General features: G+C 74.1%; 55 protein-coding genes and 1 tRNA gene (2 of these 56 cut by a window edge). 23 read left to right on the top strand and 33 right to left on the bottom strand.

The genetic code is table 11. The features are described from left to right. On the bottom strand, positions 1–541 hold the 5' portion of the coding sequence (locus tag M8316_RS07045) for a carbon-nitrogen hydrolase family protein (protein ID WP_250053207.1). Its footprint begins 254 nt before the window's first position; only the first 541 of its 795 coding nucleotides appear in the window; it begins with the start codon at positions 539–541; its stop codon lies off the left edge, out of view. A gap of 138 nt (positions 542–679) precedes the next feature. Between M8316_RS07045 and M8316_RS07040 the strand changes: the two genes are divergently transcribed. Further along, on the top strand, positions 680–1,615 hold the full coding sequence (locus M8316_RS07040) for an endonuclease domain-containing protein (RefSeq protein ID WP_250053205.1): 936 nt from the start codon (positions 680–682) through the stop codon (positions 1,613–1,615). Between the two features lie 48 nt (positions 1,616–1,663). On the opposite strand, the gene M8316_RS07035 is transcribed toward M8316_RS07040, so the two are convergent. The 6 genes from M8316_RS07035 to groES all read right to left on the bottom strand — a co-directional run bounded on the left by M8316_RS07035 (position 1,664) and on the right by groES (position 7,849). Further along, positions 1,664–2,773 (bottom strand): GuaB3 family IMP dehydrogenase-related protein, encoded by a 1,110-nt coding sequence (locus tag M8316_RS07035; RefSeq protein ID WP_250053203.1) that lies wholly within the window; start codon positions 2,771–2,773, stop codon positions 1,664–1,666. A gap of 103 nt (positions 2,774–2,876) precedes the next feature. Further along, on the bottom strand, positions 2,877–3,236 hold the full coding sequence (locus tag M8316_RS07030; protein WP_250053201.1) for an iron chaperone: 360 nt from the start codon (positions 3,234–3,236) through the stop codon (positions 2,877–2,879). 13 nt (positions 3,237–3,249) lie between these two features. Next, a complete protein-coding gene (guaB, locus tag M8316_RS07025; RefSeq protein ID WP_250053199.1) occupies positions 3,250–4,752 on the bottom strand; it encodes an IMP dehydrogenase in 1,503 nt (500 codons plus the stop codon). 37 nt (positions 4,753–4,789) lie between these two features. Next, on the bottom strand, positions 4,790–5,698 hold the full coding sequence (locus tag M8316_RS07020; protein ID WP_250053197.1) for a GNAT family N-acetyltransferase: 909 nt from the start codon (positions 5,696–5,698) through the stop codon (positions 4,790–4,792). A 188-nt stretch (positions 5,699–5,886) separates the two neighbouring features. Further along, positions 5,887–7,506, bottom strand: coding sequence for a chaperonin GroEL (groL, locus tag M8316_RS07015; RefSeq protein ID WP_250053195.1), 1,620 nt, complete (start codon positions 7,504–7,506; stop codon positions 5,887–5,889). Positions 7,507–7,555: 49 nt separating this feature from the next. Continuing rightward, a complete protein-coding gene (gene groES, locus M8316_RS07010) occupies positions 7,556–7,849 on the bottom strand; it encodes a co-chaperone GroES (protein ID WP_250053357.1) in 294 nt (97 codons plus the stop codon). A gap of 234 nt (positions 7,850–8,083) precedes the next feature. Between groES and M8316_RS07005 the strand changes: the two genes are divergently transcribed. Together M8316_RS07005 and M8316_RS07000 are read left to right on the top strand one after the other, a co-directional pair. After that, complete coding sequence (locus tag M8316_RS07005) at positions 8,084–9,265, top strand: class I SAM-dependent methyltransferase (RefSeq protein ID WP_250053193.1); 1,182 nt, start codon at positions 8,084–8,086, stop codon at positions 9,263–9,265. Between the two features lie 133 nt (positions 9,266–9,398). Next, positions 9,399–9,800 carry a hypothetical protein gene (locus tag M8316_RS07000; RefSeq protein ID WP_250053191.1) on the top strand — a complete coding sequence of 134 codons (402 nt, stop codon included), beginning with the start codon at positions 9,399–9,401 and terminating at the stop codon, positions 9,798–9,800. 31 nt (positions 9,801–9,831) lie between these two features. Here the strand turns inward: M8316_RS07000 and M8316_RS06995 are convergent, their stop codons facing one another. Continuing rightward, positions 9,832–11,079, bottom strand: a complete 1,248-nt coding sequence (locus M8316_RS06995) for an MFS transporter (RefSeq protein ID WP_250053189.1) — start codon at positions 11,077–11,079, stop codon at positions 9,832–9,834. A gap of 88 nt (positions 11,080–11,167) precedes the next feature. Here M8316_RS06995 and M8316_RS06990 point away from each other — a divergent pair, with 88 nt between their 5' ends. Beyond that, entirely contained in the window at positions 11,168–12,082 is a 915-nt protein-coding gene (locus tag M8316_RS06990; protein ID WP_250053187.1) for a LysR family transcriptional regulator, read from the top strand. A 75-nt stretch (positions 12,083–12,157) separates the two neighbouring features. Here the strand turns inward: M8316_RS06990 and M8316_RS06985 are convergent, their stop codons facing one another. The 3 genes from M8316_RS06985 to M8316_RS06975 all read right to left on the bottom strand — a co-directional run bounded on the left by M8316_RS06985 (position 12,158) and on the right by M8316_RS06975 (position 14,711). Then, positions 12,158–12,751 (bottom strand): hypothetical protein, encoded by a 594-nt coding sequence (locus tag M8316_RS06985; RefSeq protein ID WP_250053185.1) that lies wholly within the window; start codon positions 12,749–12,751, stop codon positions 12,158–12,160. A 227-nt stretch (positions 12,752–12,978) separates the two neighbouring features. After that, positions 12,979–13,611, bottom strand: coding sequence for an MBL fold metallo-hydrolase (locus M8316_RS06980; protein WP_250053183.1), 633 nt, complete (start codon positions 13,609–13,611; stop codon positions 12,979–12,981). Further along, positions 13,611–14,711: an S-(hydroxymethyl)mycothiol dehydrogenase gene (locus M8316_RS06975; RefSeq protein WP_250053181.1), complete on the bottom strand. Its 1,101-nt coding sequence runs from the start codon at positions 14,709–14,711 to the stop codon at positions 13,611–13,613. Before M8316_RS06975 ends, M8316_RS06980 begins: the two co-directional genes overlap by 1 nt. Positions 14,712–14,867: 156 nt before the next feature. Here M8316_RS06975 and M8316_RS06970 point away from each other — a divergent pair, with 156 nt between their 5' ends. Both M8316_RS06970 and M8316_RS06965 read left to right on the top strand, forming a co-directional pair. Further along, a complete protein-coding gene (locus M8316_RS06970) occupies positions 14,868–15,494 on the top strand; it encodes a SigE family RNA polymerase sigma factor (protein WP_250053180.1) in 627 nt (208 codons plus the stop codon). Beyond that, on the top strand, positions 15,491–16,720 hold the full coding sequence (locus M8316_RS06965; protein ID WP_250053179.1) for a hypothetical protein: 1,230 nt from the start codon (positions 15,491–15,493) through the stop codon (positions 16,718–16,720). The genes M8316_RS06970 and M8316_RS06965 overlap by 4 nt, the downstream gene beginning before the upstream one ends. 25 nt (positions 16,721–16,745) lie before the next feature. Here the strand turns inward: M8316_RS06965 and tsaD are convergent, their stop codons facing one another. Further along, complete coding sequence (gene tsaD, locus M8316_RS06960; RefSeq protein ID WP_250053178.1) at positions 16,746–17,825, bottom strand: tRNA (adenosine(37)-N6)-threonylcarbamoyltransferase complex transferase subunit TsaD; 1,080 nt, start codon at positions 17,823–17,825, stop codon at positions 16,746–16,748. 60 nt (positions 17,826–17,885) lie between these two features. Between tsaD and M8316_RS21015 the strand changes: the two genes are divergently transcribed. Next, entirely contained in the window at positions 17,886–18,680 is a 795-nt protein-coding gene (locus M8316_RS21015; RefSeq protein WP_250053177.1) for a GNAT family N-acetyltransferase, read from the top strand. A 55-nt stretch (positions 18,681–18,735) separates the two neighbouring features. On the opposite strand, the gene M8316_RS06950 is transcribed toward M8316_RS21015, so the two are convergent. From M8316_RS06950 to M8316_RS06920, 7 genes are all read right to left on the bottom strand, one after another. Further along, entirely contained in the window at positions 18,736–19,200 is a 465-nt protein-coding gene (locus M8316_RS06950) for a GNAT family N-acetyltransferase (protein WP_250053176.1), read from the bottom strand. Next, complete coding sequence (tsaB, locus tag M8316_RS06945; RefSeq protein WP_250053175.1) at positions 19,197–19,835, bottom strand: tRNA (adenosine(37)-N6)-threonylcarbamoyltransferase complex dimerization subunit type 1 TsaB; 639 nt, start codon at positions 19,833–19,835, stop codon at positions 19,197–19,199. The genes M8316_RS06950 and tsaB overlap by 4 nt, the downstream gene beginning before the upstream one ends. 45 nt (positions 19,836–19,880) lie before the next feature. Continuing rightward, entirely contained in the window at positions 19,881–20,543 is a 663-nt protein-coding gene (locus M8316_RS06940) for a lytic murein transglycosylase (RefSeq protein WP_250053174.1), read from the bottom strand. A gap of 173 nt (positions 20,544–20,716) precedes the next feature. Next, positions 20,717–21,358, bottom strand: coding sequence for an HAD family hydrolase (locus tag M8316_RS06935; protein ID WP_250053172.1), 642 nt, complete (start codon positions 21,356–21,358; stop codon positions 20,717–20,719). Between the two features lie 28 nt (positions 21,359–21,386). Beyond that, on the bottom strand, positions 21,387–22,175 hold the full coding sequence (locus M8316_RS06930; protein ID WP_250053170.1) for a 3'(2'),5'-bisphosphate nucleotidase CysQ: 789 nt from the start codon (positions 22,173–22,175) through the stop codon (positions 21,387–21,389). Positions 22,176–22,264: 89 nt separating this feature from the next. After that, positions 22,265–22,867: an aminoacyl-tRNA hydrolase gene (gene pth, locus M8316_RS06925; protein ID WP_250053169.1), complete on the bottom strand. Its 603-nt coding sequence runs from the start codon at positions 22,865–22,867 to the stop codon at positions 22,265–22,267. An 88-nt stretch (positions 22,868–22,955) separates the two neighbouring features. Continuing rightward, positions 22,956–23,582, bottom strand: a complete 627-nt coding sequence (locus M8316_RS06920; protein ID WP_250053167.1) for a 50S ribosomal protein L25/general stress protein Ctc — start codon at positions 23,580–23,582, stop codon at positions 22,956–22,958. A 251-nt stretch (positions 23,583–23,833) separates the two neighbouring features. Here M8316_RS06920 and pepN point away from each other — a divergent pair, with 251 nt between their 5' ends. Then, positions 23,834–26,260 carry an aminopeptidase N gene (gene pepN / locus M8316_RS06915; protein WP_250053165.1) on the top strand — a complete coding sequence of 809 codons (2,427 nt, stop codon included), beginning with the start codon at positions 23,834–23,836 and terminating at the stop codon, positions 26,258–26,260. An 80-nt stretch (positions 26,261–26,340) separates the two neighbouring features. On the opposite strand, the gene M8316_RS06910 is transcribed toward pepN, so the two are convergent. After that, entirely contained in the window at positions 26,341–27,192 is an 852-nt protein-coding gene (locus M8316_RS06910; RefSeq protein WP_250053163.1) for an SDR family oxidoreductase, read from the bottom strand. A 137-nt stretch (positions 27,193–27,329) separates the two neighbouring features. On the opposite strand from M8316_RS06910, the gene M8316_RS06905 reads away from it, so the two are divergent. Continuing rightward, the gene (locus tag M8316_RS06905; protein ID WP_250053161.1) at positions 27,330–27,725 is read left to right on the top strand and encodes a winged helix-turn-helix transcriptional regulator; all 396 of its coding nucleotides are present in this window, start codon (positions 27,330–27,332) and stop codon (positions 27,723–27,725) included. A gap of 89 nt (positions 27,726–27,814) precedes the next feature. Here M8316_RS06905 and M8316_RS06900 read toward each other — a convergent pair whose 3' ends face one another. Continuing rightward, the gene (locus M8316_RS06900; protein WP_250053159.1) at positions 27,815–28,795 is read right to left on the bottom strand and encodes a ribose-phosphate diphosphokinase; all 981 of its coding nucleotides are present in this window, start codon (positions 28,793–28,795) and stop codon (positions 27,815–27,817) included. Positions 28,796–28,996: 201 nt separating this feature from the next. Then, complete coding sequence (gene glmU, locus M8316_RS06895; protein WP_308195972.1) at positions 28,997–30,454, bottom strand: bifunctional UDP-N-acetylglucosamine diphosphorylase/glucosamine-1-phosphate N-acetyltransferase GlmU; 1,458 nt, start codon at positions 30,452–30,454, stop codon at positions 28,997–28,999. A 313-nt stretch (positions 30,455–30,767) separates the two neighbouring features. On the opposite strand from glmU, the gene M8316_RS06890 reads away from it, so the two are divergent. Beyond that, on the top strand, positions 30,768–31,454 hold the full coding sequence (locus tag M8316_RS06890; protein ID WP_250053157.1) for a hypothetical protein: 687 nt from the start codon (positions 30,768–30,770) through the stop codon (positions 31,452–31,454). A gap of 1,373 nt (positions 31,455–32,827) precedes the next feature. On the opposite strand, the gene M8316_RS06885 is transcribed toward M8316_RS06890, so the two are convergent. The 4 genes from M8316_RS06885 to M8316_RS06870 all read right to left on the bottom strand — a co-directional run bounded on the left by M8316_RS06885 (position 32,828) and on the right by M8316_RS06870 (position 36,634). Continuing rightward, complete coding sequence (locus M8316_RS06885) at positions 32,828–34,303, bottom strand: hypothetical protein (protein ID WP_250053155.1); 1,476 nt, start codon at positions 34,301–34,303, stop codon at positions 32,828–32,830. Beyond that, positions 34,300–35,037: a class I SAM-dependent methyltransferase gene (locus M8316_RS06880; RefSeq protein WP_250053153.1), complete on the bottom strand. Its 738-nt coding sequence runs from the start codon at positions 35,035–35,037 to the stop codon at positions 34,300–34,302. Before M8316_RS06880 ends, M8316_RS06885 begins: the two co-directional genes overlap by 4 nt. After that, positions 35,034–36,044: a glycosyltransferase family 2 protein gene (locus tag M8316_RS06875; RefSeq protein ID WP_250053151.1), complete on the bottom strand. Its 1,011-nt coding sequence runs from the start codon at positions 36,042–36,044 to the stop codon at positions 35,034–35,036. The genes M8316_RS06880 and M8316_RS06875 overlap by 4 nt, the downstream gene beginning before the upstream one ends. A 191-nt stretch (positions 36,045–36,235) precedes the next feature. Continuing rightward, positions 36,236–36,634, bottom strand: coding sequence for a VOC family protein (locus M8316_RS06870; protein ID WP_250053149.1), 399 nt, complete (start codon positions 36,632–36,634; stop codon positions 36,236–36,238). Between the two features lie 325 nt (positions 36,635–36,959). Between M8316_RS06870 and M8316_RS06865 the strand changes: the two genes are divergently transcribed. From M8316_RS06865 to M8316_RS06850, 4 genes are all read left to right on the top strand, one after another. Continuing rightward, entirely contained in the window at positions 36,960–37,601 is a 642-nt protein-coding gene (locus M8316_RS06865; protein ID WP_250053148.1) for a type VI secretion system tube protein Hcp, read from the top strand. Positions 37,602–37,631: 30 nt separating this feature from the next. Further along, positions 37,632–37,958, top strand: a complete 327-nt coding sequence (locus M8316_RS06860) for an Rdx family protein (RefSeq protein ID WP_250053147.1) — start codon at positions 37,632–37,634, stop codon at positions 37,956–37,958. Between the two features lie 46 nt (positions 37,959–38,004). Further along, entirely contained in the window at positions 38,005–38,997 is a 993-nt protein-coding gene (locus tag M8316_RS06855; RefSeq protein ID WP_250053146.1) for a peptidoglycan-binding domain-containing protein, read from the top strand. 114 nt (positions 38,998–39,111) lie between these two features. Then, positions 39,112–39,618 (top strand): SRPBCC family protein, encoded by a 507-nt coding sequence (locus tag M8316_RS06850; protein WP_250053145.1) that lies wholly within the window; start codon positions 39,112–39,114, stop codon positions 39,616–39,618. A gap of 34 nt (positions 39,619–39,652) precedes the next feature. Here M8316_RS06850 and M8316_RS06845 read toward each other — a convergent pair. Continuing rightward, positions 39,653–39,731, bottom strand: a tRNA-Gln gene (locus M8316_RS06845). 131 nt (positions 39,732–39,862) lie between these two features. On the opposite strand from M8316_RS06845, the gene M8316_RS06840 reads away from it, so the two are divergent. The 3 genes from M8316_RS06840 (at position 39,863) to M8316_RS06830 (ending at position 42,280) form a co-directional block, all read left to right on the top strand. Then, positions 39,863–40,348: a hypothetical protein gene (locus M8316_RS06840; RefSeq protein WP_250053144.1), complete on the top strand. Its 486-nt coding sequence runs from the start codon at positions 39,863–39,865 to the stop codon at positions 40,346–40,348. Positions 40,349–40,413: 65 nt separating this feature from the next. After that, complete coding sequence (locus M8316_RS06835) at positions 40,414–41,520, top strand: ATP-dependent DNA ligase (protein ID WP_250053143.1); 1,107 nt, start codon at positions 40,414–40,416, stop codon at positions 41,518–41,520. Positions 41,521–41,737: 217 nt separating this feature from the next. Then, on the top strand, positions 41,738–42,280 hold the full coding sequence (locus tag M8316_RS06830; RefSeq protein ID WP_250053142.1) for a hypothetical protein: 543 nt from the start codon (positions 41,738–41,740) through the stop codon (positions 42,278–42,280). A 460-nt stretch (positions 42,281–42,740) separates the two neighbouring features. Here M8316_RS06830 and M8316_RS06825 read toward each other — a convergent pair whose 3' ends face one another. Continuing rightward, positions 42,741–43,823, bottom strand: coding sequence for a DNA polymerase domain-containing protein (locus tag M8316_RS06825; protein WP_250053141.1), 1,083 nt, complete (start codon positions 43,821–43,823; stop codon positions 42,741–42,743). Positions 43,824–43,900: 77 nt separating this feature from the next. On the opposite strand from M8316_RS06825, the gene M8316_RS06820 reads away from it, so the two are divergent. Next, positions 43,901–45,181, top strand: a complete 1,281-nt coding sequence (locus tag M8316_RS06820; RefSeq protein ID WP_250053139.1) for a GNAT family N-acetyltransferase — start codon at positions 43,901–43,903, stop codon at positions 45,179–45,181. A 21-nt stretch (positions 45,182–45,202) separates the two neighbouring features. On the opposite strand, the gene M8316_RS06815 is transcribed toward M8316_RS06820, so the two are convergent. Beyond that, on the bottom strand, positions 45,203–45,931 hold the full coding sequence (locus M8316_RS06815) for a hypothetical protein (RefSeq protein WP_250053137.1): 729 nt from the start codon (positions 45,929–45,931) through the stop codon (positions 45,203–45,205). 101 nt (positions 45,932–46,032) lie between these two features. On the opposite strand from M8316_RS06815, the gene msrB reads away from it, so the two are divergent. Together msrB and M8316_RS06805 are read left to right on the top strand one after the other, a co-directional pair. Further along, positions 46,033–46,467 (top strand): peptide-methionine (R)-S-oxide reductase MsrB, encoded by a 435-nt coding sequence (gene msrB / locus M8316_RS06810; RefSeq protein WP_250053135.1) that lies wholly within the window; start codon positions 46,033–46,035, stop codon positions 46,465–46,467. Between the two features lie 132 nt (positions 46,468–46,599). Beyond that, positions 46,600–47,991: an FAD-binding oxidoreductase gene (locus tag M8316_RS06805; protein WP_250053133.1), complete on the top strand. Its 1,392-nt coding sequence runs from the start codon at positions 46,600–46,602 to the stop codon at positions 47,989–47,991. An 83-nt stretch (positions 47,992–48,074) separates the two neighbouring features. Here M8316_RS06805 and hemQ read toward each other — a convergent pair whose 3' ends face one another. Beyond that, a complete protein-coding gene (gene hemQ / locus M8316_RS06800) occupies positions 48,075–48,782 on the bottom strand; it encodes a hydrogen peroxide-dependent heme synthase (protein WP_250053131.1) in 708 nt (235 codons plus the stop codon). Positions 48,783–48,826: 44 nt separating this feature from the next. Beyond that, positions 48,827–50,239 (bottom strand): protoporphyrinogen oxidase, encoded by a 1,413-nt coding sequence (gene hemG, locus M8316_RS06795; RefSeq protein ID WP_250053129.1) that lies wholly within the window; start codon positions 50,237–50,239, stop codon positions 48,827–48,829. A 185-nt stretch (positions 50,240–50,424) separates the two neighbouring features. Between hemG and M8316_RS06790 the strand changes: the two genes are divergently transcribed. Further along, the gene (locus M8316_RS06790) at positions 50,425–51,384 is read left to right on the top strand and encodes a DUF4349 domain-containing protein (RefSeq protein ID WP_250053127.1); all 960 of its coding nucleotides are present in this window, start codon (positions 50,425–50,427) and stop codon (positions 51,382–51,384) included. A gap of 60 nt (positions 51,385–51,444) precedes the next feature. On the opposite strand, the gene hemE is transcribed toward M8316_RS06790, so the two are convergent. Further along, entirely contained in the window at positions 51,445–52,488 is a 1,044-nt protein-coding gene (gene hemE / locus M8316_RS06785; protein ID WP_250053125.1) for a uroporphyrinogen decarboxylase, read from the bottom strand. 72 nt (positions 52,489–52,560) lie between these two features. On the opposite strand from hemE, the gene M8316_RS06780 reads away from it, so the two are divergent. Continuing rightward, positions 52,561–53,208, top strand: coding sequence for a DUF3000 domain-containing protein (locus tag M8316_RS06780; protein ID WP_250053124.1), 648 nt, complete (start codon positions 52,561–52,563; stop codon positions 53,206–53,208). After that, the gene (locus tag M8316_RS06775; RefSeq protein ID WP_250053123.1) at positions 53,205–54,524 is read left to right on the top strand and encodes a ribonuclease D; all 1,320 of its coding nucleotides are present in this window, start codon (positions 53,205–53,207) and stop codon (positions 54,522–54,524) included. Before M8316_RS06780 ends, M8316_RS06775 begins: the two co-directional genes overlap by 4 nt. A 21-nt stretch (positions 54,525–54,545) precedes the next feature. On the opposite strand, the gene M8316_RS06770 is transcribed toward M8316_RS06775, so the two are convergent. Next, positions 54,546–55,709, bottom strand: partial view of an ABC transporter substrate-binding protein gene (locus tag M8316_RS06770; RefSeq protein WP_250053122.1) — the 3' portion only. Its footprint extends 246 nt past the window's final position; the window shows 1,164 of its 1,410 coding nt (coding positions 247–1,410); its start codon lies beyond the right edge, outside the window; the stop codon is at positions 54,546–54,548.

Raw genomic sequence — 55,709 nt, 5'->3', positions numbered from 1 at the left:
AGCCCTCCAGGTAGGCGGCGGAGACGACGTAGGCCAGCGCGCCCGCCTCGGCGGCGGCGGCCGCGTGCTCGGGGAACCGGGAGTCGTAGCAGATGGCGAGACCCAGCGGCACGCCGTCGACCTCCACGACCGAGGTGCCCGGGCCGCCGGGTGCGAACCAGGCGCGCTCGGTGGGGTCGAGGTGCTGCTTGTCGTAGGCGGCGTGCGCGGCGCCGTCCGCACCGACGAGGACGAGGCTCAGCGTCACCGACCCGTCGGACCGGTGCAGCGGGGTGCTGACCAGCACGTGCACCTCGGCCGCGGCCGCCGCGGCCCGCAGCGGGGCCAGCAGGTCGCCGGCCAGGTCGTCCTCGTGCGGCAGGGCGTCCGCGTCCTCGAAGGCGCGCGGCTCGTAGCCGGTGAGGAAGGCCTCCGGCAGCACGAGCAGCCGGGCGCCCCGGGCGGCCGCCTGCCGGGTCATCTCCGCCGCGCGCGCCACGTTGGCCGCCACGTCCCCCACCACCGGGACCGCCTGCCCCGCGGCCACCACCAGCCTCGTCATGCGGCCAGCCTGCCACCTCACGCTCAGTGGGTGCGATCACTGGCACCAGCTGCCAGGGATCGCACCCACCAAGGCACTCCTCCACAGGCGCACCGGGTGCTGGTGCACGGATGGCCCCGAGCGGGCAGGAGCCAGGGGGTGATCGACACTCGCGACCCAGGGCTGCGCCGCCTGCTCACCATCCAGCAACCCCGCGTGGTGGCCAGGCGCCAGCTCGCCGAGCTGGGGGCGAGCGAGGACGACGTGCGCCGGATGCTCCGCCGCGGGGAGCTGCACCGGTGGCACGCCGGCGTCTACCGGCTCGACACGGGGCCGCCTACCGCCGAGCAGCGGCTCTGGGCCGCCGTGCTGCTGTTCCCCCGAGCCACCCTGCACCGGGAGTCCGCGCTGCCCGGTGCTGCCGGCCTCCCGGCCCACGTCCTCGTGCCGCACCGGACCAGCACCCGGCGGCAGGTCCCGGGGGTGTCCGTGACGCGGTCACGACAGTTCGACGCCCGGGTCCAGCCGCGGACCTCGCCGCCCCGGGTGAGCCTCGAGGACGCCGCCGTCGAGGCCGCCGACCTCGCCGTGGACCTGGGTCACCGGCTCACGCTCCTCGCCGACCTCCTGCACACCCGCCGGACGACGGCGCAGCGTGTGCTGGCCGAGGTCGGTGCCGCACCGACCCTGCGCCACCGCGCCGAGATCGCCGCGCTGCTGACCGACATCGAGGCCGGCACGTCCTCGGTGCTGGAGCGGGAGTTCCTCCACCGCGTCCAACGAGCGCACGGGCTGCCCGTCGGTGACCGTCAGCGTCGGGCGGTCTCCCGGGTCGGGCTCACGTACCGCGACGTCGAGCTCACCAGGTGGGGCGTGGTCGTCGAGCTCGACGGGCGAGCCTTCCACGACGACCCCCGAGCCCGCGCACGAGACCTCCAGCGCGACCTCGCCTCGCTCGAGCAGGGGCTGGTCACCGTCCGTCTGGGCTGGTCCCAGGTCGTCCGGGACCCGTGCACCACCGCCGAGGCCCTGGCCGGCGTGCTGCGGGCGCGCGGGTGGACCGGCAGGACCGCCCGCTGCCCGCGATGCCCGTGACGGGTGCGATCACTGGCACCAGACGCCAGTGATCGCACCCACCAAGTCTCAGACGTCGAGGACGACCCCGACGCGCTGGAACTCCTTGGGGTCGGTGTAGCCGGTGGTGGCCATGGACCGCTTGAGGGCGCCGATGAGGTTCATCGTGCCGTCGGCGACGTGGCTGGGGCCGAAGAGGATCTCCTCCATCGTGCCGACCGTCTCGAACTGCACGCGAGTGCCGCGGGGCAGCTCGGGGTGGTGGGCCTCGGTGCCCCAGTGGAAGCCGTGGCCGGGCGCGTCGGTGGCGCGGGCGAACGGCGAGCCGACCATGACGGCGTCCGCGCCGCAGGCGATCGCCTTGGAGATGTCGCCCGAGCGGCCGATGGAGCCGTCCGCGATCACGTGCACGTAGCGGCCGCCGGACTCGTCCAGGTAGTCGCGGCGGGCGGCGGCCACGTCGGCGACGGCCGAGGCCATCGGCACGGCGATGCCGAGCACGGTCTTGGTGGTGTGGGCGGCGCCGCCGCCGAAGCCCACGAGGACGCCGGCGGCGCCGGTGCGCATCAGGTGCAGCGCGGCCTGGTGGGTCGCGCAGCCGCCGACGATGACCGGCACGTCGAGCTCGTAGATGAACTCCTTGAGGTTCAGCGGCTCGGCCTGGCTGGACACGTGCTCGGCGGAGACGGTGGTGCCGCGGATGACGAACATGTCGACGCCGGCGTCCACGACCGTCTTGGCGAACTCCTTGGTGCGCTGGGGCGAGAGCGAGCCGGCGACGGTGACCCCGGCGGCACGCATCTCGCGCAGCCGCTCGGTGATGAGCTCGGCCTTCACCGGCTCGTCGTAGATCTCCTGCATGCGGCGCGTGGCCTCACGGCCCTCCAGCCCGGCGACCTCGGCCAGCAGGGAGGTCGGGTCCTCGTAGCGCGTCCACAGGCCCTCGAGGTTGAGGACGCCGAGGCCGCCGAACTTGCCCATCGCGATCGCGGTGGCCGGGGACATGACGGAGTCCATCGGCGCGGCGATCACGGGGATGTCGAAGCGGTACGCGTCGATCTGCCAGTGCGTCGAGACCTCCTCGGGGTCACGCGTGCGCCGCGAGGGCACGATGGCGACGTCGTCGAAGGAGTAGGCGCGACGGGCGCGCTTGGCCTGCCCGATCTGGATCTCGCTCACCCGAGCAGACTACAAGCGCGGGCCCTCTCCCCCCGAAGCGGCGGGAGCGCGTCCGGCACGTGAACGCCTCGGCGCTCGGCCCCTGGTCCGGCCGGGCGAGGGCTCAGCCGCGTACCTGCTCGGCGCGGAACGCGACGATCCGGCGCACGAGGTCGACGGGCAGGTCCTCGGTCAGCGGAAGCTGCACCGACCCCTTGCCCTGCTTGAACCGCGACAGCTCCTCGGCGAACGCCTCGTGCCCGGCGGGCGTGGCGTAGAGCCCCACGTGCCGGGCGAACCCGCCGACGTAGAGCAGGGGCCTGCCGTCCAGCTTCCAGCCCACCAGCCCGTAGGAGAGCGCCTCGACGGCCTCGGGCACCAGCTCCGCGACGATCGCGCGGACCTGCTCCACACGTGGCAGGACCCGCGGGTCGAGGCCGGCCAGACCGGCCAGGTACTCCTCGACGCGCGGGTCCGTCGTCATGGTGCGGCCGGGGTCAGCGACCCGTGTAGTTCGGCGCCTCGACCGTCATCTGCACGCCGTGCGGGTGCGACTCGGTGAGCGAGGCCTGCGTGATGCGGACGAACTTGCCCTTCTCCTGCAGCTCCGGGACGGTGCGCGCGCCGACGTAGAACATCGACTGGTTCAGGCCACCGATCAGCTGGTGGGCCACGGCCGCGAGCGGGCCGCGGTAGGCGACCTGGCCCTCGATGCCCTCGGGGACGATCTGGTCGTCGCTGGTGACCTCGGCCTGGAAGTAGCGGTCCTTGGAGTAGGACTTCTTGCCGCGGCTGCTCATCGCGCCGAGCGAGCCCATGCCGCGGTAGGCCTTGTACTGCTTGCCGTTGACGAAGACGAGGTCGCCCGGGGACTCCTCGCAGCCGGCCAGCAGCGAGCCGAGCATCACGGTGCTCGCGCCGGCCACGAGGGCCTTGGCGATCTCGCCGGAGTGCTTCATGCCGCCGTCGGCGATCACGGGGACGCCGGCGGGCGTGGCCGCCAGGGACGCCTCGTGCACGGCGGTGATCTGCGGGACGCCGACGCCGGTGACGACGCGGGTGGTGCAGATGGAGCCGGGGCCGACGCCGACCTTGACGGCGTCCACGCCGGCGTCCACGAAGGCCTGCGCGCCCTCGCGGGTGGCGACGTTGCCGCCGATGACCTGGACGTGCTTGGTGGCCGGGTCCGCCTTCAGCTTGCGCACCATGTCGAGCAGCATGGCGACGTGGCCGTGCGCGGTGTCGGCCACGAGGACGTCGGCGCCGGCCTCGATGAGGGTGGTGGCGCGCTCCCACGCGTCGCCGAAGTAGCCGATCGCGGCACCCACGAGGAGGCGGCCGCTGGCGTCGTAGGAGGCCTTGGGGAACTGCTCGCCCTTGACGAAGTCCTTGACGGTGATGAGGCCCGCGAGCTTGCCCTCGGCGTCCACCAGCGGGAGGCGCTCGCGCTTGTGCTGGCGCAGCAGCGAGGTCGCCTCCTCCTTGCTGATGTCGGCGGGGCCGGTGACCAGCGGCATGGGGGTCATGACCTCGTCGACCTTGGTGGTCGCCCACTCCGCGACCGGGGTGAAGCGCAGGTCGCGGTTGGTGATGATGCCGATGAGCGTGTCGTCGCTGGTGACCACCGGCAGGCCCGAGACGCGGTACTGGCCGCAGAGCTTGTCGAGGTCCTCGAGCGTCGCGTCGGGGCCGATGGTGACGGGGTTGGAGATGATGCCCGTCTGGGTCCGCTTCACCAGGTCGACCTGGTAGGCCTGGTCGGCGATGGAGAGGTTGCGGTGGAGCACGCCGATGCCGCCCTGGCGGGCCATGGCGATGGCCATCCGCGACTCGGTGACGGTGTCCATGGCCGCCGAGAGCAGCGGCACCTGGAGGCTGATCTCGCGGGTCAGGCGCGAGGAGGTGTCGATGTCGGCCGGCGCGAGGTCGGAGTACCCCGGCAGCAGCAGGACGTCGTCGTAGGTCAGGCCGAGGTTCGCGAACTTGTCACTGGTCTCCACCCGCACAGCGTAGCCACGCGCGCGCCCCGGGCCCGCATCACAGCAGGGGCTTGAGATCCCGCACGGGCACCCTGACGGTGAGCACGTCACCGGCCATCCGGATGCGTCCGCGCAGGCCAGCGGCCAGCACCATCGGGAGGACGGCCTGGTTGTCCGAGCGCGTCGTGAGCACGATCTCCTCCGCACCGAGGCCGCGGGCCAGCCGGCTGGCGTCGGTGAGCAGGCGGGTGCCGATGCCGCGGCGCTGCCAGCCGGCGTCCACCCGCAGGGCCACGTGCCGCGTCCCCGGGTCCTCGGCGTCCGGCTCCTGCACGGTCGCCAGCCCCACGACGGCCCCGTCGACGACGGCCGAGATCGAGTCTCCGTCCGGCAGGTAGGCGGGGGTCGCGCCGCTGCCCAGGCGACGGTGGGAGGTGGACGAGGCGATGGCCGCCGTCTCCTTGCTGCGCTGGAGGACGTCGCTGACCAGGTCGGCCATCGCCAGCCCGCGACGCCGCTCGGTGTCGGTGAACGGAGCGAGCCGACGCACCTGCACCTGCACGTCGCCGACCGTCATCTCCATCATGTCCAGCGGCGGCTCGCCGTCGGCGTGGGGCTCGGTCTCGGCGTCGAAGAGCTGGGCGACGACCTCGGGGAAGCTGGTGGGCCGCGCCAGGATGCTGCGGGCGGCCTGGACATAGCGCGTCGGCTGGTCCAGCAGCGCGTCGGAGGTGACCTCCTGGGCCGTGAGGTGGTGCCAGCCGGCGGAGGTGATGATCTCGGCGACCCCGTCGGCGCTCCACCCGTCGGTGGTCGCCAGGACCAGCTCGTCGGTGACCTCCTCGTTGCCGGGGAAGACCTGCACGCGGCGGATGTCGACACCGGCCTCGGCGCAGCGCTGCGCGAGCGAGGCGAGGGCACCGGGACGGTCGGGCAGGCTGGCGCGGACGCGCCACAGCATCGTCATGTCGAGGGGGTCTCCTGGCTCGGGGGTGGGCTCATTCTGGCGCAGGCCGGGCCCGCGCGCGCTCGCCCCGTCGCGTGACGTGCGCGGCACCGCAGGTCGCCCGCACGCACGACGCCCCGCCCCGGGAGACCCGGGACGGGGCGTGCGTGGTGCCTGGAGAGGCGGTGCCTGGTGAGGCGGGACGCGGCTCAGTGACCGTGGCCGTGACCGGCGGCGGCCGGGGCCTCGTCCTCCTCCTCGGGCTTGTCGACGACCAGGGTCTCGGTCGTCAGCAGCATCGCGGCGATGGAGGTCGCGTTGATGAGGGCGGAGCGGGTGACCTTGACCGGGTCCAGGACGCCCTGGGCGACCAGGTCGCCGTACTCGCCGGTGGCGGCGTTGAAGCCGTTGCCGACGCCCAGCTCGCGGACCTTGGTGACCACGACGTAGCCGTTGTCGCCACCGTTCTCGGCGATCCAGCGCAGCGGCTCGTCGGCGGCCTTGCGGACCACCTTCACGCCGACGGCCTCGTCACCGGTCAGGCCCAGGTCGCCGTCCAGCGCGGAGACCGCGTGGATGATCGCGGAGCCACCACCGGGGACGATGCCCTCCTCGATCGCGGCGCGCGTCGCGGAGACGGCGTCCTCGATGCGGTGCTTCTTCTCCTTCAGCTCCACCTCGGTGGCGGCGCCGACCTTGATCACGCACACGCCACCGGCGAGCTTCGCGAGGCGCTCCTGGAGCTTCTCGCGGTCCCAGTCGGAGTCGGTGTTCTCGATCTCGGCCTTGATCTGGTTCACGCGGCCCTCGACGGCGGCGGCGTCGCCGGCACCGTCGACGATGGTGGTGTTGTCCTTGGTGACGACCACGCGACGCGCGGTGCCCAGGACCTCGAGGCCCACCTGGTCGAGCTTGAGGCCGACCTCGGGGGCGACGACCTGACCACCGGTCAGGGTCGCGATGTCCTGCATCATCGCCTTGCGACGGTCACCGAAGGCCGGGGACTTCACCGCGACGGCGTTGAACGTGCCGCGGATCTTGTTCACGACCAGGGTGGAGAGGGCCTCGCCCTCGACGTCCTCGGCGAGGATGAACAGCGGCTTGCCCGCCTGCATGACCTTCTCCAGGACTGGCAGCATCTCCTGGACGGAGCTGATCTTGCCCTGGTGCAGGAGGATGTAGGGGTCGTCGAGGACGGCCTCCATGCGCTCCTGGTCGGTCACGAAGTACTGGGACAGGTAGCCCTTGTCGAACTGCATGCCCTCGGTGAACTCGAGGTCGGTGCCCATCGAGGAGGACTCCTCGACGGTGATCACGCCGTCCTTGCCGACCTTGTCGAAGGCCTGGCTGAGCAGGTCACCGATGTGGGTGTCGCGGCTGGAGATGGTGGCCACCGAGGCCATGTCCTCCACCGAGTCCACGTCGCGGGCGGCCTCGCGCAGGGCCTCGCCGACGGCCTGGGCCGCGGCGTCCATGCCCCGCTTGAGGGCCATCGGGTTGGCACCCGCGGCCACGGCGCGCAGGCCCTCGTGGACCATCGCCTGGGCCAGCACGGTGGCCGTGGTGGTGCCGTCACCGGCGACGTCGTTGGTCTTGGTGGCGACCTCCTTCGTCAGCTGGGCACCCAGGTTCTCGAACGGGTCGTCCAGCTCGACCTCACGAGCGACGGTGACGCCGTCGTTCGTGATCGTGGGGGCGCCCCACTTCTTGTCCAGGACGACGTAGCGGCCCTTGGGGCCGAGGGTCACCTTGACGGCGTTGGCGAGGGCGTCGACGCCGCGCTCGAGGGAGCGGCGGGCCTTCTCGTCGAACTCCAGGATCTTGGGCATGTGTGTGCCTCCTTGCTAGCTGTCGTGGGTTGACCGGCGCGGGGCCAGGTCAGCCGACGATCGCCAGCACGTCCCGGGCGGAGAGGATGAGGTACTCGGCGCCGGCGTACTTGACCTCGGTGCCGCCGTACTTGGAGTAGATGACCTTGTCGCCCACGGCGACGTCGAGCGGGACGCGGTTGCCGTTGTCGTCGATGCGACCCGGACCCACGGCCAGGACCTCGCCCTCCTGGGGCTTCTCCTTGGCGGTGTCCGGGATGACCAGGCCGGAGGCGGTGGTCTGCTCGGCGTCGAGCGGCTTGACGACGAGGCGGTCCTCGAGGGGCTTGATGTTGACCGACACGGTGTCGACCTCCACTTTCTTGCACACGGATGTGAGTTGTTCACGTCAGGTGCCTGCGGGCCCTGCGGCGCGCCGTCGCGGGGGTCGCACCGAGTCGCAAGCATTGGCACACTCGAGGTGAGAGTGCCAAGGAAGAAACTAGCACTCGACCCGAGGGAGTGCCAGGGAGGCACCGCCGCCCCGCCTCGTCCGCCCGTGGACGGCGGCCCCGGGCCGGCCTGACAGGATGGCGGGATGGACCTCGACGACCTCGCCTGGCTGCTCACGGACGACGGCCAGCAGCTGCTCGCCGAGGCGACCGCGCTGGTGGCGACCGAGCCCGACCCGCTGCGCGCGCAGACCACGCTGCGCCGCACCACGGTGGCCGGGGCCACGCCCGAGCGTACGTCGCTGGCGCTGAGCCAGGCGGGCCTGCGTCGGCGCGCGGAGGCCAAGCTGGGCGAGCTGGCGTCCCGCATGTACTTCACCCCCGACGCCCTCGAGCAGGCCACGCGCCTCCCGGTCGCCCGGCACCGCGCCGCGCGGCTGGCGGCCTTCGAGGCCCGCACCGTCATCGACCTCGGCTGCGGGATCGGCGGGGACCTCGTGGCCGCCGCCGAGACGGGCGCGATCGTGGCGGGCGTCGACCTCGACCCCGTCCGCGTCGCGCTGGCGCAGGCCAACCTCGCCGCCCTGGGCCTGCCCGGCGCGGTGCAGGTCGCCGACGCGACGACGATCGACCCCTCCCCCTTCGACGTCGCCTTCGCCGACCCCGCGCGCCGCTCGGCCCGGGGCCGCACCTTCTCCGTCGACGACTGGACGCCGCCCTGGTCGTTCGTCGAGGGCCTGCTGCGTCGCGACTCGTGCGTGAAGGTCGCCCCCGGCATCCCCCACGACCTCGTGCCCGAGGGGGTCGAGGCCGAGTGGGTCTCCGACCACGGCGAGGTCAAGGAGGCGGCGCTCTGGTCGGGACGCCTCGCCACCGTGCGCCGCCGGGCGACGGTGCTCGGGGACGGCGGGCTCGCGACCCTGACCGAGGAGGAGGACCCCGGCGCCCCCGTGGTGCCGCTGGGCCGGTTCCTCTACGAGCCGGACGGGGCGGTCATCCGCGCCGGCCTGGTGACGGCCGTGGCGGCCGGCACCGGCGGTGGGCTGATCGACGAGCACCTCGCTTACACCACCTCCGACGAGGCCTTCGCGACCCCGTTCGCCCGGGGCTACGAGGTCCTCGAGGAGCTGCCCTACCGGGAGAAGCCGCTGCGGGCCGCGCTGCGCGAGCGCGGCATCGGCCGCCTGGAGATCAAGAAGCGTGGGGTGGACGTGGTGCCCGAGCAGCTGCGCAAGCGGCTCGCCCTCTCCGGCGACGAGGGCGGCACGCTGGTGCTCACGCGCGTCGCCGGTGAGGGCACGGCACTGCTGGTGCGACCGCTGCGCTGAGCGCGGCATCCCGGAGCCCGGGAGGGTCGTCCTCGCACGACAGGACGAGCACAGCACCACCACAGGCCGCGCGCCCAGGGTGGAGCCACCGGGCCTCCCACAGGGGGACGCCCGCCGTCGTCGGGAGGGCGCGATGCCTCGACACCAGGCCACCGGCCCCACCGCCGCCTGCGTCGCCGCGCCCTGGTCGGCGTCCGTGCTCCCGGGCCGCACCGGCGAGGCCGGCACCGGCTCCCGCTGGGGCGGCGACCCGTCCCCCACGCTGCTGCGCTCCCAGGTGGGCCGCCACCACGGCCGGCGTCGGGTGCTGGCCGAGCTGGTGCTGCCCGAGGCCAGCCACGTCGAGGTCCGGCTGGAGCGCTGGGGCCAGCTGCTGGCCGAGGCCGGCGTCGACGCGCCCGCGGGACGTCGACGGCTCCGGGTGCCCGTGCCCCGTGACGTGCTGGCCGGGCCCGCGCGGGTGGTCGTGACCGTCACCGACGGCGCCGGCCGGGTGCGCGAGGCGTCGGTCAAGAGCCACGTGCCCGCCCGCTGAGGCCGTCGCCAGCACCCGCGGGGTCGGGCGCTCAGGCGCGGCGCAGCAGCGCGGCGGCCAGCGCCAGCACGAGCAGGACGCCGGCGACGAACACGATCGCGGCGGTGGTCAGCGCCACCCCGACCGCGGTGAGCAGCCCGAGCCCGACCACCGGCACCGTGATCCCGAGGTAGCCCGCCAGGAACACCCCGGCCACCGCCTCGCCGCGCTGCTCCGGCGGCGCCAGCTCGGCGGCCGTGCCGAGGGCGCCCTTGAGCAGGAGCCCGCCACCGGCGCCGGCGACCAGCCCGCCCACGAGCAGCAGCGGCACCACGCCGACGGCCACGGCCACGCCGACGGCGGCGGCCCCGGTCGCAGCGCCGACCAGCCCGACCCGCAGCTGACGGGCCGGTGCCCAGCCGCCGAGCACGACCTGGCTCAGTGCCGCCGCGAAGAACACCGAGGCCGCGGCACCGCCCGAGACGACGGCGTGGGTGGAGCCCAGCGCGGCCAGCACCGAGGGCGCGAGGGAGGTGAACAGGCCGAGCACCATGAACAGGGCGAACACCCCCGCGGCGGCGCCGGCGTAGCGACGGCGCGCGTGCGCAGGGACGACCACGCGCTGCGGCCGGTAGCGGACCGACCGGTCCCGCGCGACCGTCTCCGGCACCAGCAGCAGCGCGACCAGCGAGAGCACCAGGAGCCCGGCGAAGACCAGGTAGGTGGTGGTGAGCGGAGCAGGCAGGACCGCCACGAGCACCCCTGCCACCACCGGCCCCAGGCCCAGGCCGCCCAGGTTGGCCGCGGTCGCGACGACGCCCGCGCGCCGGGGCGAGTCGTCCGGCCGTGCGTGCCGGTGCAGCTCGGCGAGGTGCGCGGTGGCGGTCGCGGTGAGCATCCCGATCCCCAGGCCACCCACGAGGCGCGCCCCGAGCAGCACGGGCAGCGACGGCGAGAGCAGGAAGAGTCCCGCGGCCAGCACCTCGAGGGCCACGGCCGGCAGCAGCACCCGTCGGCGGCCGACCCAGTCCGAGACGTGGCCGACGGCCAGGAGCGAGACCAGCACGCCGACGGCGTAGGCGGCGAAGGCCAGGGTGATCGTGAGGGACGACCAACCCTCTTCGGCGCGGTAGACCGCCCACAGCGGGGTGGGCGCGGTGTTGAACGCCATCACGGTGGCGAAGACGGCGGCGACCACCCAGAAGCCACCGGCGTGCCGGCGGCTGCCCGCGGCCGGCGGGGACAACGGGGACAGCGGGGCCCCGGGGGCGGGGGCGGGGGCGGACGAGGTGACGGTCATGTCTCCAGCGTCGGGCCACTGCACCATCGACTCAAGCGAAAGAACGTGACAGCATCCATCACCATCACCGATGGATCGGAGGACGCTCGTGGAGCTGCGTCAGCTGGAGCTGGTGCTGGCGGTGGCCGAGGAGGGCACCCTGAGCCGGGCCGCCGCGCGGCTGCACGTCGTCCAGAGCGCGGTGAGCGCCTCGCTCGCGTCCCTGGAGCGCGAGCTCGGCACCCCGCTCTTCGTCCGCACCCCGCGTCGCGCCGTGCCCACGGACGCCGGCACCGCCCTGCTCGAGGTGGCGCGCCGCACCCTCGCGGAGGCCGGACGGGCGAGGGAGGTCGTCCGCGAGGCCGTCGACGGGCTGCGCGGCACGCTCACCGTCGGCACCATGACGACCCACCACCCGCTGGACCTGCCGGCCCTCCTGGGCCGGTTCGCCCGCAGCCACCCGGCCGTCCACCTGGAGCTGCGGTCGGACCCGGAGGGCGCGCGAGGACTCGTCACCAAGGTCGCCTCCGGGGACCTGGACGTCGCCCTCGCCTCGGCCGTCGGCGACCTGGACGGGGTGCAGTCCGTGCGGCTGGGCGCGAGCCCCATGCGCCTCCTGCTCGCGCCGGAGCACCCGCTGGCCGGGCGCGCGACGGTGACGCTGGCCGACCTGCGCGGGGAGTCCTGGGTCTGCGCACCCCGAGGCTTCGGCAACCGGCAGATCGCCGATGCCGCCTGCGCCGCGGCCGGGGTGCCGCGCCGGGTGTCGCTGGAGGTCGCGCAGGTGCACGCCATCCCGGACTTCGTCCGCGCGGGCCTGGGGCCGGCGCTGCACATCGGCGACGATCCCGCGCCGGGCCTGGCCTCGCCCCGCGTGGTCGGGCCGGCCGCCGAGGACCTGGTGTGGCCGGTGGACCTCGTGACCCGACCGGCACCGCGCCAGCGGGCGGTCACCAAGGCGTTCGCGGCAACCGTCCTGACCGCCGGAGCGCCCTCCGGACGCGCCGCAGCGCCGGACCGGTGAACCCGGCCGGCGCTGCGGCGGTGGTGGCGGTGGTGGTCGGCTGCTCCGCGGTGAGGGCCGGGAGCGAGCCGTGGGTCAGACCCCCGCGACCTGCGGGGAGTCGACCTTCTCCTCGGCGGCCTCGAGGCGCTTGGCGTGGCGCAGGCCGGCGGCGGTCAGGACCACCATGATGCCGGCGCCGACGAACGCGGCGATCGAGGCGTAACCGGCGATGGTGCCGATGGTGGCGAAGGCGAAGCCGTAGAGGAGCAGGCCGCGCAGGGTGTTGCCCATGAACAGCGTCTGGCGCAGGGCGCCGAGCGCCTGGCCCTCCTCGGTGGCCTTCTCCTCGTCGCTGAGGGCGACGTACTCGCCGCTGACCTCCTCGTAGGTGCGACCGTCACTGGCGGCGTTCATGTGCACGAGGATGTAGTGGTCGGCGTACGCGCGGGCGGCGGGCCCGTTGTCGAGGGGCTGGCCGGCGAACGGCTCGAGGGCCTCGCGGTCCTCGGTCGCCATGTCGGCGATGGCCTCCTCGGTCGGCATCGTGATGCCCTGCATCGACAGCTGGTCGTTGACCTGGTCGCCGATGAAGGAGCTGGCCCAGCTGAGCAGTCCGCCCGCGACGAGGAGCACGGCCGCAAGGGCGACTCCGACGATCGAGGCGAACCTGTCGATGAGTGAACGCATGGAACTCTCCCTCTCCCTGTGGGCGAGGACTCCAGCGTCCCTGCCCTTCACCCACGAGGTTAGGGATGGCTCTCAGGTTGTTCTCAGGGCCGGTTGGACGAAGCTGCCGGGACCTCCGTCCCGCACCGGACGACGACGACTCCCCGGACGTGACCGGGGCCACGTCTGCGCAGGTCAGCGCGGACGTGGCCCCGATCCCGACCCCTGGTCGACGGCGAGGTCCGGTCTCAGCCGGCGGCCTCGATCCCGGCCCGCTCGGCCCCGATCGTGGTGTCGTCGCCGTGACCGGTGTGGACGACCGTCTCGTCGGGGAGGGCCAACAGCTTCTCCCCGATGGACCGCAGGATGGTCGGGTGGTCGCTGAACGAGCGACCGGTGGCCCCCGGGCCGCCGTTGAACAGCGTGTCGCCGCTGAAGACACACCCCAGGTCGGGCGCGTACCAGCAGACCGCACCGGGCGCGTGGCCCGGCGTGTGCAGCGCCTTCAGGGTCGTGCCACCGACCGTGACCTCGAACCCGTCGGCCACGTCGACGTCCCAGAGGTGGTCGGTGTGGGTGAGCTCCCACAGCGGCTTCTCGTCGGGGTGCAGCAGGATCGGCGCACCCGACCCGCCGTTGGCCGCCTCGCGCAGGGCGGGGGCGACGCGGCAGTGGTCGTCGTGAGCGTGGGTCAGCAGGATCGCCTTGAGCGTCCGCTCCCCCACGACGTCGAGGATCGCCTGGACGTCGTGCGGGGCGTCGATGACGACGCACTCGGACTCGTCACCGATCACCCAGATGTTGTTGTCGACGTCGAACGTCTGGCCGTCGAGGCTGAAGGTGCCGGAGACGACGGCGTGGTCGACCTTCGCAGCCGCCATCAGATGACCACGACCGAGCGCAGCACGTTGCCCCCGTGCATCTTCTCGAAGGCGGCCTCGACGTCGCCGATGCCGATCTCCTCGGTCACGAACGCGTCGAGGTCGAGGCGACCCTGGGTGTAGAGGTCGACCAGCATCGGGAAGTCGCGGCTGGGCAGGCAGTCGCCGTACCAGGAGGACTTCAGCGCGCCGCCGCGTCCGAAGACGTCGATCAGCGGCATGTCGGGGATCTTCATGTCCGGCGTGGGCACGCCCACGAGGACGAGGACGCCGGCGAGGTCGCGGGCGTAGAAGCCCTGCTTCCAGGTCTCGGGGCGACCGACGGCCTCGATGACCAGGTCCGCACCCTCGGCGCCCTCGTAGTAGCCGCCGCAGATCTCCTTGATCGCCTCGACCGGGTCGACCTCCTTGGAGTTGACCGTGTGGGTCGCGCCCAGCTCCTTGGCCTTGGCCAGCTTCTTCTCGTCGATGTCGACGGCGATGATCGGGCTGGAGCCGGCCAGCGAGGCCCCGGCGATCGCGGCGACGCCCACGCCGCCGCAGCCGATGACGGCGGTGGAGCGGCCACGGGTGGCCTGGCCGGTGTTGATGGCGGCACCGATGCCCGCCATGACGCCGCAGCCGAGCAGGCCGATGGCGGCCTTGCGGGCGTCGGGGTCGACCTTGGTGCACTGGCCGGCGGCCACGAGGGTCTTCTCGGCGAAGGCGCCGATGCCCAGCGCGGGGCTGAGCTCCGTGCCGTCCTCGAGGGTCATCTTCTGCTTGGCGTTGTGGGTGGCGAAGCAGTACTGGAGGTCGCCGCGCTGGCAGGCGCGGCACTCGCCGCACACCGCGCGCCAGTTCAGGACGACGGAGTCGCCGACCGCGACCTCGGTGACGCCCTCGCCCACGGCCTCGACGACGCCGGCGGCCTCGTGGCCGAGCAGGAAGGGGAACTCGTCGTTGATGCCGCCCTCGCGGTAGTGGAGGTCGGTGTGGCAGACCCCGCAGGTCTCCACCTTCACGACCGCCTCGCCCGGGCCCGGGGCCGGCACGTTGATCGTGACGACCTCGACCGGGGCCCCCTTGCTCCGGGCGATGACTGCCTGCACCTGCTGCATCTGCGCGCTCCTGTGGTTGAGGATCTGTTGCCCCCACCCAACCGGATCGGCGCCGCGCGCGAAAGCCGCCGTCCGGGGGTCTCGCCCCTCGACCTCGACGCCGGTTCCAACCATCCTCGACCTCGTCGCGTCCCAGGAGCACGAGAGGAGGCCACCATGACCCCACCGGCCCCACCCGAGGACTCCCCCGGCACCCGCACGGGCACCGGCGGCCGCGACGAGGAGTTCGCCACCTGGCTGCACGTGCGGCAGGGCGCCCTGCTCCGCACCGCCACCCTGCTGTGCGGCGACCCGCACGAGGCCCAGGACGTCCTCCAGACCGCCCTGGCCAAGCTCTACCTCTCCTGGGACAGGGTGCGCGAGCGCGACGCCCTGGACGCCTACGTCCGCCGCGCCCTGGTCAACGAGACCACCTCGCTGTGGCGCCGTGCCTGGCGCCGGCGCGAACGGCCGGTGGACGAGGTCCCGGACGGTGCCACCACGGCCGACCGCTACGACCTCGGCGAGCGTGCCGAGGTGTGGCGTGCCGTGAGCAGCCTCCCGCCGCGCGCCCGCTCGGTGGTCGTGCTGCGCTACTACGAGCAGCTCACCGAGGCCGAGACCGCCGAGGTGCTCGGGGTCAGCGTCGGCACCGTGAAGTCCCAGGCCCACCGCGGGCTGGCCCTCCTGCGCGAGCGGACCCCCGCCCACCTGGACCCCCGCACCGGCTCCGTCGCTGCGGGGCCCGAGAGCCATCCCGCGAACCAGCACTCGAACCGGCCCGAGAAGGAGGAGGAGCGATGAGCACCGACGACCTGCGCCACCTGCTCGACGACGAGCTCGCGCACCTGCCCGCCCAGCCACTGACGCTGGGCTCGGTGCAGCGCCGGGCCCGCACCGTGCGCCGCCGCCGCACCGCCCTGGCCACCGGGGCGGTGGCCGCGGTCGCCGCCGTCCTCGTGCCGCTGGCGGTCGTGGCCGGGGGCGCACTCTCCCGCGCGGACGACCTCGACCCGGTCTCCCCCTCCTCGCCGGCGGTCACCGTGGCCACCGACGGGGCGGGCACCGACGACGCAGCCGCCGTGACCGGCCCCGCCTGGTCGGACGGCACCACCATCCACGCCGCCGACGGGACGGTCGTGGAGGTCGACGTGGACGCCACCTCCGGCTTCTCGTTCGTGCCGCTCGGCGACCGGTTCCTCGCCGGTTCCTACGGCAACGGCACCGGGCTCGTCCTCACGCTCGTCGAGGCCGACGGCACCGTGGTGGACACCTTCGAGGGCACCGAGTACGCCGTGGGCGACGGCCAGGGCCGCACCGCCGGATGGACGGTCGGACGAGGCGCGGACCGCAGCGTCGCCGTGCTCGGCGCCGGGGAGAGCGACCCGACGCTGCTGCCGCTCACCGGGCTGCCCGACTCGGCCGGCCCGCCCGAGCTGCTGACCGTGCGCGGTGGCGGCTGCACCGAGGAGGCAGCGGACGAGGGGGACGGCTGCCAGGCCGTCGTCCTCACCAACGAGCGCTCGGGCGGCAGTCGCGCCTGGGTGGTGACCCCGGACGAGGCCCCGCGCGAGCTCGTGCCCGACGTCTTCTTCTCCGTCACCGGCGTCTCGCCGGACGGCACCCTCGTCGCCGGCACCACCGAGGTGGACGAGCGCGCGATGTCGACCTGCTCGGCGGTCGTCGACGCGGCCACGGGCACGGCGCTGTGGGAGACGTGCGAGGTGGGCTACCTGCGGTTCTCCCCCGACGGCGCGCACGTGCTCGCCACGGACCCCTGGCGCGACGGCCTCGGCCAGAACAGCTGGACCGTGCTGGACGCGCGGACCGGCGCCCAGGTGCAGCGCTACGAGGGTCTCCAGACCACCCAGGCCTGGGCCGGCCCCGACCAGGTGGTCGCCCTCGTGGGCGACTCCGCGACCAACGCCGGCGCCGTGCAGGTGTGGACCCTCGGGGAGGAGGAGCCCGAGGTGCTGGCCGAGGACCCGCGCCAGCTCATGCGGTTCTCGCTGGCGCTGCCCGGCGCGTGAGGGCGGATCAGCCTGTGAGGTCGGCTCAGCCCGCGAGGACGTCGGTGACCGGGAGGCTGGAGTCGGCGGGCAGGTCGAGGGAGGAGGGGACGCGGTCGCGCGCGACCATCTCGGCTCCGAGCGCGGCGACCATGGCGCCGTTGTCGGTGCACAGACCGGGTCGGGGGACGCGGACGCGGATGCCCAGCGACGCGGCCCGCTCCTCGGCCAGGTACCGCAGCCGCGAGTTGGCGGCGACGCCACCGCCGATGAGCAGGTCCTCGATGCCCTCGGAGGAGGCGGCGTCCAGCGCCTTGCGCACGAGGACGTCGCAGACGGCTTCCTGGAAGGAGGCGGCCACGTCGGCCACCGGCACCGGCTCGCCGCTGCGCTCGCGGGCCTCGACCCAGCGGGCGACGGCGGTCTTGAGGCCGGAGAAGGAGTAGTCGAAGCGGTGCCGCTCGAGGTCGCGGCGCGAGGTGAGGCCGCGGGGGAAGTCGATGGCGACCTGGCTGCCCTCGCGGGCCGCCTTGTCGATGTGCGGACCACCGGGGAACGGCAGCCCGAGCACGCGGGCGACCTTGTCGAAGGCCTCGCCGGCGGCGTCGTCGATGGTGGCGCCCATCGAGACCACGCCCGCGCCCTCGGGGGTCCCGTCGCCGACGCCGGTCACGTCGGTGACGCGCAGCAGGCTGGAGTGGCCGCCGGAGACGAGCATCGCCACGCACGGCTCGGGCAGCGCGCCGTGCTCGAGCTGGTCGACGGCGACGTGGCTGGCCAGGTGGTTCACGCCGTAGAGCGGCTTGCCGAGGCCCAGCGCGAGCGCCTTCGCGGCGGCCACGCCGACCAGCAGCGCACCGGCCAGGCCGGGGCCGTTGGTCACCGAGATCGCGTCGAGGTCGGTGAGGGCGACGCCGGCGGTCTCGCAGGCGCGCTCGATGGTCGGCACCATCGCCTCGAGGTGGGCCCGGGAGGCCACCTCGGGCACGACGCCGCCGAAGCGCGCGTGCTCGTCGACGCTGCTGGCCACCGCGTCCGCGAGGAGCGTGTGGCCCCGGACGATGCCGACGCCCGTCTCGTCGCAGGACGTCTCGATACCCAGGACCAGCGGCTCGTCACGACTCACGCGGCCCATTGTGCTCGCTGTGGGTGGGGCGGCTGGAATCCGGCCTGTTTCAATGCGGGAGTGCTCCCCCACCCCGCGCACGTCGACCTCGCCACGCTCGTCGCGACCCACCCGGACCCGTTCGTGGTCCACCAGGTGAACCCCGGCGACAGCGTGGGGGCCTGGACGCTGGGCGACGCCGTCGTCCTGGACGGCAACCGCACCCGCGGCGGGGTCGACGACGGCCGCCCCGGCCTGTGGTGCACCGGACCGGCCGTCGACCTGGACCCGCTCATGGCGCACGTCGAGCCGCTGATTCCCCGGCCGGGCAGGGTCAGCGTCGAGGAGACGTCCTTCGCCGCCCTGCCCGCCTCCTGGCGCTACGCGCCGAGCGGCCACTGGCACTGGATGCTGACCCGCACGGCACCCCGCCACGTCCCCGGCGAGGACGCCGTCACCCGGCTCCGCACCGAGGGCGACGACCTCGCCGACGTGGACGCCCTCGAGGCGCTGCTGGACGTCGCCAACCCCGGCTCCTTCGCCCGCGCCGGAACCCCGGGGGTCGAGGGCTGGCTGGGCGTGCGCGACCCCGAGGCGTCGGCCGCGCTGATCGCCGCCGGGGCGATCCACCGCGACCCCGACGGCACCGGCCACCTGCGCGGCGTCACCACCCACCCCGCGCACCGCGGCCGCGGCCTCGGCGCGGCGGTCTCCGCCGCGCTGACCCGCTGGGCCCTGGCCGGCGCCGCGGGCACCGCCACGCTCGGCGTCTACGTCGACAACGACCCTGCCCTCGCCGTCTACGACCGGCTCGGCTTCACCACCCACCACACCTTCGTCTCCGGCCGCCCCGTCCCACCGCCGAGTCGGCAGTAACTTGCTGCCGACTCACCACCGAGTCGGCGGTCTCGAGGCTCGTCGCCGGGGCTCCTCACACCTCGACCACCGGAGTGGGTCCGAGGGTGAGCTCGCAGACGACGGCGGTCGCGCCGTCCGCGTAGTACCGCTTCCGGCGGGCCAGGTCGACGAATCCGTGCCGGGCGTAGAAGGCCCGGGCCCCGTCGTTGTCCTCGCGCACCTCGAGCAGCACCCGGTCGCAGCCGCCCTCGCGGGCGAGCGCCACGACGGCGTCCAGGAGGGCCGAGGCCAGGCCGGTGCGTCGGTGCTCGGGCAGCACGGAGATCCGCTGGAGCTCGGCCACGTCGACGAGGCTGACGACGGCGTGGCCCACGACCTGCCCGTCGGGGCCGAGCGCCACGAGGTAGGAGACGGTCGGGACGTCGCCGGTCAGGCCGGCCTCGACCAGACCGCGCGACCAGGCGTCCGGGCCCAGGTTGCGCGCCTCGAGCGCCGCGACGGCGTCGGTGTCGCCCGGCCCGGCGGCGCGGACGGTCACGAGACGGGCTTGCGGGCGCCGGGGGCCTCGGCGTCGGGGCGCCGCAGGTACAACGGCTCGGGGTCGAGGATCTCGGACATCTCCTCGGTGATCGCGACCGCCAGCCACGCCGCGCTCGGCCGGCGGGGGCCGGCGGTGCGGGCGAAGTGCTCGGGGTAGAGGTCGGCGCCCTCGCCGACGACGAGCGCATCCGTGGCGGCCTCGGCGGGCTTGACCACGACGGGGCCGTCGATCCGGGTGCCGTCGGCGTCGTAGGAGGCCAGGTAGACCTCCTTGCGGCGGGCGTCGGTGGCCACCAGGAACGGCTCGGCCACCTCGCCGGCGCCGACGGCCTGGGCCGCCAGCACGTCCAGGGTGCACACGCCGTAGACGGGCACCTCGAGGACGTGGCCGAGGGTACGGGCGGTCACCAGCCCGACCCGCAGGCCGGTGAAGGGGCCGGGACCCACGCCCACCCCGACGGCGGTCACGTCGAAGCGCTGCGCACCGGCGTCGGCGAGGACCCGCTCGATCATCGGCGCCAGCTGCTCGCCGTGCCGCATCGCCACGTCGGCGTCCGCCGAGGCGACCACCCGCTCGCCGTCGTGCAGGGCGACGGTGACGCGGGGCGTGGCGGTGTCGAACGTGAGCAGCACGCTCTCAGGCTAGGCCCACCCGGCGGCGCGGCCCGCACCGAGGGCTCAGCCCGCGGCCTCGTCCGCGTACTCCAGGGCGGCGGCGGCCACGTCGCGGGCGTAGGCCTCGGAGCGGTTGTAGCGCAGCACGGCCGCGGTCCAGGCCTGCGAGGAGTCCAGGTCGCCGTCGGCGCACAGGTACCGGGCCGCGCCGGCGGCGGCGTCGTCGAGGTCGAAGGGGTCGCGGGAGCCGTCGCGATCGCCGTCGGCGGCGACCCCGGCCCAGGTGGACGGCAGGAACTGCATGGGCCCCACGGCGTGCTCCCAGGTGGAGTCGCCGTGCCAGGCGGTGCCGGCGGGCGTCGCACGGATGGCGGCGAACCCCTCACGGCCGTCGAGCGCGGGGCCGAGGATCGGTGAGGACGAGGTGCCGTCCGCGCGCAGGGTGCGCCCGTAGAGGGTGCCGTGCTGGGACTCGACCCAGCCGATGCCGGCCAGCGTCGTCCAGCCCAGGTCGCAGCCGGCGACCCCACTGGTCTGCGCCGTGGCGTAGGCCCGGACGGCGGGGGCCGGGATGCCCGTGCGCTCGGCGGTGCGTCGCACCCAGGCGGGGTCCAGCGACGGCCGCGCCCCGGTGGTCCGCTCCACGGGGGCGGGCACGTAGGTCTCGGCCGGCGTCAGGTCGACGACCGGCTCGTCGTGGTAGAGCCAGCCCAGGCCGGCCAGCACCCCGGCGCCGACGACCAGGGCGGCCGTGGCGCGGTACAGCCCGGACTCCAGCGCCGCGGCCGCGCGTGGTGCCCGGCTCGCGGGGCGGCGGGTGCGCCGCGTGCTCCCCGTCCTGCGGCGCGTGGTCGGGCGCGTGCTGCCGCGACGGGGTGGGCGTCGAGCGGGCGTCCGGCTCAGGCGGGCCAGCCCTGGACGGCGAGCCCGTGCTCGGCGATCGCCTCGCGCAGCACGGCGTGGCCCTGGTCGAGGTCCCAGCAGATGCCGGCCAGGCCGACGGAGCGGGCGGACTCGACGTTGTCGGCGCGGTCGTCGATGAAGAGCACGTCGGCCGGGTCCACCTCGCCGGTCGCGTCGGCGATCCGGGCCAGGCAGCGGCGGAAGTACTCGGGGTCCGGCTTGGCCACGCCGAGCAGGTAGGAGTAGCAGATCGAGTCGAACAGGTCCGGGTAGCCGAAGACCCGGTTCATGTGCTCGGCCCGGTTGCGCTCCTGGTTGCTGCCCAGGTGCACGCCGATGCCCTGGGCGCGCAGCCCGGCCACCAGCGCCATGCTGGTCGGCTCGGCGCGCAGCCGTCGCCACACGGCCTCGTGCAGCCGCTCGCCCTCGGCCCGGCGGCCGCTGGCCAGCAGCATCCGGTCCAGGACGTCGACGAAGTCGCCGTCACCCGCGAGCGGCTTGCGCTCGGCCTCCCACGCGGCGTCCATGAAGGCGCGCGCGTCGGTGGCGTCGAACCAGGGCTCGAGGGCCTCGTACCAGTCCACGGTGGCGTGCTGGAGCACCCCGTCGGCGTCCAGGAGGACGTGCCGGATCGTCATCGTTCCGCCTGTCGTCAGTGCGCCGGGCTCACTCCGTGCCGTGCTTCGCGATGAACGCGAGGATCTGCTCGGAGAGCTCGGGGCGGCACACGATGAGGTCGGGCAGGTAGACGTCGTCCTGGTTGTAGACCAGCTCGTCGCCGTTGACCCGGGAGGTGAACAGGCCGGCCGCGCGGGCGACGGCGACGGGGGCCGCGGAGTCCCACTCGAACTGGCCACCGGCGTGCACGTAGGCGTCGGCGACGTCGCGCACCACGCTCATCATCTTCACGCCCGCGGAGCCCATCGGCACCAGCTCGGCGCCCATCTCCTCGGCCAGCGCCTGCACGAAGGCCGGCGGGCGGGAGCGGGAGACGGCGATGCGGGGCACGGCCGAGGAGGACGGCGGCACGACGGGCGCGCTGCCGGTGTTGAAGGTCTCGCCCAGCGCCGGCTGCGCCACGGCACCGGCGACGAGGGTGCCCTCGCCGTCGCCGGTGCGGCTCCACAGCGCCACGTGCACGGCCCAGTCGTCGCGCGGCGGCTCGGAGAACTCGCGGGTGCCGTCCAGCGGGTCGATGATCCAGCAGCGCTCGGCCTCGAGCCGGGCCTTGTCGTCCTTGCCCTCCTCGGAGAGCACGGCGTCGTCGGGGCGGTACTGCGCCACGAGGCTCATCAGGAGCTCGTGCGCGGCGGCGTCGCCGGCGTCCTTGAGCGCCTTGCCCTCCAGGCCCTCGGTGCGCACCTCGAGGAGGCGGCGGCCGGCGGCTTCGGCCAGCCAGACGGCGAGGGCGTGGTCGTCGGCGTTCTCGGGCGGGGTACCAGGCTCGAAGGTCACGCCCGGAGCGTAGCCGTCCGCAGGCTCAACTCCACGCCGGCGACGCCGGGACGGACGGTGGCGTCCGGCACTCCCCACCTGTGAGCAGGTCAGGAGTTGAAGCGCTGCTGGGTCTTCTCGAGGCCGTCGGCGACCAGCGACTCGACCGCGTCCGCCGCGGTGTCGACCACGAACGGCAGCAGCTTCTTCTCGGCGGTCGAGTAGTTCGACAGCACGAAGTCCGCCACGTCCTGGCGACCCGGGGGGCGGCCGATGCCGACCCGCACCCGGTGGAAGTCGCCGGTGCCGAGGCTGGAGCGCATGGACTTCAGCCCGTTGTGCCCGTTGTCGCCGCCGCCGAGCTTGACCCGCATCGTGTCGAAGTCGATGTCGAGCTCGTCGTGGATCGCGACGACCTGGGCCGGCGGCACCTTGTAGAAGGTGGCGAGCGCCTTGACGGGGCCGCCGGTGTCGTTCATGTAGCAGCGCGGCCGGGCGAGGACGACGCGGGGCGCGTCGCTGCCGGGGGCGCCGAGGCGTCCCTCGACCACGTCGGCCCGGCCGGACTTGTGCGCCCGGAAGCCGGAGCCCATCCGCGAGGCGAGCTCGTCGGTGACCATGTAGCCGATGTTGTGCCGGTGCCCGGCGTACGACGGCCCGGGGTTGCCGAGGCCGACGACGAGCCAGGTGCTGCTCGTGGTGTCGTCGGTCATCGGTCCCCCGGGCCGTGTACGTGGATGCTGCTGGGTCCTGCTGGTGCTCCGGGACGGAGCGGGTGGAGCCGGGTGGCTGCCGGGAGGCTCAGGCCTCCTCGGTGTCCTCCGCCTCGTCCTTCTCGATGCCGGCCTCGGCCTCGGCCTCGGTCATCTCGGCGTCGACGTCGTCAGCGGTCGGGGCCTGCGAGACGTGCAGGACGAGCGCGTCGCCGTCGGTGAGCAGGGTGGAGCCGGCGGGCAGGGCCAGGTCCGAGGCGTGCAGCTGCTTGCCGACCTCGAAGCCCTCGACGTCGATCTCGATCCACTCGGGGATGCTCATGGCGTCGGCCTCGACCTCGATGGTCTGCAGCTCGGTGGTGAGCAGGCCGTCGCGGACGATCTCGCCGGTGACGTGGACGGGCACCTCGACGGAGACCTTCTCGCCGCGCTTCACGACGACCATGTCGACGTGCTCGATGTGGCGCTTGATCGGGTCGATCTGGACCTGCTTGGTGAGGCCGAGGTGGGCCTCGCCCTCGAGGTCGATGTCGAGGATGGCGTTGGCGCCGCCGTGCTTGAGGGCGAGCATGGTCGCGTGACCCGGGAGGATCATGTGGACCGGCTCGGCGCCGTGGCCGTAGAGGACGGCGGGGATCTTGTCGGCGCGGCGGATGCGGCGGGCCGCGCCCTTGCCGAACTCGGTGCGCTTCTCGGCGGTGATCTTCTCGGACATGCGAGACTCCTCGGTGTCGGGGCGGGTGCGTTCTCGTCGGCCGCACGAGTGCGACCGGGTGCTGGTGGTGGCCGCGGCGCGAGACACGACGCGACACCAGGTCCCGCCCTGTCGATCACGGAGCCGGGGCCGGTCCGCGTGGACCCCCCGCTCCCTCGCCGAGGCAACTCGCAGAGTCTACGCAGGCCACGCCGTCCGGGGCCAATCGCCCGCCCCGGGGCTGCGTCGGGGCCGCTGCCTAGGGTGGGCGCATGTCGCTCACGCTCGCCGAGGCCCGTGCCCGCGCCGCCGTCCTGACCGGTGTCTCCTACGACCTGGACCTCGACCTCACCGACCCCGGCCGGGGCACCTACGGCTGCACGGCGCTGGTCGGGTTCACCACCGCGGAGCCGGCCACGTTCCTGGAGCTGAAGGACGGCCAGGACCTGTCGGTGACGCTGGACGGCGAGCCGGTCGAGCACGCCTACGACGGCCGGCGGATCACGCTGACGGGCCTGCCGGTCGGCGTCCCGCTGACGGTGCGCGTCGACGTCCGCGTGCCCTACGTGAGCGACGGCGACGGCATGCACCTGATGACGGACGCCGCGGACGGGGAGACCTACGCCTCGGCCTACCTCTCCCTGGACGTGGCGCAGCGGGTGTTCCCGTGCTTCGACCAGGTCGACCTCAAGGGGCCGCTGACGCTGGCCGTGACCGCCGACCCGCGGTGGACCGTCATCGCCAACGGCCGCGTGGTCTCCTCCGCGCAGGAGCAGGCGGCCGGACGCTGGCGCTTCGCGACCACTCCCCCGGTCTGCCCGAGCCTGTTCGTGGTGTGCGCCGGGCCGTGGCACTCGGTGACCTGGGAGCACGCCGGGCTGCCGTTCGGCTGGCACGCCCGGGCGTCCCTGGCCGCGGACCTCGACCGCGACGCGCCCGAGCTGATGGCCACCACCAACGCCTGCTTCGACCACTACGCCGAGCTCTTCACCGAGCCCTACGCCTTCGACTCCTACGACCAGCTCTTCGGGCCCGGCCACAACTGGGGTGCGATGGAGACGCCGGGCTGCGTCACCTACCGCGACGAGTACCTGCCGCGGGGGCGCACCTCCGACGTCGCCCGGGCGGGCCGCGCGACCACCATCGCGCACGAGATGGCACACATGTGGTTCGGCAACCTCGTGACGATGCGCTGGTGGGAGGACACCTGGCTCAACGAGTCCTTCGCCGACTACATGGGCTACCGGGTGGCCGCCGACGGCGCCGGGTTCGCGGACACGCTCGTGGGCCACGAGGGACGTCGCAAGCCCGGCGCGTACACCGCGGACGAGCGGCGCTCGTCGCACCCCGTGGCGCCGCTGCCCGAGGACGTGCCGGACGTCGACGCCGCGTTCGCCAACTTCGACGCGATCTCCTACTCCAAGGGCAACTCGCTGCTGCGCCAGCTCGTCACGTGGCTGGGCGACGAGGACTTCCTCGCCGGGGTGAACGCGCACCTCACGACCCACCGGTTCGGCAACGCCACGCTCGACGACCTCGTCGGCGCGCTGGACGACGCCTCGCCGCGCGACGTGCGCGCCTGGGCCGAGGCCTGGCTGCGCACCACGGGCTTCGACACGCTGCGGGTGACCCGGGGCGAGGACGACGTGCCCGTGCTCGAGCGCGTGGGCAGCCGCCCGCACCGCGTCTCCGTGGTCGCCCTCGACGGGCCCGCGATCGTGGGTCGGGCCATGGTGGACGTCGACGACGAGCCGGTGCCGCTGAGCGACTGGGCCGGCCTCGCCGTCGTCCCGAACGCCGGCGGTGAGTCGTTCGCGCGGCTCGCGCTGGACCCGCTCTCGGCCGCGGTCGTGGCCGAGCACCTCTCGGCCCTGGAGGACCCGCTGCTGCGCACGGTGCTGTGGGCGCACGCCTTCGACCGCGTGCACACCCGCGACCTGGACGTGGTCGGGTACGTGGACCTGGTGCGCCGACACCTGCCCGCCGAGACCAACGCGGCCCTCGTCGGTGGCGTCGTGGGACGGACGCTGGGCCCCGTCCTGGCCCTGCGGACGCCGGCCGAGCACGCCGGCACCGTGCGCGCCACCGTCGCCGGTGCGTGCGCGGTGGGCCTGCTGGGCTCGCCGGCCGAGGGCGTGGGGCTGGCGCTGACGCAGGGACTGGCCGCCACCTCCTCGGACCCGGCCCTGCTGGAGGGCTGGCTCACGACCGGCGCCACCGAGGCCGGGCTCACGCTCGACCCGGCACTGCGCTGGAGCGTGGTGGCCCGGCTGGCCGAGCTCGGGCAGCTGGACGAGGCGGCCATCGAGGCCGAGCGGGTCGCCGACGGCACCTTCGCCGGCGACCTGGGTGCGGCCCGCGCCCTGGCCGCACGGCCCACCGCGGAGGCGAAGGCCCAGGCCTGGGCGCGGATGACCGAGCCGGACGTCGGCAACCGGGTCTTCGAGGCGTGCGCGGACGGCCTGTGGTCGACCGAGGAGCCGTCCCTGGTGCGCCCCTACGTCGACGCCTACCTGGCGGAGGCGCCCGGCATCGCCGGGCGGCGCGGTCAGGGCTTCAGCCTCGTCGTCGGCCGGGCGTTCCCCTCCGTGGCGCTGACCTCCACGCAGCGCTCGGCGCTGGCCTCGACGCTGGCGTCCGGCTCGGTGCCCACCGTCCTCGCTCGCCTCTGGAACGACACGCTGGACGACCTCGGCTGAGCCCGCCCCGCGGGACGTCATACGTCTGAGGGGGACTGCGTCCGCTCCGTATGACGTCCCGCTGAGCGCGGGGCGAGCCGTCAGGCCAGGGCGGTCTTCACGGCCTGCTCGAGGCCGGTGGCGGGGCGACCGAGGAGGGTCTCGAGGTCGGTGGCGGGCACGAGCAGCTCGCCCTCGGTGATGCCGCGGTCGACGTCGGCGAAGACCTGCGCCGCCGGGGCGGGGAGCCCGGCGCCCTCGAGGATGCCCTGGAGCACCTCGAGCGGCACCTGGGTGTAGCTGACCTCCTGGCCGATCACGCCGGAGACCGCGGCGGCGATCTCGGGCAGGGTGACCTGCTCGCCACCGAGCTCGTAGGTCCGGCCGGCGTGCCCGTCCTGGGTGAGGACGACGGCCGCGGCCTCGGCGTACTCGCTGCGCAGCGCGACGGAGAGGCGGGCGTCCGGGGCCGCGGCGCCGGCGAAGCCGTGCTCGGTCCACACCGGCACCTGGCCGGTGTAGTTCTCCACGTACCAGGCGTTGCGCAGGACGACGGTCGGCACGGACGAGGCCGCGAGGATCTCCTCGGTGGCGCGGTGGTCGTTCATCAGCAGCAGGCTGGACTCGGTGGCCTTCGGCCCCGAGGTGTAGACGAGGAGGCTGACGCCGGCCTTCTCGGCGGCCTCGACCACGGTGCGGTGCTGGTCGACGCGGTGCGGCTCGATGCCGGAGACCAGCAGCACCTTCTCGGCGCCGACCAGCGCGGCGGCGACGGCCTCGGCGTCGTCGCGGTCGACGGCGCGGACGTCGACGCCCCGCTCGGCGAGGTCGGCCAGCTTCTCGGTGCTGCGGCCGGTGGCGACGATCTCGGCGGGCGCGACACCCTTCTCCACCAGGTGCTCGACGGCGAGGCGGCCGAGGTGACCGGTGGCTCCGAAGACGACGATCGACATGGGGTTCCTCCTGTGACGGGGTGGGCCCGGCGTCCACCGGGCTTCTCGTCCAGGCCCAACAGGCCCTCCACCTGCATGCTTCCCGACAGGTAGCAGTGACCTTGAAGTGCTGTGGTTACCCGAGGGATAGTGAGCAGGTGAGCCCCACGTCGCCTGCCACGGCCGCCCTCGAGGTGGACCAGACCCCCGACCCGTACACCGCCGCGTGCCCCACGCGCACCGTGCTCGACCGGGTCGGTGACCGGTGGACGATGCTCGTGCTGCTCCTGCTGGCGCAGCGCACCCACCGCTTCTCCGAGCTCTCCCGCGCGATCGAGGGGATCAGCCCGAAGGTGCTGACCCAGACCCTGCGCGGCCTCGAGCGCGACGGGCTGCTCGTCCGCGAGGTGCACGCCGAGGTGCCGCCGCGGGTGGAGTACACGCTCACCCCGCTCGGCGGCACGCTGGTGGACGCCGTCGCCGGGCTGGACCGCTGGGCGCGCGTCCACATCGGCGAGGTCGAGGCCGCCCGCGCCGCCTACGACGCGGGCTGACCCGCCCGGTCGGACGCAGCTGTCACCCAGGACGCACGAGCGCCGAGTCGGCAGAGAGCTGCTGCCGACTCGGCGGGGTGGTGCCGGGTCTAGGCGTGGCCGTCGAAGAGGGACGTGACCGACCCGTCCTCGAAGACCTCCCGGATCGCGCGGGCGATGAGCGGGGCGATCGAGAGCTCGGTGAGCTTGTCGAACTTCCGCTCCTCCGGGATCGGGAGGGTGTTGGTGACGACGACCTCGATGGCCGAGCAGTTCTTCAGCCGGTCGACAGCGGGGTCGGAGAGGATCGCGTGGGTGGCGGCGATGATGACGCCGGCCGCGCCGTCCGCCATGAGGGCCTCGGCGGCCTTCACGATGGTGCCGCCGGTGTCGATCATGTCGTCGGTCAGCACGCAGATCTTGCCGGTGACCTCACCGACGACGCGGTTGGCCACCGTCTCGTTGGGACGGTCGGTGCGGCGGGTCTTGTGGATGAAGGCCAGCGGGGCGCCGCCGAGCTTGGCGGACCAGCGCTCGGCGACCTTGATCCGGCCGGCGTCCGGGGAGACGACGCAGAGCGGCTGGTCGCCGTACTTCTCCAGCACGTAGTCGGTGAGGATCGGCAGCGCCATCAGGTGGTCGACGGGGCCGTCGAAGTAGCCCTGGAGCTGGTCGGCGTGCAGGTCCACGGAGATGACCCGGTCGGCACCGGCGGTCTTGAACAGGTCCGCCACGAGGCGGGCCGTGATCGGCTCGCGGCCGCGGTGCTTCTTGTCCTGGCGGCCGTAGCCGTAGAACGGCATGACAACGGTGATCCGCTTGGCGGAGGCCCGCTTGAGGGCGTCCACCATGATCAGGTGCTCCATGATCCACTCGTTGATCGGAGCCGTGTGGCTCTGGATCACGAAGGCGTCGCACCCGCGGACGGACTCCTCGTAGCGGACGTAGATCTCCGAGTTGGCGAACTCGTAGGCACTGGTCGGCACGAGGTCGGTGCCGAGGATCTCGGCGACCTCCTCGGCCAGAGCCGGGTGTGCCCGACCGCTGAAGACCATGAGGTTCTTCTCGGTGGTCCTCTTGTAACCGGTCATGCGCGCACCACTCCTGGTCGACGGCTGCAAAGGCGCTGGTGATTCTGCCCCGCACAGCAGGCGCGGCCAACTCCGGACCGGCCGCTGGGCACGTCGCGAACGACACGTCGGACGAAGGCGCAGGTCACAGGCGTGTCACCGGTTCGTCACCGATCCTTTACCCATCTGCTCGGCCTCGTCGGGCCGGGTCTGGACGCCGGGTCAGGCCTCCGTGCCCGCCTCGTCCGCGGCGTCGAGGGCCTCGCGGGCGGCGTCCGCCTGGGCCGTGCCTGCGCGCTTGTCGAGGGCCCAGCCCTCGATCAGCCGCACGGGGCCGGCGCTGACGGCGAGAGCACCCGGGGGCACCGTCCCGCGCACGACCGTTCCCCCACCGGTGGCCGCGCCGTCGCCGATCTCGACGGGGGCGACGAAGGTGTTGTTCGAGCCGGTCCGAGCGTGCTTGCCGACCACCGAGCGGTGCTTGGCCACGCCGTCGTAGTTGGCGAAGATCGTGCCCGCGCCGATGTTGGTGCCCTCGCCGATCTCGGCGTCGCCGACGTAGGAGAGGTGCGGCACCTTCGCGCCGGTGCCGATCACGGCGTTCTTGGTCTCGACGAAGCCGCCGATCTTGCCGCCGGCGCCCAGGCGGGTGCCGGGGCGCAGGTAGGAGAAGGGGCCGACGTCCGCCCCCGCGCCGACGACGGCGAGCTCACCGTGCACGCGCACCACGTGCGCGCCCGCGCCGACCTCGCAGTCGCGCAGGGTGGTGTCGGGGCCGACCACGGCGTCCTCGCCGACGGACGTGGCGCCGAGCAGCTGGGTACCGGGCAGGATCGTCACGTCCTGGGCCAGGTCGACGTCCACGTCGATCCAGGTGGTGGCCGGGTCGACGATCGTCACGCCCTCCCTCATCCACCGGTTCAGCACGCGGTCGTTGAGGATGCGGGCCAGGCCGGCCAGCTGGGCACGGTCGTTGGCGCCCTCGGTCTGCACGACGTCGTCCAGGACGTGCGCACCGATCTGGAGCCCGGCCTCGCGGGCCAGGCCCAGCAGGTCGGTGAGGTAGTACTCGCCCTTGGCGTTGTCGTTGGAGAGCCGGGGCAGGGCCTCGCGCAGGAAGCCGGCCTCGAAGGCCATGATCCCGGAGTTCACCTCGGCGATCTCGAGCTCGTCGCGGTCGGCGTCCTTGTGCTCGACGATCCGGACGACGTCCCCGTCGGCGTCGCGCACGATCCGGCCGTAGCCGCTGGGGTCGGGGACGACGCCCGAGAGCACGCTCACCGCGCGCTGCGCCGCCTCGTGGGTGGCCACGAAGTCGCGCAGGGACTCCCCCGTGAGCAGCGGGGTGTCGCCGTAGGCCACGAGCACGGTGCCGGTGGCGACGTCCGCGGCCTCGACGCCGACGCGCACCGCGTGGCCGGTGCCGCCCTGCTCCTCCTGCACGACGAGCTGCGCCGTCGGCATCCGCTCGCTCACGTGCGGCCCGACCAGCTCGCGCTGGTGGCCGATGACCGTGACGACGCGGCGCGGGCTCAGCTGCTCGACCGCCGCGAGGACGTGCCCGACCAGCGAGCGCCCGCCGATGGCGTGCAGCATCTTCGGCGTCTTGGAGCGCATGCGCGTCCCCCCGCCCGCGGCGAGGACGACGACGGTCAGGTCGGTGAGCACCGGCTGCTGCACGGAAGCGACTCCAGTCGGGTCGAGGAAGGTGGTCGGCCGTGCGGAGCGGCCCGACCGGCCCGCACAGACGCCCCACTCTAGGCGGGACACCTCCCTCCTCCCCCATGCCGGTCCGGCCCACACCCCCGCACGGACGCGGCGGGGCACCGCGAGCACAGGTCGGCACCGAGCGACCAGCCTCTCGCCGCCGGTCAGGGCGCCGTGAAACGGATCACGCCCCGCCCGCGGCGAGCCCTACTTTCGACGGGCGGCGCTTCGGCCGACCTCCGGCTCCCCCACCTTCGCGCGCCGCTCCTCACCAGGAGATCCCCCCATGCCCGAGATGCCCGAGATGCCCGTGCACCCCCGCCGCCGCCGCCCGTCCGCACCGCTGGTGATCAGCCTGCTCGCCCTGGTCCTGGCCCTCGTGGCCACCGGGGCCCCGGCCACCGCCGCCCGCCTCATCACCGGCCAGGACGTGAAGAACGGCTCCCTCACGGGCCTCGACGTCAAGGACGGCAGCCTGCGAGCCGCCGACCTGGCCGACGGCGCCGCCGGCGTCACCTTCTTCGGCCGCAAGCGCGTCCTGGCCTCCGCGGGCGACGACTACACCGCCTCCCTGGCGGCGGCGAAGAAGGTCGTCCTGCTCCGCCAGGGCCCGATCACCGTCTACGGCAAGTGCTTCATGGTCGGCACCACCATCAACTACGTCGTGGCGGTCTCGACGAAGGTGGACGGGGTGCTGATGGACTCCCGCGAGGACTCCCTCGTCACCGAGGGCGGCTTCCTCGACGTGGACACCCCCGAGACCGATCGGATCATGGAGGAGGACAGCGCCAGCGCCGGCACCGCCGACTCCGACGCCGAGGACAGCAGCGACTTCCTCATCCTCGCGCCCGACGGGACCACGATCCGCGGCTGGTCCGGCGGCGCCCTCAAGACCGGCGCGCTGCCCGGCGGCAACGGCCCGTTCGGCGCCGGCAAGGTCTGCCTGTTCACCGGCGGGGCCTTCCACAGCTGACCCGCCCCACCTGACCCGTGCCCGGGCAGCCACCCGGTGACCGACGGACGTCACCGGGTGGCCACCCGCCCGGCACCCTGACGCCACCCCCGGGCGCCAGGCTGGCCGGATGCACCGACGCGCCGGACGCCGACTCCTGCCGCTGCTGCTGTTCCTGGGCCTGGCGGCGGTCTACGTCCCGACGATCGGCACGAACCCCAGCCCGGACGTCTACACGGCCGACTTCGCCGCGTGGCACCTCGCCCGCACCGGCGACCCCGTGCCCGACATCAGCAACTTCCCGCTGCTGGACGACAACATCATCCGCGAGACCTGGATCGTCGAGACCGCCGACGGCCGCGAGGCGGTCGGCCGCTCCCCCGGCGTGATCGCCGCCGTCGTCCCGGCGTACTGGCTCGAGCACGTGCTCACAGGGGCGCCGGCGATCACCGCCCTGCCCGGCGGCCTCACCGCCGCGCTGCTCACGGCCTGCACCGTGACGCTCTTCTTCTCGCTCGTCCGGCGGCACCGCGGCGACCGGGAGGCGCTGCTGGCCGCCGGCCTGCTGGGGCTGGCCACGCCCCTGTGGTCGGTCGCGGCCGACGGGGTCTGGCCGCACACGCTCACCGCGCTGGGCATCGTCGCCACCGCCTGGGCCGCCGATCGGGAGCGGTGGTGGCTGGCGGGCCTGGCCGGCGGCGTCGTGCTGTGGGGCCGCGTGCACGCGGCGGTGGTGTGCGCGGTCCTCGGCCTCGGGGTCGCGTGGAGTCGGCGGCGTCCGCTGGTCGCCGTGCGCGTCGGCGTCCCGAGCCTGGCGCTGCTCGGGCTGATGGCCTGCTGGACCCGCTGGACGTACGGCTCGTGGGACCCGACCTCCGGCTACCGCGCCGGCGACTTCACCAGCACCGCCGGCGGCTACCTCACCGACCCGCTCGGACTCCTGGTCAACGCCGCCGGGTTCCTCGTCTCCCCCGACCGCGGCCTGCTCGTGTGGACGCCGCTGCTGCTCGTCCTGGCGCCCGCGCTGCGTCGCGGCTGGCCCGACCTGCCCGACTGGGCACGCTGGCTGGCCGTCAGCGGGCTCGTCTACCTGGCGACCCAGGGGCTGCTCGTGCGGTTCAGCGGCGGCGACCAGTTCTACGCCTACCGCACCAGCCTGGAGCTGGTGGTGGCCGCCGCCCCCGCGCTCGCGCTCACCGCGCATCGGATGGGGCCGCGGGCCCGCCGCTGGTTCACCCCCGTCGCCGTGCTGCAGCTGGTGCTGCTGGTGCCCGGGTCGGCGCTGGACGGGTTCTTCGTGCCGGTCGCGCACGTGTGGACGCGGAACGCGTTCGTGGTCGGCGCGCTCGAGCGTCCGGTCGAGGTCGGCCTGTGCACCGCCGCGGCCCTGGCGCTCAGCGCAGGGGTGCTGCGGGCGTGGCGCTCGGGGTGGCTGCGGGTCGAGCAGCCTCCCGCTCCCGGCGGGCCTCGTGCCGGGTCCGCTCCCGCATCACCCACGGCACCGCCGCCGCAGCCGCGAGCGCTCCGAGCCCCAGCACCCACGGCCACGGACCGGCCGCCGGGTAGGTCTGCTGGTAGCTGAAGATCGTGCTCCACTCCAGCACGGCGAGGCCGCCGACCGTCCACACCGTCATCACCACCGACCAGCCGGTGGCGCGGCGCCAGTCGGCCGCCCCGTCCCGCGCGACCTCGCGGCGCGGGCGCAGCAGCGCCACCATCGCGAGCGCGACCGGCGTGGCCAGGAACGCGATCACCTGCATCGTGTAGCGGTCGTGGAAGCCGCCGCCGTCGCGCACGAAGCCCGCGGTGTTGACGAAGGTGACCAGCGACAGCGAGCCGAGCAGCAGCCAGCCGGGGTCGGGCCGCCAGCCGGCCCGCCACGCCCCCGGCAGCAGCGGCAGGCGCCGCACGGCCAGCACCGGCACGACGAGCAGCCCGACGACCACCGCGACCGACGCGGCCAGGATCGGCTCGTCGAACCCCGGCACGCGGCCGAGGTCGGCGAGCGAGGTGACCGGCGAGCGCTGGAACTTCTCCAGGAGCGCGCCCTGGCCCGTCAGGTCGCCGTAGAGGGAGAGGTTGCGCAGGTACCACCAGGACGTCGCGGCCGCCGGCACGCCGCCCACCACCGCGGCCGCCACCAGGTAGCGGGGTCGTCGCGCCGCCCGTCGGGACAGCAGCCACGCCAGGCCGAGCGCGATCGCGCAGGCCGCCACGGCCAGCACCCCGGGCGCCCGGGTGCCGGCGGCCAGCGTCCCGGCCAGGGCCGCGACCACGACCCTGCGCCGGGTCACCTCCTCCGGGCCCCCGTGCAGCATCCGCACCGTCATCAGCAGCAGGAGCAGCGCGGCCGCGCTGCCCCACCCGTCGGACTGCGCGAAGCCCGAGCGGAGCACCAGGCTCGGGGTCACCGCCACGATCGTGGCCAGCGCCGCCACCGCCGGACGCCGGGGCACCAGCGCCCGGGTCAGCAGGCCGACCAGCAGCACCCACACCCCGTAGCCGGCCGTGTTGACCAGCCGCATGGCGATCACCACGTGCGAGACGTCGTCGCGGGTCAGCTCCCACACGGGCACGAGCAGCGCCACGTAGAACGGCGGGTGGTTGGCCACCCACGTGTCCTTGTGCGCGGCGTCCCAGCCCAGCAGCACCCGGGCGCCGCGGGGCACGTCCCCGGGGTCGGCCACGATCGGGGAGTCGATCGTCGGCAGCCTGCCCTCGGCCAGGTGCGCCACGTACCCGACGTAGGGCGCCTCGTCGTTGGCCCAGCTCGGGATCGAGGACACCAGCGCCACCTGCGCCCCGGCCAGCCAGACCAGCACGGCCAGCAGCAGGGGCACCGCCGAGCCCCGCAGCGCCCACGCCCTCATGCGGTGCGGCTGCCGGCCCGCGACAGGCGCAGCAGGGCCGTGCGCGTGGGGTAGGGCAGCGCCGGGGTCAGCCCCCGGGAGACCACCACCTGCAGACGCCCGCCGGAGGCCGCGACCTGGGCGTCGATCGCCTCCACGTAGCGGCGACGGTCGACGTTGTCGAAGACCACCAGGCCGTCGGGCGCCAGCCGCTCCAGGGCGCGCGCCAGGCACGCCTCGCGGGCCCGTCCGTCGATCACGACCAGGTCGAGCTCGCCCTCGACGTCGTCGATGGCGGAGACGTAGGCGGAGAAGTCCAGGCCCGCGTGGCCCGGCTTGGCCGAGGGCACCGTCGGTGAGGACGACGGCACGGGCGCCACCACGCGCAGGTCGACGTTGCCCGGCAGCCGGGGTGCGAGCACCTGCGCCCAGCCGGCGTCGTGCTCGACGGAGTGCACCTCACCGGCCCGCTCGGCCAGCCACAGCGTGGAGGCCCCCGAGCCCCACTCGAAGACCCGGGCCGCCCGCCCGGGCCGGTGCACCGCCAGGAAGGCCTGGACCCGGTCGAGGCTGTCGAACGTCCACCACGCCACGTCCAGTCGGACGAGGGCGTCGACGTCGTGGATCGCCAGCAGCGACAGCAGCCACGTGGCCGTGCGCGAGCGCGGGGAACGGCGCTCCAGCAGCGCGACCACGCCGAGGCGGGTCAGCACTCCACGGAGCACGCGGAGCACCCGGATGTAGAGCGTCTTCACCGCAGGCCCTCGCTCTCGGCGCCGGGTCGGACGGGCGGCTGGAGGGTGGCCAGCACCCGGCTCCGGACGCCGGCCTCGTACCGGGCCCGCCGCGTGTGCTCGAGGCCCACCTCGATGAGGTGCCGGTTGGCGCGGATCAGGTCCGCCACGATGCCGAGCATCAGGCACAGCGCGGCCATCAGCCCGAGGCCGAGCCCGACCACCTGGGACTGGACGTGCCCGCCGCCGTCCCCCTGCGCCACGAGCACCGCGTACCGCACGTACGGGGCCAGGCCGAGGACCGCGAAGACGCCCGCCAACCAGCCGAAGATCATGTACGGGCGGTACATCACGTAGGCGCGGGTGATGGCGGCCGCCGACCGGAACACGTGCTGGCGGTGGTTGCGGAACAGCCGCGACTCACGCGTGCGGGCGTTGGTCGTGACGGGCAGGGAGACGATGGCCATCCGCTTGTAGCCGGCCTGGATGATCGTCTCCATGCAGTAGGAGAAGCGGGTGACGGTGTTGAGCCGCAGCAGGCTCTCGCGCGAGTAGGCGCGGAACCCGCTCGCCGCGTCGGGCAGGTCGGTGCCCGCGGCCCGGTTGACCACCGCGCTGCCGATCCGCTGGAGCAGCTTCTTGCCGGGCGAGAAGTGGGCGATCAGGTGCGTCTGGCGGTCCGCCACGACGATGTCGGCGGCGCCGAGCACGATCGGCTGGACGAGGTCCGCGATCCGGGCCTGCGGGTACTGGTTGTCGCCGTCGGTGTTGACCACGATGTCGGCGCCCAGCGCGAGCGCGTGGTCGACGCCGTCGGTGAAGGAGCGGGCCAGCCCCTCGTTGCGACGGTGCCGGACGACGTGGGCGCCGTGCGCCAGGGCGACCTGGCTCGTGCGGTCGGTCGACCCGTCGTCCACGACGACGACCTCGAGCTCGTCGATGCCCGGGATGTCGCGCGGGATCGAGGCGAGCACGGAGCCGAGCGTCTCCTCCTCGTTCAGGCACGGGACCTGGACGACCAGCTTCACGACCGACCTCCGGCTCGTCGTGCCCCGGCGCGGTGCAGGGGCTGAGCAGGCACGCTAGGGCGGCTCGCAGCGTGGCGGAACGGGCGCCGCGCACTCCTCGGCGAGCGTGCATCCGCCGGTCACCGCAGCGTCGTCGGGGCGTCACCTGCCGCCCGGCCGGCCCGGTTCGGACTGGTTTTTGCGGGGCTGGGTCAGCCGGGCTGCGGCCCCGTGCGCACCTCCTCCTCCGAGCGCAGGACGCAGAACTCGTTGCCCTCGGGGTCCGCGAGCACGACCCAGCCGGTGCCGTCCGGCAGGCGACGGTCGTGCAGCTGCCGTGCCCCGAGGGCCAGGACGCGGGCGAGCTCCTCGTCCCGGGTGCCGGTGCGGGGGCGCAGGTCGAGGTGCAGGCGGTTGCGCCCGGGAGCCGGCTCGGCCTCGATGAAGAGCAGCTGGTGCCCCGTGTCCGGGTCGAGGATCATGCACTCCTCGTGCCCGGGCTCGTTGGGGTCGTCGGGGAGGTCGGTGTAGCCGAGCAGCGCCTTCCACCACTGGGAGAGGGCGTAGGCGTCGCGGCAGTCGACGGTGGTGTGGGAGACGAAGCAAGCCATGGGGGCATGCTGCTCGCCGGCGGCGGGTCCGTCCACGCCGAGACGAGCACCGATCCGGACACGACCTGTCCGGATCCGCGCGGCCGGTTGTCCGGGCGAGCGTCCGGGAACGTCCGGTCAGCCCGATTCCGCTGGACGGCCCTGCACCCGTCGTCCAACCTCGGTGGTGGTGTCGTCCGGGGGGTCGGCACCGCACATCCGGGGCCCAGCCGGGTGCGCGTCCTCCGCGAGGAGGACCGCACCCGGCCTCAGGGCCCCGGTCTCTTCCGGACGGCGTCCCGGCACAAGGGTGGACGCCCCCCGGACACCGCGTGAGTGTCAGCCGATGACGAACACCCACACCTCGCCCACCCGCTCGACGCCAACCCACCCGACGCTCGGCGACCTGGCCCGCTCCGGCCTGGTCCGCACCGTCGCGCTGCTCGCGGTCGCGGCACTCGTCCTCGCACTCCTGGCGTGGCACAGCCGCCCCGTCCCGACCGTGCGGGCCGACGTCGCCACGACTGCCGCCGGCGCGCTCCCGATCGTCGGCCGCTGCGAGGGCAGCCAGTACACGTTCGAGGGCGACGGGACCGGACGCGGGCAGGAGGGCGCCTACCTCATCACCTCGCTGACCCACGGGATCGACGCGGTGCTCTCCTCCGGCCGCGTCAGCGGCCGCAACGAGCACCAGCCGCTGACGTTCACCACCAACGTCAGCCGCGCAACGCCCCTCTTCCTCCAGGCCATCGAGAACAACGAGGTGCTGCGCCGGTGCGTCTTCACCACCTTTGGTCGCGACGAGAGCGGGGCCCGCGTCGCGCTCCAGCGGATCGTCCTGGAGCGGCCGCGGGTCCTGTCCTACCGCCTGGTCGGCAAGCCTGCCGACCGGTCCCGGGTCACCATCGCGCTGATGTACGAGAGCCTGGAGATGACGGACCTCGACACCGGCATCCAGGCGCAGGTCGACTGGCCGACCACGGCCTGACGCCCGGGACGGCGGTGGGAGGATCGCGTCATGGACGCCACCGCCGTGCCCGACCCGACCACGTCCCGGCCCCGCGTGGAGATCCGGTACTGCACCCGCTGCCGCTGGCTGCTGCGAGCGCAGTGGTACGCCGCCGAGCTGCTCCAGACCTTCGAGACCGACCTCGGCGAGGTGGCCCTGCTGCCCGCCTCCACCGAGGCCGAGGCCGGCGTCTTCCGGGTGGACGTGGACGGCACCCCGGTCTGGAACCGCAAGCGGGACGGCGGCTTCCCGGAGATCACCGAGCTCAAGCGCCGCGTCCGCGACCTGGTCGCCCCCGACCGCCCGCTCGGGCACGCGGACCGCGCCGCCCACTGACCTGCACCCCTTGCAGACCACCACCGGCCCGTAGTGGGCTGGGGGCATGATCCATTCTCGGGACATCCACGGATCCAGCGCGCCCTCACGAGGGCGCTCCCTCCCCCGGCTGCTCCTCGCAGCCCTGACCGGCCTCCTGACCACGGCACTGCTGTCCGTGGGCCTGGTGGCCACCTCCACCGCACCGGCGAGCGCGGCCTACCCCGTGCTCCAGGTCGGCTCCAGCGGCGCGGACGTCGTCGCCGTGCAGTACCTCCTCACCGACCGCGGCCTCTCCACGGCCGCGGACGGCCAGTACGGCTCGGGCACCGAGGCGGCGGTCTCGGCGTTCCAGTCCTCGCGCGGCCTCACCGCCGACGGCATGGCCGGCCCGCAGACCATCGGCGCGCTGGTGCGCACCCTGCGCCAGGGCGACAGCGGCCCGGCCGTCCAGGCGCTCCAGGTCGAGCTCAACAAGCGCGGGGCGTCGCTGGCCACGGACGGGGCGTTCGGACCGGCGACCGACAGCGCTGTGCGCTCGTTCCAGTCCTCCCGCGGCCTCAGCGTCGACGGCGTCGCCGGGCCGAACACCTGGGAGTCGCTCTTCGGTGGCAGCACCGGCACGCCCGGCACCTCCTACGACTCGCTCTCCGACGAGCAGCGGCAGAACGCGCGCACCATCATCGGCGTCGGCAAGGGCGCCGGCGTGCCCGAGTACGGCTGGGTGATCGCGCTGGCCACGGCGATGCAGGAGTCGACGCTCATCAACATCGACTACGGCGACCGCGACTCGGTGGGCCTCTTCCAGCAGCGCCCCTCGCAGGGCTGGGGCACCGTCGCGCAGTGCACCGACCCCGTCCTCGCCTCGCAGGCGTTCTACGGCGTCGCCACCCACACCCCGAACCCCGGGCTGCTCGACATCTCGGGCTGGCAGTCGATGACCGTCACCCAGGCCGCCCAGGCCGTGCAGCGCTCGGCCTACCCGGACGCGTACGCCAAGTGGGAGTCGCTCGCCCGCGACATCGTGGCCCACGAGGGCGGCGCACCAGCCATCTCCTGAGGCATGCGGCACGCGGGGCGGCCTGCGGCGGTGAAGACCGCGAGGGCGTCGATCCGGGCGATCCATGACATCCGTCCTGAGTGAGCCGGCCGACAGGCGTCTACGTTGACGACCATGAGCGCATCGACCGAGCAGGACCCCGCCGAGCGGATCGAGGTGTCACGCATGCTCGCCTCGCCTGCCAGTGCCGTCTTCTCGCTGCTCCGCGACCCGCAGGGCCACGTGGACGTGGACGCCTCCGGCATGCTGATGGACGCCACGGGAGACGTCGTCTCCGCCGTGGGTGACCGCTTCACCGTGCACATGGACCGTGAGGCGCTCGGCGACCTGCCGATGGGCGAGTACGACGTCGAGGTGGTGATCGAGGTCTACGAGCCCGACCGCGAGATCGCCTGGTCCATCATCGGCACGGTCAAGCCACCGATCGGGCACCGCTACGGCTACCGGCTGGACCCGGCGACGGCGAGCGCGGACGGCTCGCCCCGCACGCTGGTCACCAGCTACTACGACTGGTCCACGGCGCGGCCCGAGTGGAAGGCGATCTTCCCGGTCGTGCCCGAGCAGAGCCTCAAGGCCGGCCTCGGAGTGCTGGCGAGGACCGTGCGGCGGCGGCAGGGCTAGGGGCGCGTTCGTCCTGCGACGCCTCCTGACCTTGCTCCCCGGGTAGGAGTCGAACCTACGTCGCTAGTCCTGATTCAAAGTCAGGCGGGCCCTGCCGGCAGACCAACCGGGGAATGTGCCGCACAGGCTACGGGCCCCACCGGTGGCCCAGCACCTCGGGACCACCGCGCCCGTCCACCCGGCGCCCACCCCAGCACCGACCCCAGGTGCCCACCCGCAGCGCCCACCCGGGAGCATGGTCACCATGACGACCCACGACGAGTACCTCGCCGGCCTGCGTGACCGACTGCAGCAGGACGGCTGCGACGTCAGCGAGGCCGAGCTGCGCGGCGGACGCGCCCTGCTCGGCTACCGCAAGGACTTCAAGATCCAGTGGATGGGCTCGCGCCTGCACACGATGGTGCTGGCCCTGCCGTGGGACCGGGTGGACCTGCCCGCGCTCGAGGGCTTCGTCGCGGACGCGGCCCAGTGGTCGCACCTGAACAAGAAGGGCCTCTACAACGGCCTCCAGTCGGGCACCGCACTCTTCCCGGTGCTGGTCGGCAACGAGGTGACCCCGCCGGCCGCCCAGGCCGCGGCCGCGAAGCAGCGCCAGGAGTTCGGGCAGGTCACGCGCCCCGTCACCGTGGACCTCTCCACCGGCACCACCTCCATGTTCACCGGCAGCCCCGTCGTGGGGTTCGTGTTCAACGGCTTCCTCAAGGCCAAGTCCCGGGCGTACTTCGGCTGAGCCCCGGTCCGAGCGCCGGGCCGCACGTCGGGCGGCGTGTCGGGGCCAGGTCCTAGGGTCGGCCCATGGACCTCCCCGTCATGCCGCCCGTGCAGCCGATGCTGGCGAAGGCCGTCTCCGGCGTGCCCGACCCCGCGAAGCACGGCGGTCTGCTGTTCGAGCCCAAGTGGGACGGGTTCCGGTGCCTCGTCTTCCGCGACGGGGACGAGGTGGAGCTGGCCAGCCGCAACACCAAGCCGCTCACCCGCTACTTCCCCGAGGTCGTCGAGGCCGTGCTGGCCGAGCTGCCCGAGCGCTGCGTGCTCGACGCGGAGCTGTTCGTGGCGCTGCCCCAGCCCGACGGGCGCCGCAAGCTCGAGTTCGAGGTGCTCCAGGAGCGCATCCACCCCGCCGCGTCCCGGATCACGAAGCTGTCGCAGGAGACGCCCGCCGAGCTGGTCGCCTTCGACCTGCTCGCGCTCGGCGACGAGGACCTGACCGGACTCCCCCTCCAGGAGCGACGCGGGCGGCTCGAGCAGGCCCTGGGCCACCTGGACGAGTCGACGCGCTGCCACCTCACCCGGGTGACCGCCGACCCCGAGGAGGCAGGCGACTGGTTCCGTCGGTTCGAGGGCGCGGGCCTGGACGGCGTGGTCGCCAAGCCGCTCGGCTCGGTCTACGAGCAGAACAAGCGGACGATGCTGAAGATCAAGCACGAGCGCACCGCGGACGTGGTGCTGGCCGGCTACCGCGAGCACAAGACCTCCACCCCCGAGAAGCCGCTGATCGGCTCGCTGCTGCTCGGCCTCTTCGACAGCGAGCACGGCCTCCAGCACGTCGGGGTGAGCGCCAGCTTCACGGCCGCGCGCCGCGCCGAGCTGTTCGAGGAGCTCCAGCCGCTGGTCTGCCCCATCGAGGAGCACCCGTGGGGCGCCTGGCAGGAGTGGGCCATCGCGAACCCCGACCGCGTGCCGGGCACGCAGAGTCGCTGGTCGCAGGGCAAGGACCTCTCCTTCACCCCGGTGCGCCCCGAGCGGGTGCTGGAGGTCAAGTACGACAACATGGAGGGACGCCGGTTCCGGCACACCGCGCACTTCAAGCGCTGGCGCCCCGACCGCGACCCCGCGTCCTGCGGCTACGACCAGCTCGAGCAGGTGGTCGGCTACGACCTGGGCGCCATCCTGGGCGGCTGACCGCCGCGTCCGTCGCCGGACCGGAACAACGGGCGACACAGCGACGCGGCCTGATCGTCTGCCCAGGTCAGCGGCCTGACGGCGCGCCCCCGCGTGCGTTGTTCCGGTCCTGCGACGCCCCGCCCGTCAGCGGCGGCCGCAGACAGGCGGCGCCGAGGCGAGCACCCGGGGCCGTCAGCCCCTCCACTCACCCCCTCGGCAGGGCTACGGTGGTCGTGTGAGCTACGACGTCGTCCTCCTCATCGAGCAGCCCCTGACCAGCCGAGACGCCGATCAGGTGCGGGGCCTGCACGCCGGTCTCGCCGAGGACGGCGAGCAGGTCGTCTACCACCTCCTGCTCCCCGTCGAGGACGCCGGCGCCCAGGTGCAGGCCGCGATGGGCTCGCTCTCCGGCGACCTCACCGGCGGGCGCCCGCTGGACGTGCTGAGCACCGAGGAGGTCCGCGAGATCGACGCGGCCGCCCACGACCGCGCCTCGCAGGCGCTGCGCTCCTCCCTGGAGGCACTGGCCGACGCCGGCACGACCGCGCACGGCGAGACCACCGACGCGGAGCCCGTGGCCGCCTTGATCGCGAAGGTCGCCGAGGTCGAGGCCGCGGAGGTCATCGTGCTGACCGCGCCGCACGTGGTCAGCGAGTTCTTCCACGTCGACTGGACCTCGCGCGCACGTCGCCACCTCGGCGTCCCGGTGCTGCACCTGCTGGAGCAGGAGAACTTCGACGAGCAGGCCGGCGAGGGCGAGGGCGTCAGCGGGTTCTGAGCCCGCCGGCACGGCACGCAAACGCATACCCCCCGGGGTGTCACCGAGCAGTGGCCCCGGAGGCGCTTCTGTTACCGAAGACTGGGGATCTTGTGGATCGAGCGTTGGCGTCCGCGGTCAGCGTCGGATCTACTGTTGTTGCACCGGAACCGCTGGGGGCGGTTCCGAACAGGAACAGAGACGTATGCCGCGATCCTGGGGGGAACGCGGACACGTCTCGAACTTCCTGGCAGTAGGCCCGGCGTGATTCTTGGGGGAATCGCGGCGGGCGTATTCGACACACCTGCGTGGCGCCCTCCGTCCCAGTCGGCGCCACGCGGGTTCGTCAACTCAACACATCGCGTGCCCGGTTGGGGCCGGCACGCTCAGCAGGTGCCGGCGGCAGTCGGGGGCCCTCCCAGCCTCTTCTGCCACCGGCACCTCGTTGTTTTTCGCCCGGTCGGTTCCGGCCCCGGAGCCCTCAGTCGACGCGGTTGCCCTCCGCGTCCCAGTGCTCGGCGACCTTCTTGCTGGGCTGCACCCGCGGCGGCTCGCCCGGCATCTTCGGGTGGTCCGGCGGGAACGGCATCTCCCCACCGGGCAGCTCCTCGTAGGCCTCCAGCAGCGGGGTCAGGTCGTGCGCCACGTCGTCGATCGCCGCCCACGCGTCGCCGCGCTCGGCGAGGAGACCGGGCACGGTGGTGAGGTTGTGGGCGCGCGGGTCATCGGTCTCGGCGAGCTCGGCCCAGGTGAGCGGCGTCGAGACCGGCGCGCCCGGCAGCGGCCGCAGCGAGTAGGCGCTGGCGATCGTGCGGTCGCGGCAGTTCTGGTTGTAGTCGACGAAGATGCGGCTCCCCCGCTCCTCCTTCCACCACGCGGTGGTCACCCGGTCGTCGGCCCGCTCCAGCAGCTGGCCGAAGCCGATCGCGGCGTGCCGGACGTCGAGGAACTCCCAGCGCGGCTCGATCCTCACGTAGACGTGCACCCCGCGGTTGCCCGAGGTCTTCACGAAGGCGGTCAGGCCCAGGTCGGCGAGCAGGTCGCGGGCGACGGCGGCGACCGAGGCCGCGTCGGCGAACGTCGTCCCGGGCTGGGGGTCGAGGTCGATGCGCAGCTCGTCGGGGCGGTCGACGTCGCCGCGGCGCACGGGCCAGGGGTGGAAGACGACGGTGCCCATCTGCGCGCACCACACGGGGATCGCGATCTCGGTGACGCACACCTCCTCGGCGGTGCGCCCGGACGGGAAGGTGACCCGCACCGGCTCCAGGTACTCGGGAGCCCCCTTCATCACGCGCTTCTGGTAGAACGCGTCGGCGTCGCGGTCCTGCGGGCCCGTCGCCAGCCGCATCCCCTCCCGGACGCCGGAGGGCCACCGCTCGAGGGCGACCGGCCGGTCGCGCAGCGCCCGCATGAGACCGTCCTCGACGCTGACCAGGTACTGCGCCACGTCCAGCTTCGTGATCGCCGGCGTGCGGTCGGTCTGCTCGAAGATCACGCGCTCCGGGCTGCTGACCCGGACCTCGCGCTCCCCCGCCTGCACCATCGCCGCCGCTGCCTTCGCCATGGCGGTGAGCCTAGACGCGCGCCGGACCGCCCGAAACTGCGTGGCGGCCCGTCGCGACCGCCTCCTACGGTGGCTGCGTGAGCACCCCGCACGCCCCCGCCGACCTGACCTTCTCCACCGTCGACGTCCACGCCACCGAGGGCGAGGCGCTCCAGCGCCTGCACGCCTACGGGGACGCCTGGTCGCGCGGGTTCCACGAGGGCTCGATGAGCGAGAAGCAGCGCGAGGCCTGGCTCGAGCACAGCCGGGCCGACGACGTGACCCTGCGTGCGGCCTACCCGACCGGCCCGCTGGTCGACACCACGCAGCCCGTCGGCACCTTCTCCAGCTGGGACGGCTCGATGAACGTGGGTGCCGAGCGGATGCTGGGCCTGCACATGATCACCGATGTCACGGTCGCGCCCACCCACCGCCGTCGCGGCATCCTGTCCCGCCTCATGCGCGAGGACCTCACCGCCGCGGCCGAGCGCGGCGTCCCACTGGCGGCGCTCACGGTCTCCGAGGGCGGCATCTACGGCCGCTTCGGCTTCGGGGTCGCGACCCGGCGGCGTCGGGTCACCGTCACCGCCCGCGCCGGGGAGTTCGCCCTGCGCCACCTCGAGGACGACGGCACGCTGGTGCTCCTGGACCCGGCGGCCGCGGCCGTCCACACCACCGCCGTCTTCGAGCAGCACCTGGCCCGCACCCGCGGCGCCGTGACCCGCCCGTCGTTCTACCGACGCCTGGCCGAGGGGTTCGACTTCGAGTCGGGCGAGCCCGACACGAAGCTGCGCTGCGTGCTCCACCTCGACGCCGCCGGGCAGCCCGACGGCTACGCCTACTGGAAGCATGCGCAGGAGGGCGGCGCCTCGCGCGTCGACGTCGGGATGGCCCAGGCGCTCACCGGCGTCGCGCACCTGCGGCTGTGGCAGTTCCTCACCGACGTCGACCTGGCCCACGAGGTGCGCGCCACCCTGCCGCTCGAGGCGCCGCTGGACGCCGCGGTCACCGACCCGCGCGCGGTCCGCACCGACGAGGTGCGCGACATGCTGTGGCTGCGCGTGCTCGACGTGCCGGCCGCGCTCGAGGCGCGACCGTGGCGCGAGGACGGCGCCGTCGTGCTGGACGTCGCCGACCCGCTCGGCCTCGCCGGCGGGCGGTTCCGGCTCACCACCGCGAAGGGCGTGGCGTCCGTGACCCCGACGCAGGACCCGGCCGACGTCCACCTGGGCGTGGAGACCCTCGGCGCGCTCTACCTCGGCGACCGGGGCGTGCACACGCACGCCGCGGCCGGCCGCGTCACCGGGCCCGGGGTCGCGACGTTCGCGGCGCTGGCCGACGACGCCGGCCCCGCGCCGTGGTGCAGCACCGGCTTCTGACGAGGCCTCCGGGCGGCCGGCTCAGCTCCGGGGGGTGACGAGCACCGAGACGACCTGGACGACGTTGAGGCCGTAGGCCTCGTCGGCGTAGGCCTGGATCGTGCCGTCGTCCCACGGGGTCAGCGCGACGACCTGCTTCGAGGCCCCCACGTAGGTGGAGGTGATGCCGGGGACGCCGCTCAGCTCCGCCGAGATGGTGGTCAGCTGGGCGTCCTCGTAGCGCCGCAGCGGGGTGCTCGGGTCCGCGACCGGCACCGTGGGCCCGTCGTAGCGGGCCGCGGGCACCGCCTCGGTGACCGTGTAGGTCTCCCCGTCCCAGGTGCCCGTGAGCTGGTACTCGCCGTAGGTGGTGCCGGCCTTCGTGGTGGACGAGGCACGCGGCTGGTCGTCGAAGGCGAAGCCCGCCAGGTCGGTGCCCGTGCACTGGGGCGGCACGCTGCTGAGGATCGGCCCGAGGCAGGCGACCGGCCCGTCGCCCTCGTCCAGCACCGTCACCGGACTGCGGGTGGTGATCGGCTCGCTGCTGGTCGGCACGGAGGGCAGGGCGACGTCCGGGTCCGCGATGGCGTCCTCGTCCACCGTCGGCGAGCCCTCGGCGGCGGTGCTCGTGCCTGCCTCGCCCTCGCCGTCGGAGGAGCAGCCGACGAGCGCGGTGAGCGCGAGCAGCGGGACGACGGCCGCGACCGCGCCGCGGCGCAGACCCCGGCTCGTGCGAGCGGGCAGGTGCGTGGTGAGCGGAGTCTTCGGCATGGCGGCGCCATGCTGCCACGCCTGCAGCACGGGGGCGTCGCGGGCCGGTCACGAGCGGCGCACGACCCGGGTGGTGCCCGCCCGCGCCGTACGCTGGAGGCATGACCACCCCGGACGAGAAGTACACCGTCGCCAAGACGGACGAGCAGTGGCGCGAGCAGCTCTCCCCGGAGGAGTTCCACGTGCTGCGCCAGGCCGGCACCGAGCGGGCCGGCGTCGGCCGACTGACCGACACCGAGATCGTCGGCGTCTACCGCTGCAAGGCGTGCCAGGCGAAGCTGTTCGAGTCCGACACCAAGTTCCACTCCGGCTGCGGCTGGCCGTCCTTCTACCAGCCGATCACCGACACCATCGAGTACATCGAGGACAACTCCTTCGGGATGAAGCGGGTCGAGGTGCGCTGCGCCTCCTGCGGCTCGCACCTCGGGCACGTCTTCCCCGACGGCTACGGCACCCCCACCGGCGACCGGTACTGCATCAACAGCCTCTCGCTCACCCTCGAGCCCTCCGACGGCTCGGGCCCGGTGGCCGGCTGACCTGCACCGACGACGACGCCCGGTTCGGTTGCATCGTTCCGGGCGGCGGGCTCGACGGGCAGAGGGATTTTCCGGACCGGCCTGTGTGCGCAGGCTGAGCGGACTGCTCACCGACCACCGGAAGGTCCGCCCATGTCCAGCACGTCCCTCTCGCCCCAGCCCGGTGTCGAGGCCCTGCGTCGGGCAGCGCCCGGCCGTGTCCACCTCCCCGGCGAGGCCGGCTACGACGCCGCCCGGACGCCCTGGAACCTCGCCGCTGCGCAGCACCCGGCCGTGGTGGCCGAGCCCACCAGCGTCGAGGAGGTCCGGGCGCTCGTGGACGCGGCACGGACGGCGGGGCTGCGGATCGTCCCGCAGACCACCGGGCACGCGGCCGCCGCGCTGGGCGGCCGTGCCGACGGGGCACTGCTCCTCCAGCTCCGGCACCTGCGCGGCGTCGAGGTCGACCCCGCGGCCCGCACCGCCCGCGTCCTGGGTGGCACCACCTGGCAGGAGGTCGTCGCCGCGGCCGCCCCGCACGGCCTGACCGCCGCGCACGGCAGCGCCGGCGACGTCGGGGTGGTCGGCTACGCCCTCTCCGGCGGGCTCTCGTTCTACGGACGCCGCCACGGCCTCGCGGTCGAGCACGTCCGCGCCGTGGAGCTGGTCCTGCCCACCGGCGAGCTGGTCCGGGCCACCGTGGACGTCGAGCCCGACCTGTTCTGGGCATGCCGCGGCGCAGCGGCCACGCTCGGCGTCGTCACCGCCGTGGAGATCGACCTGCTCCCGTACCCGGACGTGCACGCCGGCATGCTGCTGTGGGACGCCGTCCACGCGGCCGCTGTGCTGCCGGCCTGGCTCTCCTGGACCGAGGACCTGCCCGAGTCCGTCACCACGAGCCTGCGCGTGATGTCCTTCCCGCCGCTCCCGGAGCTGCCGCCGTTCCTCTCGGGCCGTTCCGTCGTGGTCGTCGACGGTGCCGTGCTCGAGGACGACGACGTGGCCGGCGCCCTGCTGGCCCCGCTGCGAGCCCTGGACCCCGAGATGGACACCTTCACCCGAATGCCCGCGCCCGGGCTGCTCGAGGTGCACATGGACCCGCCGACGCCCACCCCGGCCACCAGCGTGCACGCGCTCCTCGGCCCGCTGGACGCCGACGGGGTGGCCGCCGTCCTCGCCGCCGCCACGACGCCCTCACCGCTGCTGTTCACCGAGCTGCGGCACCTGGGCGGCGCCCTCGCCCGCAGCAACCCCGAGGGCGGCGCCCTGACCAGCCTGCCCGGCAGCTACCTGCTGCACTGCGTCGGCGCCGTCGTCAGCCCGGAGGTCGGCGCGGCCGCGCGGGCGGCCGGCGAGGGCGTGCACGCGGCCATGCGGCCCTGGCACGTGGACGGGGCGGCCCTCACGTTCGTCGACGACGTCGTGGAGGGCACCGGGTCGCCGGCGCAGGCCGCGTTCTGCGCCGACGCGCTGCGGCGCCTGCGGATCGTCCGCTCCGTCTACGACCCCACCGACGCCGTGGTCGCCGCCCGCACCCTCGACTGAGGGGCGGGCGGCCCGGGGCTGACGCCTGGGACCCTGGAACCCCCTGGAACAGCGATCAGGGACCAGCGACCATGGACCAGGGATCAGGGGAGCTTGGCGACCAGCTCGGCGACAGGGGTCTTGGCGCCGGTGTAGAACGGCACCTCCTCGCGCACGTGCCGGCGGGCGGCGGAGGCGCGCAGCTCACGCATGAGGTCGACGATCCGGTACAGCTCGTCGGCCTCGAACGCGAGGATCCACTCGTAGTCGCCGAGGGCGAAGGAGTTCATCGTGTTCGCGCGGACGTCGACGTAGTCGCGGGCCATCTTGCCGTGCTCGACGAGCATGGCGCGGCGCTCCTCCTCCGGCAGCAGGTACCACTCGTAGGAGCGCACGAACGGGTACACGCACACGTGGGCCTTGGCGGTCTCGTCGGCGAGGAACGCCGGCACGTGGCTGCGGTTGAACTCGGCGGGGCGGTGCAGGGCGAGCTGCGACCAGACGGGCTCGAGGCGCGCACCGAAGGCGGTGCGGCGGAACGCGTGGTAGGCCTCCTGGAGCTGCTCGGAGGTGGGGGCGTGCCACCAGACCATGAGGTCGGCGTCGGCGCGCAGGCCGGCCACGTCGTAGACACCGCGGACGACGACGCCCGCCTCGGCCAGGCCCGCGAACAGCCTCTCGACCTCGGCGGCCTCGGCCTCGCGGTCGGCGTCGCCGAGCACGTCGCGCAGCTTGAAGACCGACCACATCGTGTAGCGGATCGTGTCGTTGATCTCGCGCAGGCGGGCGGCGTTGGTCTGGGTGTCGCTCATGGCGTCCATTCTGTCTCGGGCGGGGTGGGAGCTGATCAGGGGTCTCAGACGGTGACGGGCACCGTGGCGAGCACCTCACGGGCGGCCCGCTGGGCGGAGCCGATGACCGCGGGGATGCCGACACCGTCGTAGGCCGCGCCGCACACGGCGAGGCCCGGCTGCCCCGCCACGTCCGCGCGGACCTCGGCGACGGCCTCGGTGTGGCCGAGGCCGTACTGCGGCAGCCCGGCGCCCCAGCGCTGCACGTGGGTGTCGACGGGCTCGACGTCGGGGGCGAGCGCGGTGCCGACGGCCGCCCGCAGGTCCTCCAGCGAGAGGGCGACCAGGTCGGCGTCCGGGCGCTGGAGCACGGCTTCCTCGCGGTGGCGGCCGAGCGAGGTGCGCAGGAACGCCAGGCCGTCGGCCGCGCCGGCGCGCCGCACCCAGTCCCACTTGGCGAACGACCAGGTCGAGGCCTTGATGGAGCGGCCGTCGACGGGCGGCACGAGGAAGCCCGAGGAGCCCATCGCGTCGAGCGCGGCGACGTCCTCGGTGCGGAACGCGAAGGTCACCACGGCCACGCTGGCGGCCTCCATGGCGGCGAGCCGCGCTGCGGCCGCGGGCGCCACCTCGGCGAGGAGCCGGGCCGCGGGGGCCGTCGGGGTCGCGAGCACGACGGCCCCGGCCTCGAGCCAGGTGGCGTCGGTGGTGGGGCCCACGAGGACCCGCCAGCCCGCGCCGTCCGGGTGCCGCTCCAGGCCCCGCACGGTGGCGTCGGTGCGCACCGTCAGCTGCTCGGCGAGCCGCTCGGGCAGCAGCCCCATGCCTCCGGGGACGCCGGCGAACACGGGCGCCTGGTAGGTGCTGGCCGTCGTGTCGGCGGACGCGCGGCCCGCCTCGAGCAGCGAGCCCTGGGCGGCCAGCCGCAGCAGCTGCGGGGCGGCCACCCGCGCGGAGATCTCCCGGGCGTGGCCGGCGTAGACCCCGCCGAGCAGGGGCTCGACCAGCCGGTCGGTGACCGCCGCGCCGAAGCGGGCGTCGACCATCTCGCCGACGGTCACGTCCCCGCTCTCGGGCAGCTCGTAGGGCGGCAGCGAGGGCTCGGCCAGCACCTGGGCCAGCTCCTCGGCAGTGAGGATGCCGGACTCGCGCAGCGCCTCGACGTCCTGCGGGACGCCCATCAGCGAGCGCGGCAACGGCCGCAGCGCGCCGCGGGTCCACACCCGCGAGCGCGCCAGCGCCGGGTGCTCGACCTCGAGGCCCACGGCGGCGGCCAGGTCGACGCCCTCGGGCCGCCGGTTGAGCATCGCCTCGGCCCCGACGTCGACCAGGTGCCCGGCGACGCGCTCGCGTCGCAGCTTGCCGCCGACCCGCGGCGAGGACTCGAGCACCAGCACCGAGCGCCCCGCCTGCTGGAGCTCTCGGGCGGCGGCCAGACCGGCGATGCCACCCCCGACGACGATCACGTCCCACGACACGCTCTCACTGTGCCACGCGGCTCCGGGCGGCCCCCGCTCGTCGGGTCTCCCGGCCGTCCCGGAGTGACCTGCAGCCCACCCCACCGGGACCCTCGTCCCGCCGAGTCGGCAGAAACTCTCAGCGCGATGCCCGCCGGCGGTCCGAGGCAGGGGAACCGACCGGCGGGCGGCGGCGTCCGATCGGCATGACCACCCGGACCACCTGCCTGCGCCTCGCCGGCGCCCTGTGCCTGATCACGCTGCTCGCGCCCGTGGCAGCCTGCTCGTCCTCGAGCTCCGACGGCCTCACCGGCTCCGACAGCGTCGGGGCCGAGTCCTTCGCCGACGGCGGGGCGGACGACGCAGCCGACTCCTCCGCCGACGTCGCGGGCGGCTCGGCCGGCGGCCCCGACACCCTCTCCCGCCGCAGCGTCACCGCCACCGCCGAGGACACCGGCGGCGCGATCGCGCCCCAGCTGATCTCCACGGGCCACGTCTCGCTCCAGGCCGACGACGTGGACGACGCCGTCGCCGGTGCGCGGGGCGTCGCCGCCGCCCTGGGCGGAACCGTGAGCGACGCGGGCACGCGCGCGGACAGCGACGGCACCGCCGTGCGGGCCGACCTCACGCTCCGGGTGCCTGCCGCCTCGTTCGACGAGGCGATGGAGGAGCTGGGATCACTGGGCGTGCGGCTGGACAGCACCGCGAGCAGCGAGGACGTGACGACGCAGGTGGTCGACACGGCGGTCCGGGTGCGCGTGCAGCGGGCGAGCATCCGCCGGATCGAGGCGCTGCTGGACCGCGCCACCAGCATCCGTGCGGTGGTGCAGGTGGAGTCGCAGCTGACGCGCCGGCAGGCCGACCTCACCAGCCTGCTGCGTCAGCAGGCGGCGCTGGCCGACCGCACGAGCCTGTCCACCATCACCGTCGACGTGCGGCGCACGCCCGCCGAGGTGGTGCGCGAGACCGAGGAGGCCAGCGGCTTCCTGGCCGGGCTCGGACGCGGCTGGGACGGCCTCGTGGCCCTCCTGACCGGGCTCGCCACCACGGCCGGCGTGCTGCTGCCGTTCGCGGTGCTGCTCGCGGTGCTCGGGGTGCCCGCCGCGCTCGTGGTGCGACGGCTGCGCCGCCGACGCGGCACCCCTCCCCCGGCGACCGCCGCCTAGGCGCCGCTGGTCGAGGAGGTTGCGCAGCAACCGTCGCGAGACCGAGGTGCCTGAACCGGGTCAGTCCAGCGGGTAGGACTGCACGAACTCGGTGAGCCGCGCGAGCTGGTCGGGGTCGGTGGAGGGGATGACGCCGTGGCCGAGGTTGAAGACGTGGCCCTTCGCGGCGCGGCCGGCCTCGATCACCTCGGCGGCCCGGGCGAGCATCACCTCGGTGGGCGCGAAGACCAGGGTCGGGTCGAGGTTGCCCTGCACGCCCCGGTCACCCACGGCGGCGATGCCGCGCTCGAGCGGGGTGCGCCAGTCGACACCGACGACGTCGGCGCCGGCCTCGCCCATGAGGTCGAGCAGGTTCGAGGTGCCGACGCCGAAGTGGATGCGCGGCACGCCCAGCTCGCCGGCCGAGGCCAGGACACGGGCCGAGTGCGGCATCACGTGCTCGGCGTAGTCGGCGGGGGTCAGCGCCCCGGCCCAGGAGTCGAAGAGCTGGACGGCCCGCGCGCCGGCGTCCACCTGGACCTCCAGGAACGCCGCGGCGATGCCGCCGATCTTGCGCATGAGGGCGTCCCACACGTCGGGGGCGCCGAACATCATCGCCTTGGTCTTCGCGTGCTCCTTGGAGGGGCCGCCCTCGACGAGGTAGGACGCGACGGTGAACGGCGCACCGGCGAAGCCGATCAGCGGGGTCTCCCCCAGCTCGCCGACCAGGTTGCGCACGGCCTGGGTGATGAACGGGACGTGCTCGGGAGTGAGGTCCGGGATCGCGGCGACGTCCTCGAGGGTGCGCACCGGGCTCGCCACGACCGGGCCGACGCCGGGCTTGATGTCGAGGTCGACGCCGACGGCCTTGAGCGGCAGCACGATGTCGGAGAAGAAGATCGCCGCGTCGACGCCGTAGCGGCGCACGGGCTGGAGGGTGATCTCGGTGATCAGGTCCGCGTTCATGCAGGACTCCAGCATGCCCACGCCCTCGCGCACCTTCAGGTACTCCGGCAGCGACCGGCCGGCCTGGCGCATGTACCAGACGGGGGTGCGGGAGACCGGCTCACCGCGCAGGGCGGCGAGGAGGGGCGACGGGGCGGTGGAGGCGGCGCTGCTGCTCACCGCTCCATCGTCGCAGGTGCCCCGGCGTGTTCCCACATCCGCCGAGGGGCCCGGAGCCGTACGCTGGGCGGCATGGTCGTCCGTCACGAGACGCGCCGCGAGCCCGCGGCGCCCGTCGAGCCTCCCGCGTTCAGCGAGGCGGTCCACGGGATGCGTCGCGCGGCGGTGCGGCCCGAGCTGCTGGTGGAGGCCGCCCCGGCCCCCCAGCGGATCGCCCCCTTCTCCAGCGCCCTGTCCGCCGACGTCGTGGTCGACGACACCGACATCGGCACCGGGCGGATCATCCTGCTGCACGACCCGGCCGGCAACGACGCGTGGGGCGGCACCTTCCGGTGCGTCACCTACGCGCGTGCCGAGATCGAGGTCGAGGTGGCCACGGACGCGATGGTCGCCGAGGTCGCGTGGACCTGGCTGACCGAGGCGCTCGACGCCCACGACGCCACGCACCACGAGATCGCGGGCACCGTGACGCGCGTGGCCACGGACGCGTTCGGCCAGATGGCGGAGGAGGGCGGCACCGCCCAGATCGAGATCCGCGCGTCCTGGACGCCCGGGTCTCCCGACGACCACCCTGACACCGTGCCCGACCTGGCACGGCACGTGCAGGCCTGGGGCGAGCTGCTCTGCACCGCCGCCGGCCTGCCGCCGCTTCCGGAGGGGGTCGCGCTGCTGCCGCTGCGCCGACCCGCCCCCGGGGGTCAGCGCGGAGAGGACCGATGACCACCGCCGGGAACGACCCCGAGACCACCGACGAGACGGCCCCCGAGGCCCCGGCGCACGTCCCGCTCCTGGAGCTGCGGGACCCGATGCCCCCCGTGGTGGACACCCCGGCGGCGCTGGCCGCCGTGTGCGAGGCCGTGGCCGCCGGCACCGGCCCGGTGGCGATCGACGCGGAACGCGCCTCGGGCTACCGCTACTCCAACCGTGCCTACCTGATCCAGCTGCGCCGCACCGGCTCCGGCACCCACCTGGTCGACCCGGTGGCGTTCCCCGACCTGGCCCCGCTCCAGGAGGCCATCGGCGACGCCGAGTGGATCCTGCACGCGGCGACCCAGGACCTGCCCTGCCTGCGCGAGGAGGGCCTCGTGCCCGCCGCGCTCTTCGACACCGAGCTCGCCGGCCGCCTCCTGGGCCACGCCCGCGTCGGGCTGGCCAGCATCGTGGAGGAGGTGCTCGGACGCCGGCTCAAGAAGGAGCACTCGGCGGTCGACTGGTCGACCCGTCCGCTCCCCGAGCCCTGGCTGCTCTACGCCGCCCTCGACGTCGAGGTGCTGGTCGAGCTGCGCGAGGCGTTGGCCACCGAGCTCGAGGACCAGGGCAAGGCCCAGTGGGCGGCCGAGGAGTTCGAGCACCTGCTGGACTTCGAGCCCGCCGTGCGCGAGGACCCCTGGCGGCGCACCTCGGGCGTGCACAAGCTGCGCGGCCGGCGGTCGCTGGCCGCCGTGAAGCTGCTGTGGGAGACCCGCGACTCGATCGCCGAGCGCCGCGACGTCACGCCGAGCCGGGTGCTGCCCGACTCCGCGATCACCGTGGCCGCCTCGCAGCTGCCGCAGGACAAGAACGCGCTGCTCTCGCTCAAGGGCTTCCACGGACGGGGCGCCGAGCGGTACGCCGCCCGGTGGGTCGACGCCCTCCAGCGCAGCGCGGCCCTCGACGAGGAGGAGCTGCCCTCGCGCAACCTGCGCGGCGACGGGCCGCCGGTCGTCCGGGCCTGGGCCGACCGCGACCCCGTGGCCGCCCGCCGCCTCCTGCAGGCGCGTGAGCACATCGCCGCCCTCGGCGAGGAGCACCAGGTGCCGGTGGAGAACCTGCTGACCCCGGACTACCTGCGCCGCGTGCTGTGGACGCCGCCGCGCACCCGCGAGCCGCAGGACCTGGCCGCGCAGGTCGACGCCCGCCTGGCCGACCTGGGTGCCCGCCCGTGGCAGCGCACGCTGACCGGCCCCGTGATCGTCCGCGCCATCATCGACGCCGACGTGGAGCCGGAGCCCGCCGAGCCGGAGCCGGTGGAACCGGCTGAGGCCGAGCAGGACTGACCGTCACGGCCGCCGAGGGCCTCAGCCCTCGGCGCCGTCGGACTCCCCGGAGTCGGTGGGGTCGGTGGAGTCGCCCGAGTCACCGCTGTCCTCGGACTCCGGCTGCGGCAGCACCTCGCGGGAGAGGCTGTCGATGATGCTCGCCTGGAGCGGCACGTCGATGCGACCGCGCTTCTCGTACATGCCCTCGATCAGCGGGTCGACGACGTCGAGGAGGTCCTCCCACTCGGTCAGCAGCGGCGGCCGGACCATGTTGCGCACCGTGTAGGTGAACAGGTCGGCGTGCGCGGGCTGCTGGCTGGGCTGGGTGAAGGCCTCGCTGAGGGCCACCGACTGGTTGGCGGGCACGACGGCGCCGGTGGCGGCCAGCGGCTGGAGCACCTCGTCGGAGACGAGGTAGGCCAGCAGGTCGGCGGAGCCGGCGAGCGACTCGGTGTCGGGGTCGAGGCAGAACGCGGTCGTCTCGCCCACCGTGGCCGCGTCGCCGATGCTGGGCAGCGGGATGACGTCGAAGCTGACGCCGGACTTGCGCAGGGCCGGCACCTGGGAGCGCGTGCCGACCATCATCCCGAGCTCGCCGTCCTCGAACCACTGCTGGGCGGACTTGCGGCTCAGCTGGCCCGGGGTCAGCGAGACCTGCTTGTTGCGCATGATCCGCAGCAGGCGGGTGAGGGACTCGACGTCGGAGTCGGAGGACAGGACGAGGGACGTGGGGTCGTCGTCGTCGTCGAAGAGCTGGCCGCCCCCGGAGTAGAGGAACGCCGAGATGCCGGACAGCGACGGGTCGATGTAGAGGCCCGCGGCCGCGCCGCCGTGGTTGTCGTTGACCGCCCAGCGGGCGGCGGCGAGCGCCTCCTCGATGCTCCAGCTGCGACGCGACTCCGAGGGCACCTCGCGGCCGGCCGCCTCCATCGCGTCGAAGTCGATGAGGTCGGTGTTGTAGTAGATGACCTGCGGGTCCACCGTCGAGGGCATGCACTGCAGGCGGCGGTCGGCGGAGAACGCCTCGAGCGCCTCGCGGGAGTAGTCGTCGCCGAAGTCGACGAACCGCTCGTCCAGCAGCTCGTCGACGGGACGGGTCAGCCCCTCCTGGAGCAGGAAGGCCAGGTCGCGGCGGGAGGCGAGGTAGACGTCCGGGACGTCGCCGGCGGAGATCGCGTCCACGGCGTCGGCGCGGGAGTCCCA

Source organism: Nocardioides bruguierae (genome assembly GCF_023554635.1).
GTDB classification, from domain to species: domain Bacteria; phylum Actinomycetota; class Actinomycetes; order Propionibacteriales; family Nocardioidaceae; genus Nocardioides; species Nocardioides bruguierae.
The sequence above is the reverse complement of the archived record's forward strand: the minus strand, read 5'-3'. Positions and strand labels throughout refer to the sequence as shown.

Coding starts and splice junctions, on each gene's coding strand:
- M8316_RS06975 (WP_250053181.1), bottom strand. CDS start 14,711: ATGCAGCAGGTGCAGGCAGTCATCGCCCGGAGCAAGGGGGCCCCGGTC.
- pth (WP_250053169.1), bottom strand. CDS start 22,867: ATGACCGACGACACCACGAGCAGCACCTGGCTCGTCGTCGGCCTCGGC.
- M8316_RS07005 (WP_250053193.1), top strand. CDS start 8,084: ATGGACCTCGACGACCTCGCCTGGCTGCTCACGGACGACGGCCAGCAG.
- M8316_RS06885 (WP_250053155.1), bottom strand. CDS start 34,303: ATGAGGGCGTGGGCGCTGCGGGGCTCGGCGGTGCCCCTGCTGCTGGCC.
- M8316_RS06805 (WP_250053133.1), top strand. CDS start 46,600: ATGTCCAGCACGTCCCTCTCGCCCCAGCCCGGTGTCGAGGCCCTGCGT.
- M8316_RS06900 (WP_250053159.1), bottom strand. CDS start 28,795: ATGACCGGTTACAAGAGGACCACCGAGAAGAACCTCATGGTCTTCAGC.
- M8316_RS06970 (WP_250053180.1), top strand. CDS start 14,868: ATGACCCCACCGGCCCCACCCGAGGACTCCCCCGGCACCCGCACGGGC.
- M8316_RS06935 (WP_250053172.1), bottom strand. CDS start 21,358: ATGACGATCCGGCACGTCCTCCTGGACGCCGACGGGGTGCTCCAGCAC.
- M8316_RS06980 (WP_250053183.1), bottom strand. CDS start 13,611: ATGGCGGCTGCGAAGGTCGACCACGCCGTCGTCTCCGGCACCTTCAGC.
- M8316_RS06855 (WP_250053146.1), top strand. CDS start 38,005: ATGATCCATTCTCGGGACATCCACGGATCCAGCGCGCCCTCACGAGGG.
- groL (WP_250053195.1), bottom strand. CDS start 7,506: ATGCCCAAGATCCTGGAGTTCGACGAGAAGGCCCGCCGCTCCCTCGAG.
- M8316_RS07000 (WP_250053191.1), top strand. CDS start 9,399: ATGCCTCGACACCAGGCCACCGGCCCCACCGCCGCCTGCGTCGCCGCG.
- M8316_RS06790 (WP_250053127.1), top strand. CDS start 50,425: ATGACCACCCGGACCACCTGCCTGCGCCTCGCCGGCGCCCTGTGCCTG.
- M8316_RS06890 (WP_250053157.1), top strand. CDS start 30,768: ATGCCCGAGATGCCCGAGATGCCCGTGCACCCCCGCCGCCGCCGCCCG.
- M8316_RS06920 (WP_250053167.1), bottom strand. CDS start 23,582: ATGTCCGAGAAGATCACCGCCGAGAAGCGCACCGAGTTCGGCAAGGGC.
- msrB (WP_250053135.1), top strand. CDS start 46,033: ATGACCACCCCGGACGAGAAGTACACCGTCGCCAAGACGGACGAGCAG.
- M8316_RS06840 (WP_250053144.1), top strand. CDS start 39,863: ATGACGACCCACGACGAGTACCTCGCCGGCCTGCGTGACCGACTGCAG.
- M8316_RS06850 (WP_250053145.1), top strand. CDS start 39,112: ATGAGCGCATCGACCGAGCAGGACCCCGCCGAGCGGATCGAGGTGTCA.
- M8316_RS06860 (WP_250053147.1), top strand. CDS start 37,632: ATGGACGCCACCGCCGTGCCCGACCCGACCACGTCCCGGCCCCGCGTG.
- M8316_RS06780 (WP_250053124.1), top strand. CDS start 52,561: ATGGTCGTCCGTCACGAGACGCGCCGCGAGCCCGCGGCGCCCGTCGAG.
- M8316_RS06815 (WP_250053137.1), bottom strand. CDS start 45,931: ATGCCGAAGACTCCGCTCACCACGCACCTGCCCGCTCGCACGAGCCGG.
- M8316_RS06995 (WP_250053189.1), bottom strand. CDS start 11,079: ATGACCGTCACCTCGTCCGCCCCCGCCCCCGCCCCCGGGGCCCCGCTG.
- M8316_RS06865 (WP_250053148.1), top strand. CDS start 36,960: ATGACGAACACCCACACCTCGCCCACCCGCTCGACGCCAACCCACCCG.
- M8316_RS06965 (WP_250053179.1), top strand. CDS start 15,491: ATGAGCACCGACGACCTGCGCCACCTGCTCGACGACGAGCTCGCGCAC.
- M8316_RS07020 (WP_250053197.1), bottom strand. CDS start 5,698: ATGACGATGCTGTGGCGCGTCCGCGCCAGCCTGCCCGACCGTCCCGGT.
- hemQ (WP_250053131.1), bottom strand. CDS start 48,782: ATGAGCGACACCCAGACCAACGCCGCCCGCCTGCGCGAGATCAACGAC.
- M8316_RS06870 (WP_250053149.1), bottom strand. CDS start 36,634: ATGGCTTGCTTCGTCTCCCACACCACCGTCGACTGCCGCGACGCCTAC.
- M8316_RS06775 (WP_250053123.1), top strand. CDS start 53,205: ATGACCACCGCCGGGAACGACCCCGAGACCACCGACGAGACGGCCCCC.
- M8316_RS06835 (WP_250053143.1), top strand. CDS start 40,414: ATGGACCTCCCCGTCATGCCGCCCGTGCAGCCGATGCTGGCGAAGGCC.
- pepN (WP_250053165.1), top strand. CDS start 23,834: ATGTCGCTCACGCTCGCCGAGGCCCGTGCCCGCGCCGCCGTCCTGACC.
- M8316_RS07030 (WP_250053201.1), bottom strand. CDS start 3,236: ATGACGACGGACCCGCGCGTCGAGGAGTACCTGGCCGGTCTGGCCGGC.
- M8316_RS06985 (WP_250053185.1), bottom strand. CDS start 12,751: ATGCGTTCACTCATCGACAGGTTCGCCTCGATCGTCGGAGTCGCCCTT.
- M8316_RS06910 (WP_250053163.1), bottom strand. CDS start 27,192: ATGTCGATCGTCGTCTTCGGAGCCACCGGTCACCTCGGCCGCCTCGCC.
- M8316_RS06825 (WP_250053141.1), bottom strand. CDS start 43,823: ATGGCGAAGGCAGCGGCGGCGATGGTGCAGGCGGGGGAGCGCGAGGTC.